The following is a 57671-nucleotide window of genomic DNA, read 5'->3' as shown; positions in this document are numbered from 1 at the left end:
GCGATTCGATGTCCAAGAACGGCGTCGGCAGCACGCTGCCGCTCTGGATCACGTGAATCGTTCCCCGCTGATCGGTCACGAACAGCCGATTCGAATCATCCCCTGCGTTGGTAATGCCCACCGGCGAGACGATGTCGCCCACCGAGACCGGCGCAAGCTTGATCGAAGGCAGTTGAGCCTCGACGCCTGCCATCACCACACAACTCATCCCCAACACCAAGTAAGCGAGCCTCACGGTAGTCCCCTTTCTGTGTACCTGCGGATTGCCTTTTCTCTTGCGATACAAGAGTCCATCGACACGCCGCATCCCCGATCGCCGGCGCGCTCTGTTAAGCAATTGTCGTGAGCACGGCGATCGATTGCAGGAAACTCAGAATTGCCCGTGCATCTAAAGAGCTGGGGGCTCGCGGAGCTCGTCCCCAGGCACCCGAGACCTGACAAGCAGGCTTCCAAGAAAGTTGCCTACTCGACTTTCAGATACTGCATCGCCCGCGGTGTGTCGAACGGAGTGACTTCGTAGAACACCAGCCCGTCGTGCTCGTCGCGGAAGATGTGGAGCGACTCGGACGTGGGCTTTTGGGAGGCCAGCTGGCAGTCGGCCTCCGTACGATCGACGAACACGATCACCGGCTCACCATCCACCTGGCACAGCATGGCCGTAGTATCGCGACTCAGCCCGCCTGGGTAAGACAGCCCGAGCATGCGACTGCCCTCGGGCATGGGCAGCAGGGCCAGGGGGATTCCCTGGCGTTTGGAGAACACTCGCGCAAAACGCTCGGCGTCTTCGCACTCGTAGTACGGCTCGAAGCCTTGGCGGACGGTTGCGTCGTACACTTGGGCCAGCGGTGTGGGCTCGAAGTAGGGATCGGTCCGCTGTGGTCCACTGGCAACATACGCCAAGAGCAATCCAGCCACGGCCGCGGCAGCCAGCCAGCCCCAGCGCCGTCGCGGAATGCTCAACAGTGTCGGTTCGGATTGCTCCAACGGTTCTGTGACCTGCGCGACATGATCGGCGTCGGGCTCGACGACCGGGAAGCTGGAAAGGAGTGACGCGTTGATCTTGCGCTGCAACTCGACCTGCTCCACCAGGTGCGGCTCGGTGCGCAATCGCTGTTCGAACTGCTCGCGCGCAGCGGGCTCGAGCGCGTCGTCCAGGTACGCTTCGAGCAGGCTGTCGTCGTTCGGTAGTTCAGGATGACTCATCCTGCAAACTCAGTTCGAGGTGGAAGGTAGGTCACGAGCGGTGTCCGGGGACTGCAAACGGGTGCGGAGCAACTGGCGGCTGCGATGCACGTGGCTCATGGCGGTGCCGCGGGGAATGCCGAGTAGTTGCTCAATCTCAGCATAGCTTAAGTCGTGCACGGTGCGGAGCAGCAAACAACATCGGGCGTCTTCGGAAAGCTCCTGGAGTGCGGCCAGCAGATGGTCTTCGAAGCTCACCTGCTGGGCTGTGAGCTGGCCCGTCGCGGGATCGACGGGCGGTTGTTCGGTGGTGGGTTGGTCCTTCAGCGTGGCGATGTCCGACGGGTCGGTGGCGTAGGTTTGGCGGCGTTGTGTCTTTCGGCGTTCGTTGAGCGACATTCGTCGCACCACACCGAACATCCAAGCCACGAACTCCGCGGGTCCGGCGAACTCGTTCTGCTTCTCCACCGCCAGGCCGGCCGCCTCCTGAACGATGTCCTCTGCCCCCTCCCGTCGCCCCAAAACGCCAGCGGCCACCGCCGCCAAACGGGGGTACGCCTGCTGATAATGCGCAGCATATTCGGTAACCGTCGAGGTCTTCGACAGTTTTTCGGTTCTTTGCGATTTGGCTGCTTGCGGACCGTTCATTACCGCTCATTATATAGATGTCGCGACCCGGCTCATCCATTGCAGCGTGCAGAAGCGAAATCATTTCTCCGTCGAATCACGCGTGTTTTCAGCCATGAACCAGCCTCCACAGCACCGCCACGGTTTCACCCTGGTCGAACTACTGGTGTCGATCGCCATCATCGGCGTGCTGGTCGGTTTGTTGCTCCCGGCCGTGCAAGCCGCGCGCGAAGCAGCCCGCCGCTCAGCCTGCACGAACCACCAAAAGCAGCTTGCGCTGGCGCTGTTGAATTACCAACAGACGCATCGACAGTTGCCGCCGGGGCGAGTGGGTTGCGACGACACAGGCGACGCGATGACGATCGACGTTTGCCCCGCCGGACTCACGCCAGAGCAGAAGACGGCCGCCAGCGGTTTTGTATCGATCCTCCCTCAACTCGAACAGCAAGCCCTGTACGAGCAATTGTCGGTCGAAGTGGGCGGCTTGTGGAATCGCAACGTTGACGACCTGGATTGGTACGCGGACATGGAAAAGTGCAAAGGCATCAAGCAACAACTTCAAGTGCTGCGATGCCCGAGCGACGCCTCCGCGGCGTTGAGCGACGTGTACGATCCGGTGATCGCAGCGACCGGCAGCTACGCATTCTCCCAAGGTTCGCTGGGCGCGTATCAACCGCTCGAAAACGTAAAGTTCGCGAACAACGGAGCATTCCTGTACGTCCGCCAGCGCAAACTGCGGCAGTTCACCGATGGCACGTCCGGCACCTTCCTGCTCGGCGAGGTGGTGCTGGCCGACACGTGGGAGTCGTCGAACACGTGGACCTACGCGTTGGCCTTCGCCGACTGCCTGCGAACCACCTCGAACCCGCTCAACACCCGCCCCGGCGCAGGCTATCATTACGACCGCCAGAACGGCGCGTTCGGCAGCAACCATCCCGGCGGAGCATTGTTCGCCTACGGCGACGGCCATGTCGACTTTGTGGAAGACGAGATCGACAAGCAAACGTACCGCGGCAAATCGACAATCGCAGGCGAGGAGTTGTAGCGAGGACATGCTGTTTATTCGAAACAGCGCGTTCTACTCGCCCACACGCAGGCGAGGCAGGCGAACAGTAGCATAGCCAGTGATGGTGGCTCGGGAATCGGCACCGTGCCCACGGTAAGCACTGTATATCCCGCCATGTCGCCGGTGGTGAAGTACTCGAGGGTGTAGTCGTCACCGTAAGTGGCTTCGGTGATGGGTGCCCAGTCGCCCTGTTCGGTGGACCAGTAGCGGATGGTTCCGGTGCCTTGTACGTATTGAAGAAACCGATCGATGGAACTGCCGCCCGGGACGAACAGGGCTAGCCTACCTCCGGTGGACATGTTGACAAAACTGTCGTCGGAGCCCTCCGGATCGAGCATTGCGTCAATGCTTAAGTGCGGCGTACTGACAAGTCCGCCATCTGCGATCGTGAGACCCCCGTGACCGAAGCTGCCTACGACAAGCATGAGACCAATGTCCCAATGAGCGTCTGCGCCGGTCACCGTTACGCTGCCGATCGAGTCGTCGAAGAAGCCGATCGCGGCGTTCCCGCTGTCGACCTCCGCGCCCGCTTCGATGCGGAGTGTTCCGCTGCCTTCACGGCCAACGTAAAGATCTTGTCTGGTAGTCCACATAGAGCCGGCGCCGGTCACGATTGCAGAACCTGAAGAACCCGAGTGGTAACCCAGATAACCATAGTAACTGGAGATCGCCATCCCATCGGCGACGGTTAGACTCCCCTGGTCATAGTACCCCACTCCCAAATCGCTACCGTCTACAGTGACGCTGAGCACTCCGCCGGAGCCAAAAGACAATGACTGGTTTGCTTCATGAGAGCCATCGAACCGCATATCGGCGTCGAGGACCGCGCCCTTGGTCACGGCAATCGTCCCGTCCCCATGCAGGTCGTTCAGTGAACCGTAGAGTGTACCGGCCGTGACGTGTCCCCCATCCTCAACCGTCAGAGTCCCCCTGCCCTCGCGTCCAACGTACAGCTCGGCTGCGTTTTCCCACAGTGAACCGGGCCCGGTAACGATAGCCGAGCCCACGGACCCCGAGTCGTAACCCAGATAGCCGCGGCCGCTGGAGATGGCAATCCCATCGGCCACGGTTAGACTCCCCTGACCTTTGTATCCCGCGCCGAGATCACCGCCATCCACGGTGACGTTAAGGATACCGCCCGAACCGAAGGTAGACGTCTGACTCACACCGCTGCCGGCATCGAACCGCATCTCGGCATCGAGCACCACACCCTTAATGGCGGTGATAGATCCGTCGCCATGCAGGTCGTCCAGTGAAGCGAAAAGCGTACTGGCCGTGACTTGCCCCCCATCCTCCACGGTTAGTGTACCGCTACCCTCAAAGCCAACATAAAGGTGACTGCCATTGTTCCATTGGGAGCCAGGACCGGTCACGGTAACCTCACCTGCCGAGCCGAGTGCGTATCCGATGTAGCCCACCTTGGAATTGCTAACCTGGCCACCCGCTTCTACTCGCAGTAACCCGCTGCCCTCACGTCCGACGCTGAGATCACCGCCATTGGTCCACAGGGAGTCGGCACCAGTGATGGTTGCCGAGCCCGTCGAACCAGAGTGGACGCCGATGGATCCTTCCCAGTTGCCAACCTGCCCTCCGGCTTCCACGCGGAGCGTCCCCATACCCTGAATGCCGATAGAAAGGTCTTCGCTACTGTTCCACTGGGAGCCGCCAGTAATTGTCGCTTCGCCTACCGAGCCTGGACGATCACCCAGATAGCCGTAGCGGCCCGAAAGGACAATCCCGTCCGACACGGTTAGACTCCCCTGACCTTTGTAACCTACACCTAGGTTGCCGGCATCCACGGTAACGCTAAGCGTGCCACCCGATCCAAAACTAGTAACTGCCTGCGTTCCATGGGCAGCGTCGAACTCGAGATCGGCATCGACAACCGCGCCTTGGGTGGCAGTGATCGTACCGTCGCCGTGCAAGTCGTCCAGAGAAGCGTAGAGCGTGCCGGCAGTCACCTTCCCTCCACTCTCTACAGTCAGGCTTCCGCTACCAAAACGGCCGACGTAAAGTTGAGTACTGGTGTTCCACTCGGAACCTTCGCCAGTGACCATCGCTGTACCCGATGAGCCAGCGTCGTAGCCCAGGTTGCTGCTAGAGCTTGCGACTCGCCCCCCCGCTTCGACGTGGAGCGTACCACTACCGCCGTCGCCAACGTCCAGGACATAGTCAATGTTCCACTCCGATCCAGCACCTGAAATGAGTGCCATGCCCGTTGCGCCCGGAGCATGGGCGATCTGGCCATATCCGCTACGAATGACTCCGCCCGATTCGGCGATCAGCGTCCCGTTGCCGTCTCGGCCAACGTTCAACGATATGTCATTATTCCACCGGGAGTCATTCCCGGTTACAGTTACCGTGCCCGACGCGCCGGGTTCTTCTCCGAGGCTCGCAATCAACGACCGGAGAGTGCTACCATCTGCAACCGTAATGGTCCCATCCATCGTTTGGCCGACCTGCCCATAAACGAACCTAGTCCACGTGGCCGGATCTTCCGGATCAACATCCCCTGACCACGTGATAGCTCCGCGCGCAACCGTCGCCAAACTAGACAAAATGAGTAGTAAGAAAGGAACCTGACGAACCATGTCTGTTCCCCGAAGCAGGTACCATCCGCGGATGTGGTGGCAAACCCTCGCAACACCTAGTGCTTTGACAACCTTGTTTTTTGGGATTGCCGACGACGCTAAACTCATCCGCTGGCACAAGCTACTTCGTCGACAATACCAAAATCCTGATCGGACAAAGCACTAGGAGTAGCCGAGATTCGCTGTTTCGGGTGGAGTTTATTGCAGAGACGCCAAATAGTCCTTCTTTCTACCTTTTTAGGGTGTTTCTCTTAGTTGTGCCAGAATCGCACATCTACGAGAACCGACAGGCCCGATGAATCTCAAGTCCTCGGCTGGGGTTGAAAAGAGAAGGAGCTGCCACGACCGCAACTACCAGCCTCACACCAGCATCCGCACGGTGATGCCCCTCTCGGCCATCACGCGTTTGGTTTCTTCGATCGTGTACTCGCCAAAATGAAAAATACTGGCCGCCAGTGCCGCGTCGGCTTTGCCTTCGATAATCGCGTCGGCCAAATGCTCGGGCTTGCCGGCGCCGCCGCTAGCGACCACCGGGATCGAGACCGCCTCGCTCACCGCGCGGGTGATCTCCAGATCGTAGCCGTCCTTGGTGCCGTCGCAGTCCATGCTGGTGAGCACAATCTCGCCAGCGCCAAGTTCCTCGACCCGCTGCGCCCACTCCACCGCTTCGAGGCCGGTGGGGATGCGGCCGCCGTTGATGTGCACCTCCCACCGCTCACGGCCGTCCTCGCCGGTGATGCGTTTGGGATCGATGTTCACTACGGTCGCACAACTGCCAAACCATCGCGAAACCTGGCTCACCAACTCGGGCGTTTTCACCGCGGCCGAATTGATGCTCACCTTCTCCGCCCCGGCGGTGATCAGTGCCTTGGCGTCCTCGAGCGTGCGAATGCCACCGCCGACGGTAAACGGCATGAACACCCGCTCGGCGGTGCGGCGAACCATGTCGAGCGTAATCGCCCGAGCTTCGTGGCTGGCGGTGATGTCAAGAAACACCAACTCGTCGGCCCCCTCCGCCTCGTACCGCGCGGCCACCTCCACTGGATCGCCAGCGTCGCGCAGGTTCACAAAATTGGTGCCCTTGACCACACGGCCTTGGTTCACGTCGAGACAGGGAATAACACGGGCGGCTAACATGCTCCTAGGCTACGCTGCGTGGTTGCGTGCGTCAACGAGGCGAGGCAGACCGACACCTGAAGGATCCAGCCTGGCGGGCACGGACTACAGAAAGTGGTATAAACGGAGGGTGGGCACAATTGACGTAGCTGATCCTCGCGGCTTGATGACCATGCACAGAGACGAAAACGAACAAGGCGAAAGAGACTTTGAAGTCTTCAGTGCAAGCGGCAAGTTGATTGGTTACGGCACTCTTGACGCGGATGGCAATTGCGATGTCTACGAATTGAAACCAAGCGGGGAGGAGTTGAGGGGCACGGTGGTTGGAGAGGTTGTCGAGTTTACGACTGGTGAGATTGCGGGATTAATCAAGTTTTATCACCTCCTCGATCCAGATAAAGACCTACTTGGCAGGTACGACAATGCAAACCTCTTTCTGGATGACGGCACGCCAGCCGGGACTACATCGGGGCACGGAGACTACGCAACTCGCGCGGGAGCGGGGTTGCTATTAATCCACTGCAATTGGTTCAATGCCGATGGTTCACCCAACGACGCTGTTAGATAAGAAAGTCCTCGCAGCAAGGCACTCCTTGGCCGAAATGCTCGGGCAACTTCGATGAAAGGCGCTTGGTTAAATCCGATCTGAGCCAACCCAGACCGAGCAAGGCCCCCAACACCAACCCGCACGCCCGCGGCTCCGGCACCGCGCTCGTACCAGCTTCAATCCCCGCGGCCGACTCTCCAAACCGCTCCTTCCAGATCGCCAGGTCTGCCGCATCCACCGTGCCATCGTTGTTCACGTCGACCGGTGTGAAGGGTACGAGGTCCGTCGCGCCGAGGTGGTTGCGCACGACGGTGTAGTCGGCCAGATTCACTTGGCCATCTGCGTTGGCGTCGCCGGTGGGGATCCATTCCAGCGCGCCGATGTCGGGGCCGGTGCCAATGGGGCGCGCGGCGCCGCGTAGATCGACGTCGGGTGTCCACTCTTGCCAGCCCATGTCGCGGGCCGTTGCGGTCGCGAGCAAGCGATAGTCACCCTCATCGGGCGCGACGAACAACTCGCTGGCCGTGGCAACCTGGGAATGCAAATCCTGCCCGGTATTGGTCTGCCACTCGGCGAGTGTCATCACGCTGCTGGCGTCGTCGGTCGTGAAACGGGAAATCATCACGTTGTAGTCGCTCACCAAGCCACTGAGGCTGTCCGCCGAGGCGTCGATGGCGCCGCGGAAGTTGTGGTCGCTCAGGAAAATGTTGTTCGCCACGGTGGTGTTCGCTGCACCGTTTTGCAGGTTGAGCGCCCAACGCCCGTCGGCGGCCTGGTGTATGGTGTTGCCGACGACCACGTTTCCGGTAGAAGGTTCGGCACCGTCGATCTGGTACAGCGAGATGCCACTGGCGTGGCTGTTGTAGATCAGGTTGTTCTCGATGCGGGAGTTCTTCACCCCGTCGAGGTTGATCCCGCTACCGCCCCCCTGCCCGTTGTCGTAGATCACGTTGCCGCTCACCAAAGCTTCTTCGATCACTCCGTCCAGGCCCGAGAACTGATCGGCGTTAATGTGAATGCCATTGGCATTGTTGCCCCAGATCTCGTTGCCGCGAATGGTGGGGCGGTCGCCGCTGTTGCCAACGTAGATGCCGTGCTCGTCGATCGAGCCACTCGTGCTGTTGTTCTCGATCAGAAGGTCGTTCACAAACCCAGTGAGGATGCCCCACTTGCCGTTGTCGCGACTGGTGACGTTGCGAATGGTGACGAACTCGGCGAACGCCTGCTGCCCACCAGAATAGGGCCCCACCGATCGCACGCCGGCCCGCGGCATGCCGACCACTTCGAAACCGTCGATCACCACGTGCGACGCCCCTTCGAGATTGATGCCGTCGATGGTCACCGGATTAGTGGAGGTGATCACCGCGCCCGATTCGGCAGCAAACTCGATGGGCAATGTGGACGTGCCGCTGGCGGTGAGATGAAAACCCGAGTACTCGCCTGGCCGCACGGTCACACGATCGCCGGCGGACACCGAGTCGGCGGCGTGCTGCAACGTCTGCCAAGGTAGCGCAGCGGTGCCGGGATTACTGTCGCTACCACCCGGCGCGACGACGTACTGCGATGCGGTGGAGGAAGAAACCACCACCAGACAAACCACCAGCGCCGCTATGAATCGATCCATCTCTCTGTTCCTTCGTCGAATGGTGCCCCTTGTGCTTGTGATTCTACCGTAAGTTTGGAGGTGCGGTCCAATGGGGACACTGCATGAGTGTCCCCGTTCGACGTTAGCGGTTATCTTGAGGATTGGAAGCTTGCATCAGATCCATATCCCTTAACCAGGCATCTTCGATATGTGTCACTCCCAGCTACTGCATGGCAATCCGCTTGCAACTCTCATCGTTGCTTTCCTGCTCATCTGTACTCCGTCGAGCGGCAACGGTGCTGAACCACAAGACACCGGAGCGAATAAAGCAGAGACGGACACCGGCTCAAGTTCCCGGGATGATGACACGCCCTCGAAGAAGAAACCAACGCTGGAAGTGTATTCTACTGACATTCGATCTAGAGCAGACGCCCACGCCTTGTCGTTTCGGGCTTATCGCATGGTAATCGAGTATGGAATCTATGATGAAGAAGACCGGGAAAGGTTTTTCGAGGCCACCAGCATGATGGCCCTAGCCCCTACCGTTCCCAATATTCAATGCCTTGCCCACAAGATTGACTACTACAATCCTGTTCGAGCCATGTCGCATTTGGCATGGCGTAAGCAGCAGGGTGGCAAGACTCAGTTCCATTACCCTTGCGTGCAATCACTCTGTCGGATGGGAGAACCGACGGTGTCGACGCTCATCGACCATCTTGTTGCTGTGGACGAGATGACCAACAAGCAGGTGGAGTTGCTGGCGTATTGCCTGCTGGAGATTCGCGACCATGGGATCGATGGCAAAGCGACCGGGCTGCTGGAAGAAGGCGAGAGAGAGCGACTTCTTCAATCGGTGGACGACGCAGCCACCCGGAGCAAGCTTTCCGAAGCGGAGCTAACCCCGCGGCTGGAGTTGGCAAAGTACTTTCTCACCGAAATCGATCTGGGCAACTATGGAAGTCGCACTCCCCGTAAAGCGGTTAAGCCTATTCCGGCGCGAAGTGCGATCTATCCATCGAAGGAACACGCTCAGCAGCTAGAGTGACGAGCAGTCGATGTCAAAAAATCGCGGTTGAATTTGCCCCAGGATGTGATCCAATCGGGGTGCATGGCTTTATGTACAGGCAGGCGAATTGGTGAGTTAGGTAGTCCATCTGCTTGCCCTTCGCGGCGCTGGACAGAATTGCCCATCAAGTCTGCGTCGTCAGATAAATCGGAACGCTCTTCAGTTTTGAAGACTGCTCGAACAAACAATCGCCGTGGTGATTACTTCGCTGGTTCGGCGGAGCGAACCGCGACTATCTGGGTTTTGGGCCAACTCTTGAGTTTTGGTCCAACATGCGGGGAACAACGCGAGGAGTTTTGATCCTTTCGCAATCGATAAACGCTAGAAAACAAGGGTTTTTGAAAGGCAGATAGACCAAAACGTGGAGGGTTTTGGGCCAACGAATCGTTTATCCCCAATCCTGGCCCAAAACCCAGTTGGCCCAAAACTACTTGCAGCGCGGTTCTCCGTTTGGCAATGGTAATTGTTGATCGCCATGCGATGTTGGAGTCCGCTGCGCCGGTTCGTTGGTGCTTCAAAAGAACAAAAGATATCCTTACACTCAAATCCAAGTTGGCAGGCGAGAATGTTTAGAGAGAAAGTAAACAATGCCTCTTTCCGCATTACCCGAATTGACCCTCTCCCACACAGCGATGTCGGTGCTCGAAGAGGCCGAGAAAGCAGGGCGGCTGCATCTGGCAGGTAGTGTGGACGAGTTGGTTGCCCTGGCCACGCCCGACGCGGCGCTGGGGCTGGGCGAAGTTGGCCCCGACGGGCGGTACACCGTGGGCTACGACGTGCCCGGCAGCGGCTTTGTACCCGAAGCGATCGTCTGCCAGACGCGCAACGGCGTGGCAGCCAACTACGTGGAACCCTACATGCGTCGCCGCGACCCGGATTGCATGGTGGTGGGCGACGCCACGCATACCGACAAGCCGACGTTCGAGTCGCGCTTCGGCAAGCCGTTTGGCGATCTTCGCCAAGAGACGATCGACTGGCTGCAAACGCAACCGATCGCAGCGTTCTTCTTCCGCACCGGCCTGCCAGAGAAGCCGCTGAACGCGGTGGCCATCGCGCCGGCGAACGCTGGCTTCTTCGCGCTCGGGCTGGCCATGCTGCAGGGCATCGTACCGCTGGAGGAGATCCGCGCAGCGGGCGCCGACTATCATCACGGCGCGGTGGTCTACGTCGCGCCGCCTTTCCGCCACACCTACTTCGATGGCAAGCAGGTGGTGGTGCACAACCGCCGCTTCGAAGACAAAACAAACTTGCACGAGTTGTTCTCGTACAACTTGTACCCCGGCCCTTCGGCGAAGAAGGGCGTGTATGGCATGCTGCTCACGCTGGGCGAGCGCGCCGAAGACCCGTGGACAACCGCGCACTGCTCGACGGTAGAAGTCGTGACACCGTACGAGAACGCGACCACCATCATGCACGAAGGAGCATCGGGCGGCGGCAAGAGCGAAATGCTCGAGCAAATGCACCGCGAGAGCGACGGCACTTTGCTGCTCGGTCACAACCTGGTGACGGACGACTTGCGCAAGCTGGTGCTCCCGCGCGGTTGCGATCTGCGCCCGGTGACCGACGACATGGCCTTGTGCCACCCCGACCTCGAAGCCCAATACGAGTCGCCCGGCAAGCTGGTGCTCAAGGACGCCGAATCGGCGTGGTTCATTCGCGTGAATCACATCGACAAGTACGGAGTCGATCCTCACCTGGAACAGATCACTGTGAATCCGCCAGGGCCGCTGTTGTTCCTGAACATCGACGCCAAGCCCGACGCGACCGCGTTGATTTGGGAACACACGATGGATGCCCCCGACTCGCCCTGCCCCAACCCGCGGGTGGTGATGCCGCGCGACTACGTGCCGGGCGTGGTCGACCATCCGGTGACGGTCGACATCCGCAGTTTCGGCGTCCGCTGCCCGCCTTGCACGGCCGACCACCCCACCTACGGCATCCTTGGGCTGTTTCACGTGCTACCTGCTTCGCTCGCCTGGCTGTGGCGATTGGTTGCTCCACGTGGCCATGGCAACCCGTCGATCGTCGACCAGGGCGGTATGCAGTCCGAAGGCGTTGGTTCGTTCTGGCCGTTCGCCACCGGGCGTAAGGTCGATCAGGCCAACATCCTGCTCGAGCAGATCATGGAGACGCAAAAGACGCTGTTTGTGCTGATCCCCAATCAGCACATCGGTTGCTGGCAAGTGGGCTTCGCCCCGCAGTGGATTGCCCGCGAGTACCTGGCTCGACGCGGCGCGGCTCCATTCCGCCCAGGCGACCTTGAACCTTCCCGTTGTCCGCTGCTGGGCTACCACAAGCACACGTTGATGGTCGAAGGCCAGACGATCGGCACGTGGTTCCTGGACGTATCGCAACAACCGGAGGTCGGTCCCGAGGCGTACGACCAAGGTGCCAAGATCCTGACCGAGTTCTTCCACGAGCAGTTGCGCCAGTTCTTGGTCGACGACCTGCATGCCGATGGCCGCAAGATCATCGAAGCCTGCCTCGACGGAGCTTCGGTCGACGAGTACGCGGCGCTTACGAGTTGATCAGCACTTGGCGGTTTTGCGCTTTTTGCCCACGCGGCCCATCGACTCGACCTTGGCGATGTACTCGGTGGCCAGCGGCACCTTGCAGTCCGTCTCACCCATGTCGACTTCCACCGTGCCAATCTTCTTGGCGGCAGCCTTGGCTTGCCGTAGTAGCGGTTTCACATATGTACCGACCGAAATTACGAAGCTGTTCATCGCGTAGCGGACACGATCCTTGGCCGAGCCGATCTCCGCTACCGCGCGATCGAGAAGCTCGCGCACTTCGTCGAGATCCAACTCGTCGTCTGGCAGTATTGCCAGTAGCAACGAATACGTGGTCCAGCCGGCCGAAGCGATTAGCGGCTTTTTCGACTTCATCCACTTCAGCGCCAGGTCGCGACCATGGGGACTCTCCGCCGCAACGCCCGCCACTGCGTGATCGGAGAGCATGTACCATGTGGCTGCCTTCACCCAAGCGTCGAGTTGCCGCTTGGTCATCTGCTGCCCTTCGGCCACTATGCCGGCCAGGTACATCGCGTCGGAATTGCCAGTGTCGTAAAGATCAAGCGCAAGCTGCTGATTGCCTTTGATCTTCTTGGCGATCACCTTCATGTCGCCCACCTTCACGCCGTACATCTGGTCGACCGGCGCGCCGTGACGCGAGAAAGTCTTCCGCGTTTGTTCACTGCCCTTGGCTTTCAGGGCTTTCATCACTTCGGTGACGGAATTCATCGGGTTATTCCTCCAGCGAGGGGGGTGGCGTTGCTCCCGGGAATGAAGAGTCGGGGTCATCTTACCCCATTCCTCACCGCCCCGAAACACTTTGCAGGCATCGCTAGCAAAGCCGGAGAAAGGCGTTGTTGCCCCTGGCCAGCTCAACTAGTATCCCGGCCCTGTACCGCCCAAAACCTGCGTCGAACTCTAGGATCAAAACATGACCAGCAAGATGCCGAGTTTGATAGTTTGCGTCGGGATTCTGGCAGCTTCGGTAGCAAGCAGCGAGGAGATCGCGCCTCAACTCCCCTCCGCACCAGCAAGTACTGACTTCACCGCGACACCGGGTCACCTGCTGGTGAGAGTCCGCATGCTCGAAATCAATCGGACCAAGATGCGAAAGCTCGGTGTCGACTTTGCACCAGCCGGCGATCAAGCAGACGGACAGAAGCCGGGTGAGCTGTCGTTCAACAGCGACACCCCGCTTGGGTTGGTCCAAGCTCTAGAGAAGCACAAACTCGCGAGGGAGATCGACCGGGCGGACATCCTGCTTAAGACCAACGGCAAGACGGCAGAGTTCTTCCAAGGTGGCACCATTGAAGTGCCGCAAGGTAATGGGCAAAACAAGAAGGTTCGGTTCGGGACCGAGGTGAAGGTACTGGCCGAACCAGTTGAAGCATCCAACGTGAGGGTACAAATCAACTTCAAGCACAGCAATCTCGACAGCAGCCGCGCAGCACAACTGGTGGGCAACCAGGTAGCAGGCTTTCGAGTCAAGCAAATTGATACCGCGTTTGAGTCGGAAATTGGCAAGACTGTTACGCTTGGCGGTATGCGATCAAAAGACCTTCCGCATGGCGACGAGCTCGAACTGCTGCTGATGGTCACCACCGAGGCAGCGGACGATCTTGCCGCGGCTCCGAAAACTAGCGTGGCTCGCTGAAGTCGCCAAACGACTTATATACAACTTGAATAGAAAAGCAGCTTAGTGCCGCACGACGTTGCAGTCGGGCAAGCTCTCCAGGAACAACCGCCCGTAAGCTTTGGTTGCGAGCCTTGGATCGAGGCACACCACTTTGCCGCTATCGGTCTTGGTGCGAATCAGGCGTCCGAAGCCTTGTTTGAACTTCAAGATCGCCTCGGGCAGTTGATAGTCGCGAAAGGGATTGCCGCCAGCCTCGCGAATCGCGTCGAGCCGAGCCTCCAAAAGTGGGCGGTCGGGCACGGCGAAGGGCAGTTTGGCGATAATCACCAGTTGCAACGCATCGCCCGGTACGTCGACGCCCTGCCAGAAGCTGTCGGTGCCCAGCAACACACTCCGCGGGTTCTGCTTGAACATTTCCACCAGTTGCGACCGCGGCACACCATCGGCTTGCGACAGGAGTCGCAAGTTCTGCGACGCGAGCCACTTCGACAGCCCCGCACCCGCCTTGCGCATGGCGTCGTAGCTGGTGAACAGCACAAACGCATGCCCGTCGAACTCCTGCACGTAGTGTTTGATGCCTTCAATCGACCGCCGGTCAAACTCCTCGCGCTGGGTCGACGGGTCGGGCATCGAAGAATGCGTGACCAGCGTTGCTTGCTCCTTGTAGTCGAACGGGCTGCCGAGCCGCAGGGCTTCGCACTGCGTGAGACCGACGCGGGACTGAAAGAATTCGAACCCCGCGCGGTCGCTCCCGGCGGCGAGCGTGGCGCTGGTCATCACCACGGTCGGCACCTGGTCGAACAAGTGCTCGCGCAACGCACTGCCCACTTCCAGCGGCGCGGCAACCAGCGACATTCGCGGCCGCCCGCGACTGCCTTCGTAGCGGTCCATCCAGTACACGGTGTTGCCGGCCGTTTGCATCCGCCATGCTTCGATCTCGAACGCCAGCGAAATCAACCGATCGTGAGCCGAAGCAAAGTCCTGTCGGTCCGACTCTTCCTCCAACCGGTTGCCCGCGCTCTTCACCTGCCGCGCGAGGGTCTGTAGCTCCTCCGATAATTGGCCCGAGGCCAAACCGGCGGTGGTGACGCGGCCGTTCTTCGGTCCTTCGCTCACCGACCAATGCCACAAGTCGCCAAAGAACTCATCGGAGTACAGTCGGCATCGCTCCACTTGCTGAGCAATCTTGTCGAAGCCGTGATGCAGCAACAGGCCTTTCTGGGTACGGTCGTTGTACAATTTGGACAGGGTGTAGTCGATCTGCCCGTTCGTGACCCGAATGCCCAGGTGGTCGCCCGCCACGGCTTCGACCGTGTGGGCTTCGTCGAGCACCAGGATGTCGTAGTCCGGCAGGATGCTCACGCCGTTGCGGCGGAGCGCCAAGTCGCTGAACAACAATGCGTGGTTCACCACCAGCACCTGGGCGTGCTGCACACGGCGTCGGGCGCGGTAGTAGAAGCACTTCTTATACATCGCACAGCGGCGACCCATGCAGTTGCCGCTGTCGCTAGCCACCTCCTGCCATACGCTCGACATCGGCTTGTGCGCCAAGTCGGCCAGCGAGCCGTCGTGCGTCTCGCCCGCCCAACTGTCGATCTCGCGTAGTTGCGCGAACTCTTCGTCCTGATTGAATAGACTGTTGGCCCGCTTCATCGCCGCGCCTAGGCGGCGCAAGCTCAGATAGTTGCCCCGCCCTTTGACCAGCACCGACGAGAAGTCGCGCGGGATCACGCTGTTCAACAGCGGCAGGTCCTTCGCAATCAACTGTTCCTGCAGGCTGATCGTGTGCGTCGAGATCACCACGCGTTTGCCATCGGACTCGTCCTTTGAGTCCCCAGGCGGAGCCTCGGTGGCCGCCAAAATCGCTGGCACCAGGTAGGCGAAACTCTTGCCCACGCCGGTTCCTGCTTCGACCACCAGATGATTCTTGTCCGCAACAGCCCGCTCGACCGCCTCGGCCATCTGAAGCTGCTGCGGGCGGTCTTCGTAGTTCGACAGCCGCCGCGCAATGCTGCCATCGGGTCCGAGAATGTCTGCCGTGGTGAGGTCCATCGCCCTATCGTAGCGTTACCCGTGGCGCATCGACCAGACGGCCAGTCTACCGCGGCTTGAGCGAAATCACCCCTTCTTCGGGGCTGGAGGCCGTAGCGTACAGGCGTTTCGGAATGCGGCCGGAGAGGTAGCTCAGGCGGCCGGCAACCAGGGCATGCCGCATGGCTTCGGCCATGGTGAGCGGATCGGCCGCGTGGGCGATGGCCGTATTCAACAGCACTCCATCGACACCCAGTTCCATGGCGGCCGCTACGTCGCTCGCCGCGCCGACGCCCGCGTCGACGATCACCGGGTAGTCGGGATCGTCTTCCTTCAAGTACTCCAGGCAGATGCGGATATTGTTGGGATTCAGAATTCCCTGCCCCGATCCAATCGGGCTGCCAGCCGGCATGACGCTCGCCGCGCCGGCGTTCTTCAATCGTCGGGCGACCACAGGGTCGTCGCTGGTGTAGCACAACACCTCGAAACCTTCCGACACGAGTTGCTCGGTCGCCTTAACGGTTTCCACCGGGTCGGGCAGCAGCGTGCGCGTGTCGGCCAGCACTTCGAGCTTCACCCAATTGGCGCCGGGATTCTCCAGCCCGCTCAGGATCTCCCGTCCCAGTCGCGCGACGCGCACTGCGTCCTCAGCCGCGAAGCAGCCGGCTGTGTTGGGCAGCAGTGTGTAACGCGACGTGTCGATAGCGTCGAGCAGGTTCCGCCCTTCGGCGTCGATCAGTCGCTCGCGCCGCACCGCCACGGTGATGCAATCGGCGCCGGACCGCTCCAGCGCGTCGCCCATCTGCTCATAGGTGGCGTACTTGCCGGTGCCGACGATAAGCCGACTGGAGAGCGAGTGCGAGCCGACTTTCAGGGGAGTGTCAACGAAGGAATCGAGAGTAGTACTCAAGGTTCAGCGTAAGGAGTTGGAGGTTGGGCGTAATTCGCGAAGATTCGCGTGAGTTTGTGCTAGCCGCCACCGACTAGGGTGACGATCTCGAGGTGATCGCCGGAGGCAAGCGTCTGTTCGGCGTGTCGAGCGCGGGGCACCAGCTCGCCATTGAGTTCCACAGCCACGTGTTTGGCAGTGACACCCAATTCGTCCAGCAGCCCGGCGATGGTCCGCTCGCCCGAGAGGCTGCGTGACTCGCCGTTGACACTAAGTTGCAGTTCGTCCATGGACGCCTCGTATCAGTCTCGAACAACCGTCGTGCGGAACTGCTGGATGTCGAGTGCCTGGAACACACCCTCTTGCGACTTACCAGCGGCCTGCATCGACGAGTTCCATGGCATCACATAGGCAGCGATCTGCCCACTCTGAGCATCGGCCACATACACAATGCTACTAGCAGGCTGGAACCCAGCCCGCCCACGAGGCATGTTCGCCAAGCCGGTGACCATCAGGTACTTCGCATTGCGGCCAGCAGAGGGAAAGTCCTGTGAAATGTTGTAAGTGAAGCGAGCGTTGAACTTTCCTGTCTTTGGGTTAATCACCGCGCCGACCAGATCGCCCGTGAGGTAATCCAAGAAATAGAGACCCTCTACCGCATTATCCACCATGCCCGTAGCGATCGAGAAACTCTCGTATCCTTGAGTTGCCGAAGCATGCAGTGGAGCGTTAGGCCACAACCCCTGGACGTTGAGGCCCACGACCAGCCCCAAAGCCAAGCCCATGACCAGAAATCCCGACCGCCCGGTAGCTAGATAGCTTGCATATTTCATATTGGTTCTCCTTCGGCAACGGCTTGAGCAGTTGGCCGCGCGCACCGCGGCCCTACAGCCTAATCGTACCGTGGACGTAGATTATTCGCCACTGCCAGAAACTGGCCAAAAAAGGAGCCGCCGACGCCTCGTCAGTCGTCGTGACCGGCGCCGCCGAAGCGGAAAACCAGGTAAGCCAGCGTCGCCACCGCCTGCAGCGTGCCCGCCACGTAGGTCCAGGCGGCCGAGTTCAGCACGCCGTCGACGTACTTCATTTCCTGGCTGTTGACGATGCGGTGCTCGACCAGCTGACGCTTCGCCCGACGGCTGGCATCAAACTCCACCGGCAGGTTCACCAATTGAAAGAACACCACGCCAGCAAACAGGGCCATGCCGGCCAGGCAGAGCAAGCCGCCCAGCCCTCCGGCCCCCGATGCTTGGGACAGTATCAGCCCGAGGAACAGAATGCCCATACCGAAGCTGCCGCCAAACTGCGCGGCAGGCACCGCCAAGTTGCGAATCACCAGCGGCGCGTAGTGCTCGGCATCCTGAATGGCGTGCCCGGCTTCGTGAGCGGCGATTCCCACAGCCGCCAGCGACGGCTGATTGTAAACGCCCTCGCTGAGCCGCAGCACTTTGTGGCTGGGGTCGTAATGGTCGGTCATGTGACCGCGGATCGGCTCGATGGGAATGTCGTGCAGCCCGGCCGAGTCCAACAGGAGCCGCGCCGCTCCCCGCCCGGTAAGCTGAGCCCTCACGCGCGACGCTGCCGCATACCCTGAGCGCACCCGCCCTTGCGCCCACATCGCCAGCAGCATCGGTGGGGCGAGGAACAGAAAGTACAGCGGATCGAAAGGTAGTAACATCGTTCTGCAGCAGGCAAGCCAGGTTTCCAAGGTGACTGCCCACGGACACAGGGGCAATCATTCGCTTCTAGTTTACGCGACTACTCGGGATTTGGTTCGTCGGCCGGCGGATCTTCGGTTGCCGATTCGGAAGCTGGTGGCGATGTCTGCTCCGGCGGAGGCGATGGTTCCGCAGATGGCTCTTGAACGGGCCGTTCCGATGCCGGCATCGGCTGCTGGCTATCGGGCTTTGGACGTTGCTTGCCACGAGTTTCGGTCGCCCTTCTCAGGGCATTGGCACGCTGCAGCTCGTACTGCGCGGTGATCGCTTTGTAGATGGCGAGCAGCGGCTCCGTGTACTTACCCAGGATCGGCAACTGATGCTCGCCATCGGTCAGCACGTAGTTCCTCGCCACGACGACTTCCGCCTCTAGTACACCAGTTCCAACACGACCGACCTTCTCTAGTTCTCCATCGCGATTCCTGATGTTCACGCCCCGCAACTGGTTTGCCTGCACGAAACCTTCTTCGGCGTCGGCCCTTATCATGAGCCCAACTGCCAAGTCCTGATTCACACTCAGATGGTCCGCTGCGACTACGGGAGCGGACAGCTTTTGACGAGCGGCCAGACGATCTACCTGGAGTTCGCTGATTCTCATAAAGTCGCGCTTCGTCCGTGCAAGCTCAGGATACTTCTCCGCGCCGAGAACGAAAACTGGCTGCCCGTCCTTATCAACTACACATAGCGCTTCGCACTTCACGAGTTGGCTTTGCGTGGTCTTGATGATTTTGTCCCGCAGTGCCGCGCCGAGTGCGAGAAACAGCAGCGGGTAGACGATCCAGCGTTCGCGTTCAGTCATCGGAAGGCGTCGGGGGTTGAAGGTCAGGGACCATGATCGTGGAAGATTCTATTTCGACTGCTGGAAATAGAGGCGGCCAAACTGGGGGTCGGCGCCCTTCTCGAATAGAGTAAATCCGGCGTCGGCATCATCACCTTGAAAATCGATGACGAAGCGTCGCTTCTCCGGGGTCTTGGGTTTGCCGTCGGCTTTTCCATTCGGCTGCTTCAGGCTGATTTCGATCTCAGCGCCGCGCGGGGGCAACGTTTGCACGACGCGCCAGGAACCCTCCAGCGGCGGGCCGCCCTGGGCGATGCTCATCTTCACATCGCGGCTGTTTTTAAAGCGAAGCGTGATGCTCACGTTGTGCTGTTCGAGGTCGGTCTTGCCGCGGGTAGCGGCCCCCTCCTCGTCCACCGGCAAGGTGTCCTCCTCGCCCCCTTTGTCAGCCGACTTGGCCTTGAGCTGGGCACTTCGCTCCGCCGCCGCGGCCGCCGTATCCGGTTTGCCGACCCAATCGCCCAGCAGCCGATCGCCAATTGATTGGCGGCAACCGGCGATCGAAAGTAACAACAAACAGCAAATAGCCGCGTAGCGGGAATGGTTCACAACAGCACCAGGCTCAAGGAAGAAACGGCGACAGGGTCTCCATTCTAGTTGCGCGGCGGGGGTCCGGGTAGAGAAGTCGGGGGACGGACGTGCGGCGACTGCGGACTAATACGCTGGCACGCGGGTTCCCTCAGCATCCACAAAGTACGGTAACCAGGCGAGCGAGAGGTCGCGGACGTCGATGTCGCTCTTACGTGGTTTCACGGCCACTTCTTCCAGTTCCAGCTGGTCGGGATCGTACTCAGCACGCAATTCTCGCAACGTCTCGTTCTGCTCTTGTTCCAGTTCGTCGAGCGCCTCGACCGCCGCGTCGAGCTTCGCCTTGGCCCGCTGGGCCTGGCCACGTTCGGTGGCGGCCCGCCGCGCCGAGGCGGCGCTGGACGACCGTCGACGAGTGGTCTTGCCACCCGAGATGATTGCCAGAATCATGTCGACGATGTTCCAGATGAACGCACCGACGCGTTCCCAGAACTGCATGTTCTGCTCGTCGTAGTAGCTCTGTGCCTTGGCAACTCGCTCCTCGGCGGTGTCGATTTTTTTCTTGTAGCGCGCTTCGACTTTGTCGATTTCGGCGTCGCGCGCCTCGCGGGCTTTCATCCGCAATCGCCCGCGGAAGTCGCCTTCGCTCTCGTCCACTTCCGAGTAGATATCAAGCGTCGGAGCATGCCACCGTCGCAGCGTCTGCGTGCGATAGAGTTGGTCTTCCAGATCGTTCGCCAGCGATTTGTACGTTCGCTTTTGAGCAAGCTCCGAGGGCAAGTCGCTGAACGTGGCGCCCTGTTCGGGCTCGTCGGAAAAGTGTGGCACTTGATGTAGCTGTAACGCTTGCTCCCACACGTCGGCGTTGAGTCGATCGCCAACTGCCGCCAGCGGATACAAATTCTGCCACTGATCGATGTCCTGCGACGCCTGCACGAAGTGCAGCCGGGCGCTGGCGGTGAGGCCCGCTTGGTACACCAGGGTGTGGCCTTCGGTTAGCATTCCTTCGACCGCGACGAACTTCTCCTCGATGTCGCCTGGCACGACGGGGCGAGCGGACTTGGTTGGCGCAGAGGTGTCCTGCCCTGCTGCCGGTTTGGCCGGCATGAACTTCTCACGCACGGGGTCCATCAACCTCTTGATGGCGTTGCGGGTCAGTGGCCCGCCCAGGTAGCTCATCGCCCAGCGCGTGTGGAACACGGTCGGCGCGTCGTCGTGCACGTTGTTCATCAGGAACACGCGACTGCCGAGCGCGGCGAGCTTGGCCTCCATCGCCTGTTTGTTGAACTTCGCACCGGCGTCGGCTGAGGCGCCTTCGAGTCCCTCGATCACGCGGGCCTTGTCGCGCTCGGTTTGCAATCGGCCGAGGAACCAGGTGCCGCAGTTCGAGAGGCCTTTGTAGTCGAGGTCCACTGGATTCTGCGTCGCCAGCACGCACCCCAAGCCAAACGCGCGGGCTTGCTTCAGCAGCGTGAGCATCGGACGCTTGCTGGGGGGCTCGCCGATCGGCGGGAAGTAGCCGAATACTTCGTCCATGTACAACAGCGCTCTGAGGCTGCTGGTGCCGGGCTGGGTGCGCATCCACGCGAGGAGTTCGTTGAGCAGGATGGTGACAAAGAACATCCGCTCGCTGTCGTTCAGGTGGGCGATCGACAGGATGGAAAGCCGCGGTTTGCCTTCGGCGTTGTATAGCAGGTCCTTGATCGACAGCGGCGCGCCCTGCATCCATCCGGCAAACGATGGCGACGCCAGCAGGTTGTTAAGCTTCATCGCCAAATCCGTGCGATCGGCGGCCGAGTAAAACGTCTCGAGATCCATGATGCCGACACGATCGAACGGCGGCTTCTGAATGCTGCGAATCAACTCGGCGACACTCAGGTCGTGGCCTTCCTGCCAGGCGGCGTTGAGAATGTTCGACAGGAAGATGTGCTCGCGGCTCTGCACGGGATCGGCATCGATGCCCAACAGCGCCAGCACGCCGGAGGCCGCCGACTGGATGCGCTCGCGCATCGCGTCGACATCGTCCAGCAACTCCCTGGGCGGCGCGGCGAACGACTTGAGTACCGTGATTGGGATGCCGGCCGTCGAACCGGGCGTGTAGATCACGCGCTCGACCGAGTCGCAGTACGACTGAATGCGGTCAGGCCCCTGGTCCCACTTGGCGAGTCCCGACTTCCACAACTCGGCGGTGCTGGCGGCGTACTCGTCGGGCGATTGTCCTTTGCGTTCGGCTTCGCTCTCGTCGATCCAGGGACGGAAGTCGGACGACTCGAGCTTCGGAAAGGCCAGCAGCAAGTTGCCCAGGTCGCCCTTGGGGTCGATAGCGATGGCTGGCACCCCATCGAGCGCGGCTTCTTCCAGCAGCGATAAGCACAAACCGGTCTTGCCGCTTCCGGTCATACCGACGCAGACCGCGTGGGTAGTTAGGTCCTTGCTCTTGTACAGAAGCGGCCGATCCGACGTTTCGCCGCTCTCCAAATCGTGCTTACGGCCCAAGTAGAACGAACCAGGCTTTTCGATGTCGGACATGGAGCTGGCGCGGTGAGGCTCGGAAGACAAGTCTAGACGGGCGCAGGCTTCATCGGCCCGCGGTCAAACAATGCCCTAACATATCCGAATTGGTCGCGGCACGACAAGTTCAGGCCGCCGCTACAATCATTAACCGCGCGACCGTCGCACCAGCCCGACCGCCAGAAGCGACGCCACGGCCAGCGGCACAACGGTCGCAGGTTCGGGAACTTGCGAGCGGATCCCAGAGATCGAATCAGCCAGCGAAGCATTCGAGACGTTCGCATTCTGCAGCGCCTGGTGCAGGATGAATGCATCATTGAGATCGCTCACTCCGTCGAGGTTCAAATCGCCCTTGAGCCACGCCTCCTCCGGGGAGTCGCCAGCACAGAGCGCCAACCGGCGACAAACGCCGCGATGTCGTCGGTGGCAGGATTGCCCGAGCCGGCCGTGATTTGCCCATCCAAGTTCACGTCGCCCATTAGCGGCACAATGGCCTCGATCAGATAGGACCTGCTCGATTCGTGCTCGAGCCACCAGCCTCTCCCCTCCAGGTCGGGCAGGATAACTTCGTCGAACGAACCGGAGACACCCGCAGCAGCGGACACAAGTCGATACAGCTGCGTCGAGTCGGGCAAGTAGCCATCGAACTCGACCGTTGCCAATCCGCTTAGTGTTGCCGCGCCCGAAATCGAAAGCGACGTGTACTCGTCACTCATAGCGGGTCCACCGATGACGAACGTGATACTGCCAGTGGATTGTTGCACAAAGCTCTCCGCGTTGATCCCGCCGATCAAATCGCCAGGCAGGATGGTGCCGTGGTTGTCCAGGTTGCCCAGCGCGGCTCCCGCTTCCATGGTCAGCGATGCTCCCTCGCTATTTTCTAAGGTTCCAGCGCCAACGACACTCGCCCCCGCGCGGAACGTCGAGCTGCCGGCGAGCGCCAGCCGGTCGTTGGAACTGGCGACTGATAGCTGTCCGGTAGACTTAAACTCAACGTCCACCGCGAGCGCTGCCGCTTCACGCACCTGCAGCGTGCCGATGACCTGCATCGGTGCGCCTTGCACCGGCGTTGGCAACGGCAAACTGGCATCGGGGCCGCCCATCACGCTCAATGTGCCCGACATGACCCAAGGGGCGTTGTCGGTAGTGTTCACCTGCAAGGTGATGCCGGAAGAACCCAAGTTCAGCGTGCCGGAGCCCCAGTTTACGGGGCAATTTAGTTCGACGACCACTGGCGCGCCCGTCGACGTGATGTCAGTCGTGGCGGTGAAGGCAATCGCTCCGTCGACCTGCAGCTTGGACGAAGCTGCCATGGTAACGTCGACGTTGCCAAACGAGGTGGCGCCAGCCAGCACCAGTGTATCGGACGCGCCGATAGTGATGGTGCCGCCCGTGGCAGTGAGCGGCGCTTCGATCGCCGCAAACGAATCGCCCGAGTCGTCGGCATCGAGCGTGCCGCCGGTAAAGGTGATCGTGCCTCCGGTGAATTTGGCCGCGGCCTCAATCGTAGCACCGCCGCGGAGGTCCAGTAATCCGGCGTTGTTTGTCCACGGCTCGGTGATATGGATACGATACCCAGCGCCCACTTCCATGGTACCGCCGAACGAGTCGGTCAGGCTGCCGGATTCGAACACGATGTCGCCTTCGTTGGCACGCACGAATCCGTCGCCACCCGTCCCGTCGAGGTCCCACACTTCCGCTGCGCCGGTCGCCTGGAAGGTCATGGACGAGGGCAGTCCGTCGGTCAGGTCGGTATCGATCAATCCGTCGTTCACCAACAGCGTGTCCACCTGAATCACTGCCGCCCCTTGCAGATACGACTCGAGGCCGCCGTCGGGCCCGATCTCCAGCGTGCCGACATCCAGTAGTCCACCGCCCACGCGGATCAGCGCATCCGCGTCGATGGTGACTTCTTCCACTTCCATTTCGCCGCCGTTGCCCACGTAGATTCGCGAGCTGGCGCCTGCGACGGTGATTGTGTCGCGGATGTCGAGCAGTCCGGCAGTCATGTGCACTTGGCCAGCATTGCTGATATCTAGGGTGTCGGCTTCCAACTCTCCTCCATCGCCGATGAAGATGCGGGAGCCGCTATCGGCAAGGGTCACCGCGTCGCTCACGTCGAGCTTGAAAGAGCTGGTATCGACGTCGCTTCCTTCGGAAACGTACAGGTTTGCCGCCGCACCATTGGCCGAGAGCCGCGCGGTTAGGTTGACCCCTGCGCCGCGCGCGGCGCGGACGTAGGCGTCGTCGCCGCTTTCCGGGGCTTCGGTGCCCGTCCAGTTGCTGACGTTGTTCCAATCGGTGCCGCCGCCGTTGGAGTAAAACTCCCTACGCGGCGCATCGATGCTCGAGTAGTGATGCCCGGCAGCCATGGCGAACAAGTCGGTATGGCTCGGCAACCGCCGCCGGTTCGACGGAATCGACGGCGTCATCAGGGCGAACGTATTCTCCAGGTGCGCAATGTTGTCGTTGTCGTCGCCACTGTCGTTGGCCGTCTCGACTGCTAGAGCGCCGCCGCCCGTCCAACTGGTGCTGAAGTCGTACTCGTCGTCGTTCTCACCACCGAAGATGCCAAGCGCCACCAAATCGGTTTCGTGCTGCGTGCCGTAATTGCTGCTCGACATGCCAAGCGCGTGCCCCACTTCGTGCAGCACCACCGACAGCAAATCCCACTTACCCGACGCGTCGGTGCCGCTGATGGCCGAGCCGGTGTAGCCCACCTCGAAAGTGTCGGCAGTGTTGGAGTCGAAGTCGTTGTACCAGTCGCTACGCTGGTCGGCAGTGATATCCCTCCACAGCGTCTGCTGCATGTTGAACTCGGAGTTGTCCTCCGGTGTGGGGTCGAGAAACCAATTGAAGTCGGGCTCGATGCGAACGCGGCCACTGTTCTCCCGATAGTTGCTGCTACCGCTGGTGATCGAGTTTTGGCTTTGTAGCGTATGGCTGCCAATCGAGTCGTCGAGTTCATCGTAGTAGAACTCGATGTTCAGGGTGTGATTGTCCTGAAACACGCCTTGATAGAACGACTCGGCGTAGGCAAACAAGGCGGTCAGCTTGGAACCGTCTGGATCGTAAGCAGGCGCATCCGACGCCCCACTGTTGAAAGTCATCACCAGGTTCAGCGCGCCGGCGCGCTGGGACGTGGACCACAAGAATACAAGTGCCACCGCCAGCGTCCATGGCGACGCCCAGACCGCCCGTTTCATTAGATGCTCCGCCTCGCTCTACGTCCGATTGAAGTCCCGGTGCCTACAGAAAACACCTCGATCGGAGGCGGGGCACAGAACAAGGCTGTATTATAATGACGCGATTTCAGGTAGCGAAACGATAAAGTTGAATTCGCCTCCGAAAAAGACGCGGCAACCTCCACTAATCCGGAAGCCGCGGTAACCGCTGTTACCTTGCACTGCCTCTCATCGTCCCGAACCTACGCGCTATACAGGCAAGTAACAGCATCGCGACGATCCCACATGTAGTGGGTTCGGGGATGGTGGTAGCGCCGATGGCGGCTGCTGAAGTGGCGCCAAAATTGTCTTTCCAGATCTGATAGTCGGCCGCGTCGACTAACTCATTGCCGCTTCCATCGGCCACGAGAGACGTGCCCGTCGCGCCGAGCGAGTTGCGCCATACGGTGTAGTCGGCAAGGTTCACCGTGCCATCCATGTTGTAGTCGCCGGCGATGCCCACGATCGACAACAGGCCCGCGGTATGACTGCTGACAGGATGCACCGCAATGTCGTTGGGCTCCGCCATACCGGTGGCGTAGACGATGCCGGTCACTCGAGGGTCGGCGACGAACTCAATCAAGAAGTCACCGCGTGCGCCCGTCGAAAGCGAAATCGGTAACGCCACCAGGCCACTGCCGTCGGGAAGCGAGAGGTTACCATTGCTGTCGACCGTTGGAGGTGGTCCCAGCGTCGGCTCGATGTAGGCGCTAAACGCATTGAGTTCGTCGGCCCCGCCAACCATCTCGCCATAGGCCTTGCCGCTTTCGTCCAGGTCGAAGTCGAGATAAGCGTTCGTGGCAGCGGGTGAGAGGTTTGGTGCGTCGCCTACAATTGTTGGTGGATCGAACGACACGGTACCCGCCGATCCGGCCTGCGGGGTAATAGTAACGACCGCTCCCCATCCGATGGCCGGTACGCTGCTATTGGATTCGATGTCGACAAACATGTCGAGCGACAGTGAGAGCCCACCGTCGTCGACGTGCCAAGCACGGTCGTCCACTCGGAACGCAACGTCGCCCGCAGCACCGTAGGCAATCGCCGGCAGTGTGAGCATTAGAGCTGTCGCGATGATGCTCAAGAGTCTCATACGCCTCTCCCGCCGCGACGGCCGAGCGCGGCCAAACTGCATGAGGTGACCGTTCCTGACTCCAAATCGGCAAACGCTGCATCGACGTCGGCATGCGAATCGCCACGGCCGTGATGAACCAGTTCGCTCGCGTGCGCGAAGTCGCCGCGCCCTGTACGCCCTGTTCCGAGTAACAGGCGTTGCGCATTGAAATGCCACTGGGCGATCGTGCGAATCCGTTCGCTTTGGTCGAGCGTCGCGTCTCGAGCTGTGGGCGATAGCGTCTTCGGTTCACTGGCGAGTTGGCTCCAGGCGGTGTCGAACGCAGCGTTGTCTTCCGAGCTGGGAACTTCCGGGCTCGACAAGGCACTCACCTGAAGCACAGCGGCAGCTGCCGGCGTGGAAGACCACGCCAGGTTGTCGATCACTAGCGCGTTGCCAAAGTCCGTCGGATTGTTGTTGAGGATGCTGACTTTGCTGATCGCCGGGATGTCGGTGGCGATCGCCCAGAACGCTTCGCGATTGTCGGCATTGGCGAACAACTGCGTGCCCACGGTGATCTGCTGGATGATCGCTCCGTCCACGTCGAAAGCGGTCACGGTCAGTGTGTGATTACTCCCCTCGACACCCGTCGCCAGGAAACTTCCCACCGACGCCACCGGCGCGTCGAACTCGAAGGTGAGCGGCTGCGTGTGGTTGGGGTAGTTGGCGTAAACGATGTCGCCATCGGGCTCGTACGTCCCGTCGTAGCCATCCAAGTGCTCGATGATGCCAGAATCGCCCTCGACATCCGCGCCCACTAAGGCGGTCAGGTTCGAGAACGTCACTCCATGGCTGACGGTGAACTCAGTGGGCGAGATGACGCCCGACAGCCCGTCGAACCCGATGACGTTCTCAACCACGCCCAGGAACGTCGCGTAGTCGGACGCTAGGGTGGCGAAAGTGTTCGCGCCGGCGCCATTGAAGGAAGTGGCGACCGGCTTGGGCGGCAGCGTGGTGTTGTAGATGGGAAGCAAAGCGACCAGGTCGGCGCGGTCGACCGCCCCGTCGGCCGTCAAATCGCCATCGTCCTGCGTGGCGCCGCTGGTGGTGCCAAGGTTTCGCTGGATGCGTCCCAACTCCAGCAAGCCGATGCGGTTGTCGCCCGAGGTGTCGCCCGGCAAATTCCGTCGCCATGTGGTGAACGTACCCACCAGCAGCGGATTGGCTGCAGCGTCTTCGACACCGGAACCAACGGCCGGCAAACTGAGTTCGTACTTGCCAGGCACAACGGTCAGCGGCGACAGATTGCTCAGCGTCCAGGTAATGTTGTCGCTGGTGGAGAGCGTCTGCGCTGCGGTAAGCGGCACCACCATGCCGCGACGCCTGAGTACCAGGTCGCCAACGTCGAAGTTGAATACCGGCTCGCTAAAGACGATTTCCACGGTGTCGTTCGCGCTGAAGCTCCTGTTGGGAACTACTTCTGTCATCGAAACGGTCGGTACATCGGGATCGTACAGCCACGCTTCGCTATCGCCAACTAGCAGTTCGTTGCCTGGGAACACCTGGATGTCGCCACCACCAGGATCGAGCGTCAGCTCATAGTCGCCGGCCAGAGAAGTGAGCGTAGATAGGTTCTGCAGCGTCCAGGTCACACCGTCAGTGGTGGTTACCGCCTGCGCCGCTTGCCAATCGACGAGGTGTGCGTCGCGAGTGAGCACCAAATTGTCGAGGCCGAGTCCCGTGATCGGCTTGCTGAACGTGATGGTGGCCGACGCGAGGGCTTGATTCGTCGGGTCGGGCGCGACCATTCCGATCGCCACGGTCGGCGCGACGTCGTCTTTGAGCCACGTGTCCGTTACGACACCCGTCAGCGCATTGCCGGCGAAGTCGGCAATGCCGGAGCCCGTGGCGTCGAGCGTAAGGACGTACAGTCCGTTGGCGCTCGTCACTCCGGACAACCCGGCGACGTGCCAGTTCATCAAGTCGAGCGACGTCGCGGCCGGCAGCCCGGCGAGCGAGACATTGTTGCCGTCTCGAGTCAGCACCAAGTCGCCAACGTCGAATCCAGTGACCGGCACATCGAACGACACCACGATTTCGTCGACCGATATGGTACGCGGATCGGGAGTCACGTCGACAATATCAACTGCCGGCGAACCGGTGAGCACCTGCCACACTTCGCGTTCTTCGGCCTCCAACTGGTTGCCCGCGGCATCCACCAGCCCGGCGTTCTCGACAATCTTGAGCAAGTAGCTGCCTTCGGTCGCCGTCAAACCGGCAAGGCTGCCAATTGTCCAAGTGATGTTGTCACTGGTCGATGGAGCGCTGCTGGCGGAGAGGCCGATCTGCACTCCATCGACAAACAGCTCGATGTCGGCGAGCGTGAAGTTCGTCACCGGTTCGGAGAACACGACATCGATCTGACTGACCGCCGTGTTCCTTGGGTCGGGCACTACGTCCACGATATCGACTCGCGGAGCCGTGTTGTCCACGGTCCAGCTTGTCGTGGCGTTGGTCACCAATTCATTGCCTGCCAGATCGCGGATATTCGAGTCCGCGGCGGTAAGTTCCAGCGTGTAGACACCTTCCTGCTCGGTGAGCACCGAAGTGTCGGCCAGCTGCCAGGTAATGCCATCAGAAGTAGTGAGCGCCTGCGTGCCGCTAAGCAGATTGGGCCCGCCATCGAGCGTCAACCGCACGTCGGCTAGGCCAACACCGGTTACTGGTTCGTCGAAAACGATCGTTAGCGGATTGACGCCATCGTTGCGAGGGTCGGGCGTAATGGCGGGCAGAGAAACCATCGGCGCGGTTTGGTCGACGGTGAACAGCCGCACGTAGTCGGCAAATAGCCCATCCATGTTGCCATCGAGTACGTTGCCCGCGTTGTCGCCAATCGAACTGCTGTACACCGTGAGGCGGTAGTCGTCCTCCGGTAGTGGACCACCCACGATGTCGAGCGTGGCGAACGTGGGAACGCCGTCGCTGGCGGCGAAGTTGTACGTGACGTTCAGCGTGTAGGTCACGTCGTCGCTTCCATCGACATCGTCGATCACACCGTTGGGCCCGGCGCCGCGCAGTTCGTAGCTGGCAGCCGATCCCGCGCCGAACACGTTCTCGCTAAATTTGACCGTCAAGCTGGTCACGTTGGAATTGGTGGAGTTCTCCAGTTCCACAAAGTCGGGCGACGCCCACAGCACCTCGGGAGGACGATTGTCGCCATCGACTTCAAACAAGAATGGGCTCGCGCCTTCGATGTCGGTGCCCGGGCTCGCCTGGCTGTCCATCGTGATGACAATCGCGTAGTCATTGCCGATCGACACACCCAACGGGACAGTCCACAGGTAGGAACCGGTATTTGGCGCATTCAAATCGATTGTCCATTCCACTAGCCCACCAACACCAACATGAACTAGTTCGATTTCGACAAAGTCGTTGGGTGGAGACGTGTCGTAACTCCGCCACTGAATGTCGTACGTTTGTCCCGGCACAAGTTGTTCGGCGCCGATCGGGTAGACCAGTTGGACGTACTCCGGCTCGGAGTTTGAAGCTTGCAGGGTGTTTCCATACACACCGATGTTGGCGAACATTCCGTTGTCGATCGGCTCGAGCGAAAAGTCGGCGCTCGGCTCGCCTGCGTCGACCAGCGGTGAGAGGGCATTGATGTTGGGCATCGGGTTAATCTGCCACACCACGGGCGTAAACACCGGCAGGTCCGTCCCGCCAGCGGTGTCCTTCACCGGGGCGAGCGCCCCTTTGTCAACCTGACCGTACGGACTACGCAGGTGGAAGTTGTCGTCGTCGCCGCTCAGAAGCCCGGCCAGTGAATTGTCGTCGCCATCGGGATCGACCCACACATCGCCCACGTTGGGCGACAGACTATGCAGGTCCTCGCCACCGGTGACGTTCTGCCAGTCGGTAAGCGTGGCCGCGCCCAACCCACCGAAGCTGCCGACGACACCATAGTCGATGATCAGCGCGTTGAAATCGCTGTCGAAGCGATGCGTGCTGGTCGAATCGACCACGATGTCCATGCTCACCGGATCGCCCGGCCCGGCATTGGGGTCGCCCTGCACGTAGATAGCGTTGTGGCGAAGGTGGACGTATTCGGCATTGTTCTGAATCAGCACGCCGATCTCCGCACAGGTGTCGCCTGGGTCCTGCGGCGGGGGATCCGGATCGCCAGTCACGTCGGCATCCTGGATGTCCCACTGCCAGCCGTCGGAGGGTGCATTGAGATTGAACAGGAAGCCTGGGAACGACGATCCCGAAGGCACAAACGTGGGAATCTTCAGTGCATCCAATTCGCCGAACTCCATGGTAGGCTCGACGAGATAGTCGATCACCACGGGCCCATCAGCCAGCAAAGTGGTATCCGTGTCGGTAAAGAAGAAGTCAGCATACAGTTCCAGATGGTTGCTTCCGACCAGCGTCCCGCCAATGTTCTGGAGCACCAGTTGTCCCGCCGAGATCGGACCGACCGACAGGCTGGCTTCGACGATGCCGACTCCCGGAATTGGCTCGAACATGGCCGAGGACAGGTCCATCGCCAAGATCTCGTAATCGATGGTCCACTCTTGGCCTTCGGGGAGCGCTGCAAGCAGTTGCGCGCCAGTGCCGCCGCCAGGGCCAAGGTCGAACGTGTCGCCCAAATCGCCCACCGCGTCCTGAAACTCCATCACCACATTGCCCCACAGCGGCGCCGGGAACATCTGGAACGGCGGACCAAACTGCTGCATGAAGATGTTCATGTCCCAATCGGTATCCACCACGGCTGTCGCCGCCGGATCGTAGGGCGCTGCCACTGCACATGGCTCGTAGACCGTGTTGTACGTGACCTGTGCCGCCTGGCCGGGGCCTTCGATGTTCATCGAGGCGTAGCCAGTCGAGTAGACGAGATTGTGGTCGATCACGCCACTGAACCGATCGACGTGAATGCCGTGCAGTTGGTTGTTGTAGGTCACGTTCCGCAGGACGTTGCTCTCCAGCGATGCCTCGATGCCGGTCACCGTGTTGACGTAGCTACGGTTCTCGATGATGTCGGACGACGATCCGAGGGCGGAAATGCCAATGGTGTGCTGGTGAACGACATTCAGCTCGGCGTCGGCCCCGTCGTCGAGTCGAATGCCGATGTTGGCGTTCTCGTTGACCGTATTGCCCACCACCCACACGTTGCCCGAGGCAAACACGCCATCTTCGTCGTTGTGGTGCACCTTGTTACCCAAAGCCGCCGGCAAGAGCGGATGCCCGACCACAGTCTGGGCCGCACCTGGGTTGATGATGTCGATACCGCGGAAGTTCTGGTACGCCTCGTTGGTGTCGACCACCGCCGCCCCCACACTACGCAAAGCAATGCCGATGTGGGCGTTGTCGTACACCTCACTGCCGCGCAGATGCGTGAGCCGGCTGTCGACAAAAATGCCATTGCGGCCGTTGCTGAACACGGTCAGGTTGTCCAGCTCCGCGTCATCCGAACCACCTTCGATCGATAGCCCATCGCGAGTGTGACCGGTGAGCACGAGTCGGTCGGCTTCGAGCTGCGTACTGCCGCCGCGAGTGCGAACGCCGATGTCCGCTCCGACAATCGTTAATTCGGCAAGCGTCATCGACGGCGCGGCGATCATCTCCAGTGCCGTGGCCGGCGCGAAGGGATTTGCGCGGTCGATGGTTGCCGTGCCCAGCCCGCCTATGGGCCCGAGAATCGACGTGCTCAAAACCGTGTTCATGCGCGGGTCATCGGGCAGTGCCGCGCCGCTGAGGTTCAGGTTCACCGCGTGAATGTAGTCGCCGGTGTCGACTCGCACCACATCGCCGGCGCCCATGGCATAGGAGAGCACCAACGGTCGGATGACCACCTTCGGAGCATCGGCCGTCAGGCCGGTGTTGCGATTGTCGCCAACGGCGCTGGTGTAGACGTCGCCGAAGGCCGAACTGTCGTTCACGTAGAACGTATTGGCTAGCGCCGGATCGTGATCGACGATGGCGAAGGGCTCGCGGCTTTCTTCGACGAGCAACGTGCCGCTAGCGGTCTCCATGTGAATGCGATATCGCTTGGTATTGTCGCCAGACACAAAGCTGCCGGGCGTCCACGTAGTCGACCCCGCGGAGGCGGCGACGGTAGCAATGTCGGCCACCTTGCCTACGCCTACTTCGTAGAGGTCGATGTCCAAGTCAACGCCGCCGGCGATGTTGTTTGACTCCCACGCCAGCGTGTAGGTTCGCGAGGGCACCAGGTCGACGTAGAAGTTCGGCTCGGTAATCTCCAACCGGTGCGTCGGCGACTGCGTCGCTTGGGGCGTGTTGCCGTACGCACCGAGATTCACACGGTTGCCGTTAGGTGAAGGCTCGAGGTTGTAGGCGGTCGTCGGGTCGCCAGCGTCGATACTGGTGGAGCCGGATTGCAGGTGATAGTCGTCGCTCGCCAGGTCGACGAACAAGGGATCGTCGAGCGTCGGGTGAAGCACCGTGGTGCCAAGTGAATGCAGGTCGGACTCGGCCTCGACCTGCCAATCGTACAGGTCGGAGAATCCCTTGCCTTGGAACGCCACGCCCCCGCCGCTGGTAAAGAAGTTGTTATAGTCGCTGTCGTAGCCGAACTGACTCTCCGCTTCGACGAACAAGCCAAACCCTGCAGCCGTGGAAACGATGTTGTTGCGTATCACCACCTCGTCAATGGCGCCTTCCAACTGGATCCCGCTGCCGCTAGGTACGTAGATGGTGTTGTTGACGATTTCGACGTCGGTCGCGCCCGAAACCAACAGGCCGCTACCTGTGTTGCGGTAAATAAGGTTGTGGTGAATATCGGACGTACCGAGCACTTCGATGCCGGTCTCGTTGGCATAAACTCGGTTGAAGCGGACCTCCGCGCCGGGCAGGGCCTGGACGCCCACGGTGTTGTGGTGAATCAGGTTCGAGAGGTTGATGTCCCAACTGTCGGGCCCGATGATACGGCTGCTGCTGACGCCGGTTGTGTTGTTGTGGATGTCGTTGGCCACCAGTTGCGTCTGGTCGCCGCTCACCTCGACGCCGAGCGTGTTGGAATAGATGTCGGTGTGGCGAACGATCGCGCCGGCCGAATTATCAGGCACCAGCACGCCGGTATCGTTGCCGAAGACACGATTCGGCGCGAGCCCCCCAGGCGCGCCGAACGGCGCCGGATTGTCCGGCCCCACTACACCGCCAATGGTCTCGATACCGACCCCACCGCCATGAATGTCGTTGTCCCACACCTGGGCGACACGGCTTTCCCACAGCATGCCGGTCGCGCGGCCACCGATATCATTACCAACGACGATCGCCGGCGCGTGTGCGGCGAGGTGGATACCGAGCGTCCCGCTTTCGGTGAACGTGTTGCCGTCGATCGTGTTGACCGCGTAGCTCGCTACATCGATCGAGGTGCCCTGGTTCTGGAAGTCGCTTCGCGTAATCAAGTTGCCCGTGGCATCATCGGCGCTGTTGCCAAGGATCTGAATGCCATGGCCGCTACCGGCGAAGGCGCTACGGACGAACAAGTTGTTGTCTGAGTCGTCGATCACCAGATTGACGCCTGAGCCGGAAAACTCGGCCAAGTCGAACACGTTATTGTCGGAGCCAAAGAGCGTGAGGCCCGGGCTGTTGCTGGCGAATTTCACGCGATGGAACAGGTTGTCGTTGGCGTTCTCCAGGCTCACACCTGAAAGTGTGCTGCCCTTGATGCTGCCGATGTACATCGCGCCTTGATCGTCGGTGGTGATCGTGCCACCTGCGGCGTGGGTGCCGGTCTCCAGCACCACGATGTCGTTCGGGCCGAGGTCGTACGTATCGAGCACCGACTGCAACGACGGCTTCGGCTTGCGATGCGTCAGCCCGTCGTACTTGGCGTCGCCGGGTGCGGTAGTGTAGTAGGCGTCGCCCCGGTCGAATGCACCGGTCGGATTGACGTAAATCACACGGGTGTCGCTCGTCTGATCGGGCTCGATAGCCAGCTGGTAGTTGTTCAGCTCGCCGCTGCCGTTGACGCGAACGAAGTAGTTGCCCGCCGGCACGTCCAGCAGCACGGCGAACTCGCGGTCGGTGCCGCTCTTGCCCTCGGCCAGCAATTGCCCCCCGGCGTCGTACACTTCGAGCTCAATGGCGCCGTGCACACCGCTGTGGCGAATGTCAACCTCGATGCTGTCCTCGCGCAGCAGTTCGAACTCGAACCAATCGACGTCGCCGGTGCTTTCGATGCTCAGTCCATCAATGTGCAGTCCGGGACCGGCGCCGAGGAATCGCGAAGTGCCCATCGAGTTGTTGCCGGTGAACCGGTCGGTGAATATGTCTTCGTCGGTGAATTCGAAACTGGCGATTTCGATTTCGGCAAATGTGAACTCCACGCGCTTGAACAGCAGTTCGACGTAGGCGTCCAGGTGAGCGGTGATCGAACCTCCCAGATCAAACGTGCCGGTCACGCCCAGCGGAATATTGGCGATCAGCTCGTCGAGATGGACTTTGCCGTCGTTGTTGGTATCGACCAGATCGGCCGTGAGTTCCAAATCCACACCACCAGACACACCCGCTCCGACAACAATCAGGCTGATCTCCGCACCGGCGTTGATGCTGCCAAACAGCGTGGCCTCGGGCACGTCCTCTCCAGTGCCGTCGGGATTCTCAGTGTCGCTCAGATAGAAACCATTGAACACGTCCCACCAGTCGCCAGTTTCCGCAGCTTCCTGGATGCCGTGGCTGTCAAAACCCACCGCCAAGTCGATCCGTGCTCCAATGCTGCCGCTTATTGAAGCAAACAGCGGAATCGGTGGGATGAGCGGGCCGATCTTGATGATCGGGAACGGGAAACTGACCTCGAGCGGCGGGATGTCGTACAAGAACAGGTCGACCGACTGGCCGATTAAGAGTTGAAAGACCGATGTTGGGTTTTCAATGAGCGGCAGGATGATGCCGAGTTCCTTGAGGTCGTCAAAGAAGTCGCCAGCGTCGTCGTCCGCCATCTTCAGGTTCATCACCGGGTCTTGCACGTCGGTGACCATCGGGTTGGCCCCGACCAGGGCATCGTCGTCGCGAAGGTCGACTTCGCCCATGCTGGAGTCGACGATGATGAAATCGCCGAGCGGAATCATCAAGTCGTCCGACACTTCCGGCACGCTGTTGATCACATTGATGATGCCGGCAACTGCTTCGACGTAGTCGGCCTCGGTGGCGTAGCCCAGCGCGCGGGCGATGTCGAGCGGCGTGAAGTCGAAGCCAAACTCCGAAATCAGTGGAATGGGCGACGTGACGAACTCGACAATCGGCTGAATGGGCTGCGTGAACTGCTGAACCTGCTTCAGCACGGTATCGGCAAAGTCGGCAATGAACTCACCAGCGTTGAGCGTGATGTTCGTAAACGCGACCGTGGGGACTCCGCCTTCGAGGTCTTGTCCGCTGTTCGAACCGGCAAAGTCCCACACCACGGTGAACTCGGAACCGATGGACGGGAACCGAGAGTCGCCCTCGAAGCTCACCAGCAAATCGAGGTTCATCTCCGCCACGCCAACCAGATCGACCGCCAGGGCGTCGTCGATGTCAATGTCGCCCAGGAAGACCTTTTCGATTTCCGTTTCGGTCATCTTCCCGGTATCGATCGGATCTTCGGGGTCATCGAACGGATCGAGAAAGTCAACGGTCAGCCCCGCCGTGAACGAACTGGGATCGCGACCGTCCATGTCAACGTCGATGCCATCGTTGTTCGGGTTGCTGTCGGCGTCTTCGTCGGCGACGTCGATTTGCAGGAACGCCAACTCGCCCCGCGCCTCGAGGTCGGGCGTGCGGATTTCGAGGTCAATGCTAATCTCGTCTTCCTCTTCGGTCAGCAGGTAGAAGCCGTAGCGATTGCTCACGCCGAAGCTCAGGTTCCACTCGTAGCCAAGCAGGATCTCCAAGTCGCCCTCAACGTCCAACCCGAGCCCCGGCAGTCCGATATCGAAATCGATGGGCGTGTTGAGCACGGTCAGGTCCTGCCCAAGGTCGAGGTAGAACTCCACCTGATCGACCTTGCCGTCCTGTTCGAGGTCCATGTTGACGAATTCGACGTCGTCGATGGTCACCGTCCCGCTGCCGTCGCGATCCTTGAGGATATTCAATCCAGTCGGACCGGTCGCGAGCCACAGCGCGGTCTGCAGGGCTGCGCCGGTGTCGCCTTCGGTCTCGTGGAATCGGGCGGTGATCTGACTGATCATCTCTTCGTGGACTTCTTCCAGGAAATCGGCCACTTTGCCCAGGTCCTTGCCAACAAATGGCAAGTCCACACTGCCAACCTTGCCGTTGAATGCGTCGATGGCGATCTGGAACCAAGCGTCGAGACCCGCCAGCACGGCCGAGACGTTGTCCAGCAAACCGTTGTTCTCTTCCTCCTTCGGCTCCTCTTCTTCTTCGAGATCGGGCACCATCAGCGTCGTCGTGCCGGCGATGTCCGCAAGATCGCCAATCCGCAGCTCCAGATTGCCGATGTAAGTGCTGGGATTCGGATAGTAGATCGGCAACACGACGTTCACCTGACCGGTGATGCTGACATCGACATTGTCCAGATCGATGGTAGCCAGCGAAATCTTCCCTTCGCTGGTGCCCGCGTTGTTGTCGGAAAGCTGAATATCGACAATCGCCTGATCTCGCGTGATGTCCAACCCGTCGTCATCGACCAGCAGCTCGCCATTGCGAACATGGATGCCCCAGAACAGGATATTCGCGTCGAACGAAATGTTCTGCGCATTGATTTCCGCCTTCGCGGTCAAGTACGACGACTCGTACACGAACGGGATCAGATTCAACGCGTTGCTGATGTCGATGCCGAACGAGAGCTGGAAGTCGAGTTCGAAGTCGACATTCAACAGCGCCGAGCCGCGCAGGTCGACAAGAATCTCGATGATCTCGGTCCCGAACACGTCGGTAAAAGGAAACTCCAACGCGATGGGGATCTGCTTGACGAACTCCTCATGAATCATCAAGTCCGCCCGAATCACGTTGCCATTTTCGACCAGTGAGATGTCGAGGTCCTCGTCGTCGAGGCCGATGGCTTGCTCGAGCTTCAGTTCCACGTCGTCCAGTGCGGCCGCCGGGTCGTTTTGGAAAGCGATCACGAACTCGGCGAACCTTCCAGAGAACTCGCCCAATTCGCCCAGCGACTTGCTGATGCCTGGGATATCCATACCGTAGAACGAGTGGTCTTCGAGCGATCCAAGGTAGTCGCCCACACCGCCCAGCGCTGCACCGAAGTCGGCGCTCGAGAGGTTCTCGAACGGCTCGAGTTCCGACCCGTCGACCATTGTCACCACGGCCGCGCCCGTGCTGCGGTCGGCCCAGTTGATGGTGAGTTCGGGACTGGTGGTGAGCGATTCACCAAGAATGTCCGCATCGACTGGCAGCGACACGCTCACCGCACCGCTCAGCGTCGGCACGTCGACCACGTTGGTGATGTCGAGAGCCACCGCCTCGAACAGTTCGAACAACCCCACCCGGCCACCCGGCGTTTGGGTGGCGACGTCCTTCAGTTGGAGCGAGAAGTCGGCCGTTGACGTGCCGCTGCCGCTATCGACCGCTACACCCAGAAACCCGACTTTGGCGTCGCCGTCGATGTCGCTTGCAGTAAGTGACAAAGCCCCATCAATCGTCGCGTTTTCGAGGAACGCATGATTGGCCAGCGAATCAAACGCGAAGTGCCGCTCTCGAAAACCCAACTCGGTGACGATCGGGTCGCTGCTTGCTGGTCCGCTGGGATTGTAATCGGCCGCGGTAAGCTCCAGCGCCGCCACGCCGAGCGTCGAAGTGATGGTCGAGAACGTCAGCCGATCGCTGGCGTCCAAAGCGGCCACCACACTGGCACTTAGTCCTGCGGTGGCGAGCGCGGCGTTCAAGTCGGCTACCAGGTGACTGCGATTCGTATTGTCGCTGGTGCTGGCGGCCGTTAGTGCCACGGCCACCGCGCTGCCGAAACCGAGATTCAGGGTGAAGGCCGAGTCGGTCGAGATCTGTCCATTGGCGGGAGCCGCCGCGGTGGCTGTCATCACAGCGCTTAAATCATCGAGCGAAACGCCTAGCGTCATCTCCAAATCGCCATCGGCGTTGAGCGTTGCTTCGCTGGCTGATGTGAAATCAGAGATCGGACTCAAATCGAGCCCGAACCCCACTGGCACGTTCGTCGGCAGGTAAGTGTGATCGACGATCAGGTGATAAGTCAGCTCCTTGGTCGTGGGATTGTAGTCCGCGTCGATCGTCGCCAGCGACAACCCGAGCGCGCTCGCCAGCGCGGTCTCCAGCTGTTGGGCCGTAGCAAAAATCGGGATTCCGTCCATATCGACCAGCGGAGCTATCACCCCTTCGGTGACAATCTCATCCAGGGCGATCAAGTCGCCAATCCGCCCGTCGGCGGCGAGCAGCGCGTCGGAGTCGAGCACCTCGGTACCGCCGAGCGAGTCGAGCCAGTTGGCAAGCTGCTCGAGTACGCCAACAAAGCCGAATGAACTGATATTCGAAAAGCTCTGCACCTCATCGTACGCGCCGTTGAACGACAGCGACGGCGCAACGAACGGGTTGGCGGAGTTAAAGCTGATGGTTGGCGTGCCACTGGGCGAGAAGCTGCCCAAAGTGCCGGGGTTGGCCGTGACCGATCCACTAGCACTCCCCGACTCGACGAACGACACAAACAACGACAGCTCCGTGCCCTCGAGCTCGGCCAGCGTGATGTTGCCAGCGGCGTCGAGGTCGGGATTGGCCAGGCTGATTACGAGGTTGGCGTCGAGCGCCAGGTTGCCCGAAGTGAGCGTTGCGTCGAAGAAGCCCAGTTTCATCGGGCCGGTCGGTACGCTTGGTACGTTCGCATCGACTTCAGCCGCCAGGCTTGCCGGCCGGATGAAGAACGCCTCGTCGTCGTCCAGTCCACCCGTCAGGTCGATTCCAAACGTGAAGTTAAATGTCAGCACCGCGTCGGCCGAGATGGTCGAACCAAATGCGATGCCCAACGCCTCGCCCTCGGGTCCCAGGCTGGGGTTCACTGACAGCGCTCGATCGGCCTGGAACTCGAGCGTGAAGACGACCTCGTTCTCCGCCGAATCGTACCCGCCACTGACATTGGCCACCGACAGCGTCACGTTGTCGAAAGTGAAGTTGTCGAGCGCTTCGATGGCGGTAACCAGTTCGTCGGTGGTTGGAGTAACATCCAAGGCGAAGTAATCGGCGATGGGATCAGCCAAGCCTTGACCGAGCAGGTCACCGAGGTCGATCGACTCACCGACCGAGAGCCCCGTGGTCGGTAACAACTGCGACGCCAGGTCGTGGTCGTCGAGCGTGTCGGCCCATTGGCTGAGACCATCGAGTCCGCCGGCAAGCTGATCTTGCTGCGTCGACGTAATAGCAGCGTCGGTAAGGCTGAGTAGCCTTCGCGCTTCGAGCGTTTCGAGCTTCAGTCGACGCACTCGCTGACCGAGTGCGTTGCGCGCATGGAAAACGGTCCCCTTACGCCGAGAGCGACGTCGTTTCGACACGGGCGTAGTCCTCGAATGTTACCGCCTTGATGAGGCTCGAACCCCGAAAAGTCACGCCACTTCCCCGTCCCGTGCGATTCCAGCACTCTAGTAGAATGCAGGTTCGAAAGCACGCAGTTCCGCCGATCAGCTTACACCAGCCAAACCCAAAAAGCAAAGAATTAGTCGAACAGTTCCCCCCAATTCAGAGGGGGGACGTCGATCCAGCCGCTTGATGAACCAATGCCCCATCGCGGCAGGCCGTCGGGTAGAATACAAGCCGTGATGTTACCAACCAGCGCGAGTTACGCGAATCAAATCTCTGTGTGACTTATGTACAACGACGCGATCCGTTTCGCACTTCAAGCGTGCTTGTTCGTCCTAATAGCAATCGCGTTGGTACTGGCCCCCTCGCCCTGTGATGCGCAGAACCCCGCTGCCGCGCAAACCGACGATGCACACTGGGACTTCAAGCTCCAGGTGCGCGGACCCGAAGGCCAGCCTGCGCCTAACGTGAATGTAAGCACCAGGAACACGAAACAACTAGGCAAGGAGCAGGTGCTCGAAGGAGAGTTTATCAAGAGCTATGGCTACGGCGCACGCTTGATAACAGACGACCAGGGCGTACTACGACTACGATTTGCAGAACACCCGGGCAGCCTCACTTTGGTCATCGAACACGCAGGTTACGCCCCCTACTGGGCCGCATGGCGGTCGAGCGGCCAGCCGGTGGAGATTCCCACTGAGTTCACGGCTGTGTTGCAGAAAGCGTGGTCGGTGGGTGGAGTGGTAGTGGACGAGTCGGGCAAGCCCTTGGAGGGCGCGACAGTGCATCCCAGAGTCGATTTTAAGAAACGCGCTGGCGATACGCAGCAACTTGGCGTGGGAACCCAGATCAAGACCGACAAGCAGGGCGCTTGGCGCTACGACTGCGTGCCGGATGACATGAAGAGCGTGCACGTTACGATCGACTTCCCCAACTTTCAACCAGCGCGGCAGGATCTGGCTCGCGTGTCGTACGCGCTCGAACCGGACGAGAAGCCGCACGCCCAGATAGTCATATCTCCTGGACTGATGGTGCATGGTCGAGTTACCGATACGGACGGCGAGCCAATCGCCGGTGCGCTGGTGAAGACCAAGCTCTTGAATGAACTGCGAAAGGCCACCACTGACGAATCGGGTTACTACATCCTGCAAGGCTGCGAGCCTCACTTGACCAGAATCGTTGTTTCCGCGACAGGTAAGGCTACCGACATGAAGGAAGTCCGCGTGAAAGCAGACATGCAGCCGGTCGACTTCGAGATGCAGCCGGGTGGCAAGGTCCGCATTCGCGTAGTCGACGAGCAAGGGAATGGAATCCCCAAGGCGCGCATCTTCTTTCAACGCTGGCGGGGACGCTTCGAGTACTTTGAGTTTGACCACGTCTCTCAATACGCGGACGACAACGGGGTGTGGGAATGGAACGAAGCGCTGGATTCATTCTCCGCCGATATTTGCCGTCCGGGCGGCATGCAATTGTCGGAGCAGCCGATCATCGCACGAGAGGAGGAGTATGTTTTTAATCCACCACCGGCTCTGGTGGTGTCGGGCAAGGTGACCAATGCCAAGACAGGAGAACCGGTCGAGGCATTTCACGTGATCCCCGGATTGCGGAGCGGAGGAAGAACGAACTGGATTGAACGAGACAGCTTCGACGCGAAAGGTGGGAAGTATCGCGTGCGGATGACGCACGGCTATCCGGCTCACCTGGTGAAGATTGAAGCCGAGGGGTATCGCGTGGCTATCTCTCGGGATATCAAGACCGACGAAGGCGAAGTGAATTTCGATTTCGAACTGCAGCCGGCCGAGAGCATTGCTGTATCGCTCGAAACTCCAGACGGCAAACCAGCAGCCGGAGCCAAGATCGCGCTAGGCGTCGCCGACTCGCAGATCAGCGTCAAAAATGGCGCCATCGACGACGGGTCGACCTACGCTACTCGCATCAATGCAGATAGCAACGGACACTTCAGCATTCCACCGCGCGAAGGAGATTTCCAGTTGGTCATCACGCATTCGGAAGGATTCGCTTACCTGCGAACCATCGACGGGCCCATTCCGAACGCGGTCCGGCTGCAACGCTGGGCGCGTGCCGAGGGCACCTTCCGGGTAGGTGACAAGCCCGCAGAGGGCGTGACGCTCGAACAAAACGGCGCCGGCATTCACTCCTACGGCGACAGCGTGCCCAACATATTCACTTCGGAACGAACGACAACGGGAGAGGGTGGACACTACGTATTCGAGCGATTGTTTCCTGGTGAGGGCCGCATCGGTCGGCGAATCATCTTGCTGGTTGACGATGGCGCCACGGAAGTGACCTCGTCGGCGAGAGTCGCGGCGACATTCAAGTCGGGAGAGACCACGCACTTGGATCTCGGCGGAGTGGGACGTGCGGTGATTGGCCAACTTGTGCCACCCGATAACGCCGGAAATGACATTCATTGGCCGTTGGCGATCTTGTATGTATCGACCGGCATCGTGCCTCCGCCACGCCCAACACCTCCCGCTGATGTACGGAACAATGCTGCCAAAAACGACGCTTGGTGGGCGGAGTGGAGACAATCGCCAGAAGGCATCGCGTGGCAGGCGGCCCGTCAAAGCTACGAGCAAGCAAGAAAGTCCACGCCCTCATTCACTGTAACGGTGGGCGACGAAGGTCGATTCCGGATCGACGACGTACCGGCAGGTGTTTACAAGCTCAGCGCTCGATTCAGAGAGCGCGGACCTGGTGGCATCAGAGATTATCGATTCGAGGTTCCCAAAACCGAAGGGGGCAACGAGCCCTTCGACCTTGGTGAGTTACAACTCGAGTAACGGAAAAACTCACTCGTGGGCAACACTACGAGTTGCACACGGAACAGAATTTTCAGGGGCAACGGTATGAAAAGAGATCCATCTCGAAGGCAGTATGGAGGTTATTGTTGTATAGTAAGCCTGCTAATGATCAGCGGCGTCGCCATGGCCGAACCCTCTGCACCAGCGGCCGAACGCGCTAGCAGTCCCGCACTCGATAGTTTGGGCGACCCGCTGCCGGATGGTGCCATCCTGCGAATGGGGACGCAGCGGTTCCGGCATCCTTCATCCGTTACTCAACTCGCTCTCTCTCCCGATGGCGACAAGGTGATGTCGATTGGTAGTGACGAGTTGATTGCTTGGAACCGGTCGACCGGCAAAGAACTCTGGCGTACAGGAATGCCGCGGAATATGAGCTTTTCTGCGGCGGCGTATGGCATGAGACCGTTGGTGTTCTCCAGCAACAGTCATCACTTCTTCACGATCGGCCCTTTCAATCAGCTGCTCGTCTGGGATCTCGCGAGCGGCGAGTCGCGTGCGGTAAATCTCAACTCATCGTTGTCGCCGCAAGTGTTGCAGATGCGCACCGTGGGCAAGTCGATAGACGTCACTCGCGACGAGACCAAGTTCGCGGTGGGATTCTCCAGTGGAGTCGTCGTTTGCGATTCCGAGGGTCGCGTGCACTTCGAGATCGAGAACAATCCCACCGATGCGCTCGACTTCAACAGTCGGGATCGGCTGAGATTCGGAGGCCACTACTCATATGCGGTCTTCTCACCGGATGAGAAGACTTTGGCAGTGGTCACGAGTGACGCGCCGACCGTTATCCGCCTGCACGATGCAACCACCGGCGAAGAAATGCGGCGCATCGAGCTGACTGATCGCCTGGTGCGAATGGCCTTCTCCCCGGATGGCAAACATATCGTGGGAACCGAGCGCGACATCGCCGCCAGGCAGTACGCGGTCGACACCTGCGAAGAAGTGTGGGCGTATAAGATTGAACCTACAACCAAGGCCGAAAGTTACACCTCAGGTGTTGCCTACAGCCCCAACGCCGACATTATCGCTGTGGGCGCACCGATCGGCGCGGACCACGACATCCACTTACTTACAGCGGAAGATGGAAAGCTGAAGAAGGTGCTGACCGGTCACCAATGGAAGCCATGGACGGTCGCTTTCTCCGATGACGGAAAAACGTTGTTCTCCTCCGGATGGGATGGGGCTGTGCGGCGGTGGGATATGGAAACACTCGAGCAATTGCCTCTTCCGGTAGGAGTACGGGCGACAAGAGTTGTGACGCTGTCGCCCGTCGGAGATCGCGTGGCGTACGAAGACGACTCGGGCGCGGTGCACGTTCTGCATGGCGATGGTACGGTAGAGCGAACCTTGACTACCCCCAACGCCGGCTACGCGCAGCTAAAATTCTCCGGCGATGGCAAATGGCTCTGTGGCGGTGGCACCATCGGCGATCAAGTACACGTGATTGTATGGAACGTTGAAGATGGCGCCGTGCGGAAGCGATGGGAGTGGCCCAAGGGAAAGGACCCTCATTCGCACGTCGAGTGCCTGGACTTCAGTTCCGACGGCAAATACCTGGCCGCTGCTGTGTTTCGCCAGTCGGCTGCGTATCTCTGGGATTTGTCCACCGACGAACCCGCCCGAAAGCTCCCGCACGGCGAAGTTTATGGGCTTTCGTTCAGTCCGGCGGGCGATGTGTTGGCAACCGCCGGATGGGATCGCAAGGTGCGATTCTGGAACTCCGCCGACGGCCAACTCCAGCGCGATTTCGAAGTGAACAAGGAGCTAGGCAACGGTGGCGACAATCGCATGTACACGGTCTGCTATAGTCCCAAAGAGGATACCCTGGCCACAGCGCACCTCGACGGAAAGGTGCGTCTGTGGGATGCCGCCGAAATGCGCAAGCTAAGGGAATTCCAAGTGCCCGGGCGGTTCGTCTACGGCACGATAGCCTTTTCGCCGGATGGCTGGTTGCTGGCGACCGGCAGCATGACGGGTGCGGTACAGTTGTGGGAACCCTGGACGGGCCAAGAAGTTCGCAACTTGGGGAAGCACGACCACTATGCCTACACGGTGGGATTTGGTCCCGGCCGACAAACCCTCGTGAGTGGTGGAAGCGATGGAGTCTGCTACCTGTGGGATCTCGAGCCACCGGACCTTCCTGCGCATGCGGAAATGCCGCAACTGTGGAGCGAACTGCGCGGCGACGCGGACACCGCGTACCGAGCAATGTGGACCATGCAGCGAGAGCCTCAACAAGCGGCGGAGTTTCTCGTCACCAAGCTGCGCGGCATATCTACAGTGATCGACCGTGGTCAAGCTGTGACGGAGCAGCCAACTGCAATAGACGAGCGTCAAGAACGCTTGTTGTCGCTACTGGCCCAGAAAGACGACAAGGTCGAAACGCACACTACTGTACGTCGGGCAATGGTCGCCTTGGAACAATTGGATACCCCCGCAGCGTCCCAAGCTCTGGAAGAACTTGCAAGAGACGCGAATGCAGAGGCGGTATTGCAACTTGCGAGCCAAGCGCTAATGCGATTGGCCGACCAACAATAGGGCGTTTACTTCTCGACTTCGCGCTGCAGGACTTCGCGCAATTGCTCCACTAGTCGAGGGCCGCCGCCAACGAATAGGGCGGCCACATTCCCTTCTTTGTCCACCACCACGGTTTGAGGAATGGCCGTTACCGCATACTTCTCGGCCGTCGCGCCATCGATGTCCAGCGCAACGGTCGGGTCGACTTCCAATCGCTCCAGCAACGAGCGAATGCTGGCCGCATCCTCCTGCATGTTCACCGCAACCAGCTCCACGTCCTCTTCCTCAAATTCTGCGACTACCGCTTCGACTTGTGGCATTGCTTGGATACAGGGACCGCACCAGGTTGCCCAAAAGTCCAGCACAACGACCTTGCCCTGCTGCTTGCTGAGCCTGAATTTCGATCCGTCTAACAGTGCGAGTTCAAACTCAGGCGCCGGTTTGCCAACCAGATCCGACTCGGTCCCCGCCGAGGAAGCTGCCCCTTCGGGCGAGTCTTCGTCGGTGACGAATTTTGGATCGGTCGCAGGCCTCAAATGCCAGTAGTCGCTAACCACCTCGCCGGCCGCCTCATCGATCGCATCACCGATCACCAACTGGTCGACGCGCTTTAACTCGACATGGCACTTCCCCAACGTGGGACTCCGCCCGTAAATGGTGTCTTCGCGAAACCCGTTCGGAGTGAACGTCAGGCGCACGCCATCGCGATGCACCACCTGGACAGCTTGAGCGCCATCTTTTTCATGTACCTTTGGTGGGTCGGCCTCGGCTGCTGCTTCGTCTTCCAGCCACACGATCCGGCCCACCAGATGGCGATCGATCTTCTGGTTGTCCAGGCGCACTTCCATCACCAGATGGTCCGCGTCCATTTCAACCAGGCGTCCACGCAAGAAATCGCCTCGTTTCGACTCGATCAGGTGGGTGGGTGGATTCTTGCGTTGCATGCGCGGCAGCGTGAGAAGACGATCTCGCTTTTCCTCGGATAGCTCTTCGAGTTTCGATTCTTCCATGCTGTGCCACGCTTTCACCTCTTCGAGAGGCAAGCGGGTAATCTCCAACAGTGGGCTTCGAAATGCGACGTCAGTTTCATCCACTGATTCAATGTAGCAGGGAAAACGGTCGCCCCGGCGAAGCACCATCACCTCTTCGTACTTCTCGCTCCGCGCCTTCTCGTTGGGGTCGACAAACACCCCCAGTACCTTGCCGAGTACGCTTGGTGTTCTCGCTTGCGCCGGGGCCGGCGTCGATGGCCTTGCGGTTCGGTCCCTAAAAACGATGCGGCCGGACATGTCCGCAGCGAGTTGCGTGCTGTCGACGCTGTTGCTGGGGTGCCAACAAAGCCGCTCGAATGGCTTGCCGTCCTCCCCTTCGACAAGTGCGCCACGCGACAGCGTACCCGACGTTTCCAAACGCCCACGCCGTCCTTTGGTGATAACGTTCGAATTATCCTGTTCGCCGGTCGTCAATCCAACGATGGACATCACTTCTTCCAGCGGCAAACGCAGGTCTGCCGAGGCACTGGGGTTGAATACCACCAGCTGACCATCGCCAACCTGCTTCAAGTCGCCACAAACCCGGACTCCGTCGGTCAGCGTCACACACATCGCAGCCGACACCGGTTGTTGCCGATGGGGAAATGATAGTGCCAGCACATCTTGCAGCGGTATCCGTTCCTCCTCTGTCTCTTCCGAATCATCGCCTTGGTCGGCGGCAAGAATCAACTCGCCGCTCTCCGCATCGAGTCGAGGCGACTGGGCAGACTTAATCGAGCCACCAGCCAGGTGCATGCTCGTCTCGCCCGATTCGAGCTTACCCGGCAGCGTGCCATCCCAGCTGCGAATAATTAGTTGATCCAGGTTGAGCTGGTGCTTGTGATTCTGGATCGCAAACACGCACTTGGTTTGTGACTCGGGAGCAATCTTGATCTCGGTCAGGAGCTGCCCCTCGGGCGTGACGGCCGAACAGAGCCCCGTCGATTGGTCGATGTAGAGTTGAACTCGCAGTGTGCCTTTGCCCTTCGAGAGCTTTTCCACCATCCCGATATCAGCGGCCTCGGACGTTTCGCGAACGAGCACCAGTTGTTCGCCACAAGTTTCCAACGAGCAGAAACTGCCTAACTCGATCGCAAACTCCGGGAGTTGTTGCCAGGAAAGCTCCAATTCCAAGCACGCCTGCGTCGGCAGTTCCACCGAGTGACGCAGTTTCTTGCTTCCGCTGGCTTGCAGGCGACCCGCGAGCTCGCGCCACTTGCCATCCCCCTCCTCCTGGGTCCATTCACTCAGTCCGTTGGGCCCGAAATACAACAAACCGCTACCTTCATCGCAGCGAACCGCCCTTACCACGTGGTCGACGGGGAACTTCAGCTCGCCAAATCGTTGCGACTTGATCTTAATGGAATCGCTGTCCAATGCTTCGAGAGTACCGTAAAAGACGTCGCCCCCTGCTAACTGGAAACAGAAACCGTCCACCGAAGGTGGCGTATGTGAACGCGGGTAATGAAGCGAGGCAACTGCATTGAGGGGAAACGCAATGGGCGTCTCAGCGATTGCCGCATGCCAGCGCAGTACGTTGGGCGTGTCGCCATCGGCGAGTTGCCCTTCGTAGTAATCGCCGTTCTTCATGGACAGGCGCGGAGCGTCCAGGCGCCCGTCATCCGCACAAGCTGCGTGCGACAACAGCAGCACAAGAGCTACCGAGCACCAGAGGTCGTAGGGGCTACGTGCCATCGTCAATCGCCTAGCGTTCGTAGATGGGGAGGAAACGATAATTCAACGCCAGCGACAACAGAGACATCGACGTCGCAACCGGCTTGCCAAATTGACCTTCGAAGCTGCCATCGGCCGCTTGCGATGCTTTCAACTGCCTGACGAGAAGCTTGTTCCACTTCTCCCACGACTCGATATCGCCTTGAAACAGCGCTTGCGCCTGGTAGTAGCGCGTGTACTCGGCGTAGTGTCCCGCCGAGTCGTTCTCGATTCGTTGCTTCAAATACGCGAGGGTCGTCTCGTACTGCGGCAAGTCTTTTCGTCGCGCCACTGCGTAGACCAGCGAGCCAATCGAGATGCGCGCGATCGATTCGTCGAAGCCGCCAAGTCCACCGGAGTAAGCCACTTGGCCGTTGTCGGAAGTCATCGACTTGAAATAGGCGATAGCGCGGTCGATCGATTCGTCGGGCACCTCGATGCCTGCGTTGCGAGCCGCGAGCAGTCCCACCAGCACCGCGCCCGACACCGAAGTGTCGGCGTCGGTGGTGTCGGGCGAGTAGCGCCACGCCCCCAGGGGGTTCTTCTTCTGCGAGGTGACCGCGGAGCGGACCGCCAATTCCAACGCTTCGCCGATGGAGCGTTTGCCGCGGGTCTCGCCGCGGGGCCAGAGGTTCTGTTCGTCTACCGCACCGTAGGCTTCAGCCAGGGCGAGCATGGCGAAACCATGATGGTACATGCTGTTGCCCAGGTACCCCGTGCTGGCGTCCTGCTGCTGAATGATGTTGCGGAGGCCCTTGCGTATGGGGTTGCTGTACACGCCAAAGTTGGGGTCCTCGCCCGACGCCAGGAATGCCATCACGCATAGCCCTGTTACACCTGGGCCCGACTGGCCACCTTCCCAACTGCCATTCTCGCTCTGCGTGGTGGCTAGGTACTTCAACCCGCGATCGTACATTTCACGAACATCACGCGGCACCACCTCGCCGAAACGCAGCTCCGGAGACTGCGCCATCGTTGGGCGGTCACCGAGCGCAAACGCCAAGGCAATTAAGCCCAGAACCAATGTCGCGTCGCGGCGTAGTGCTTTCATCTTCAGTTACCCTACTCTTGCTCGTCTTCTTCCGCCAATAGCCCCATGGAACGCAAGGTCGGCTTCATCTGGCGGCCTTGAGCGATATGCTGCTGCATAGCCTCGATTTGCGCCTCATCGAATATGGCCGAAAGCTCGGATTCGGGCACGGCGGACAGTTGATAGAGAACCAAATACCGGAGGTAGCGCATATCACCCGCCTTGGGTCTTGGCGGTGGTTCGAACAACTCGACGAACGCTTCGCGTTGAGTGCTGGTCATGGGAACGCCGCGCTCGATGGTCGCCACTGCCACTTTGACGGCTGCGGCGTACTGGCGGTTCCATTGGTTGGTCAACATCTGCTCGTACGTAGCGGTCTGCTCTTCGTCCATGATTCCCGCTAGCACTTTGGCAAACAACGACTCGCCTTTGAAGATGCCCCCTTGCCACTCCTGGGACAACGGCTGAATACGCTGCCACAGTTCGTTGATGTCGTTCTGGGGGAAGGACTTTCCCACCACTTCCGCTTTGAGTTTGTCGACCCGACGAATGAAACGAGCAATGTCTCTCCCACCAGCGAGTTCGAGCTTCTGGCGTTGCTGGTCGGTGAACTCGCAAATCGTATCGAGTTGCTTGATCTGCACTTGCAAAGTCGAGCCGAGGTGGTCTTCGGGCGAGTTGTTAGCTCCACTTCCATTCATCAACCAGGAATTAAACTGCTGCTCCGACATCTGGAAGTCTTGAGCATGCGATGTCGCAGCGCAGCAAGCAATCAACACCACGGCCAAGAGGGCCGCAATACCACATAGATCGAGTCCAGGTTGGTTGGTTGAGTTTCTCATTCGCCCAAATCGATGTCGTCAATCACATTGCCTTGCTGATGAATCGCCATGCCAGACGAGAAGTTGACTTTCTGAAGTCCGTTCCACACTCGCTTCTGGCTGGCATCCAGGTAAGGCGTGATGGCTTTGCTGGGAATCTGAGGGAAATAATGTTGACCATAGTTGTCGACCATTTCCAACTCAGGCGCCCAGTTGTCGCTCCAGTGCTCTATCATCCCTTCTCGGATATCTTCGCTCTGCCGCTCGCTCAGGCTCAATTTCGAATCCAAACCTCGCAGGAGTGCGCCGACAATCGCGTCCCGGCGAAACTCTACACGTTGTTCGAGTTCTTTCTGATAGGCTTTGCTCTGCTCGACGGTGAGAGTACTGACAATTTTGGTTTGCAATTCCTGTTCCAGCTTCTCTCGCGGCGGAGTGGACTGCTGCTGCACACCGCCAGCAAACAGAACCATTCCGTTCCTCTGATTCACGTTGCCTTGTTTCTTGGCGAACTCAGTGAGAGCCGTCTTGCACTCATTGATTGCCGTCTGCAGTTGCTCTTCGGTCAGGTCGCAGCTCCGCTTCGCGAACGACAACTCCACCTTCACTATGGGTCGGTAAAGTGCCTCGACCGGATTTGGATCGAGCGCGTCCCCTTCGACGATCTGCGCGAACTCCACCACGGCTGCAGCGGCTGCTTCTTGGTCGGCAGCCTCCTCCGCAGCTTCTTCGGCAGACCCCTCCGCCTCACGGGCAAGCACCGCGCGAGCTGGAATCCCTGCGATAGCGACGACGATCGCCAGAGTGCACATGGTTAGGAAACTTCGAGTCGGTGAAAATCTCATGGCGCTGCAGTGGGAGTCTCTAGCTCGTTGAAGTACTGGTCGAGGCCTGCGCGGAACTCTTCAGGCAGGGCTTTGCCGGTGGTGCCTACGGACTGCACGATCTCTGGCGCCTCGCGCACCTCTTTCTGATTGAGTCCGGCGCCCAGCAAGGCCAGCGCGGTGTCCTTGGTGTCGCCGGAGCCGCCGCCGCCCGGGTTGGCCCCTCCCCCACCGCCACCGTTGGGGTTGATACGTCGGGACTGGAGCAGCAATTCGATCGCTTCGGTTTCGGCGGCAATGGCGGGACTGCCGGTTTCGGGTCGGGCGAGGATAGCAGAGGCTTCGACCATCACCACGTTCACCTTCCCCAACAACTTCAGTTCGCGGGCGAACTCCGCTTCGGCGTCGGGCAGTTCAAGGATGCGATCGACGACATCGGCGGTCCGATCGGCCAAGCTGGTCTGCGTCTCGGCTAATCTTATCGCCTCCTCAAGTCGCACGTCGTCCTCGACGCCCCCCTTGGCCTGCTCGGCGACGCGTGTTTCCTCGCGGAGGTTGATCTCGCCTTCGAGGATCTTGAGCACCTCCAGCACAATCGACGGCGGCAGGGAGCCCTTCGCGCGGCAACCGGGGCACGCTCCGCAGTTCGACGGATCCACCAGGTCTTCCGCCCAGCGATCCATTGTGTCCGACCAGTACTCGGACTGTGCCATCGACAGTCCCGGCTCGCTCCGCATGTCGTCCGACAGTCGGCGGAGCCCGCCGAGCACGTCTTCCTTACGCATGTCGTCCAACACGGCCTTGAATTTGACCATCCGCCGACGCTCGAAATACGCCTGCATGTCGTCCATGATGAACGACACGGTGATCCCGCTCTTGTCGACTTGCTTCGACAAGCTAGCCAACGTCGTCTTCGCCTCGGCAGGAGTGCTGGCGGGGCCAGCGCCAAACGACTGGGAAATCTCGTCGGCCACGGTGCCTGCGATGCTGTTGTGCTTTCGCGACTCCGCTTTCAGGCGTTTGACGAGCGTGCTGCCTTCCAGGTTGGCGAGCACTTCGTTCAGTTCGTTGGCTACCTTCTCAAACTCGGCCAACAGGTCTTTCTGTTCTTCTACCGCTTGATCCACCGCATCCGACTGTCCGGCGGGTGGCTTCTTCTTGGCTTTGCCCATCAGCGTTGTTGTTGGCAAACGGAGCGTGGGGTTCGATGGGTTCTTTTTCTGCGGTTCCTGCATCTCGCCATCGTCCAACGGTTGCTGCGACGATTCCATATCGACCACTGCCGGCACCGGCGGTTTTGGCGCCGACTTCTTCTCCTCCTGCGGAGCGCCGCCACCACCTTGTGCGCGGTTCTCACCGACCGTGGGGCGGGGCTTCGACGCCACGCGGCTGGCTTGGGCAGGCGACTGCGCGCCGTCCTTCAGCAGGTCGGCCACCGAAGGCATGCGATTGGCCGAAATGTCGCTGAGCACCTGTAGCATCTCGGCCCAGCGATCGAGGTGCCCAACGCCGATTTCGGGATTGCGCGCCGCCTGGCGCAGCAGTTCTTCACCGCTTCGAGTGAGGCTCGACAACCGCCGCCCATTGGCCTGCTCGGCCGCCGCTTGCGATTCGAGCCGACGACGCGTTTCCGCCAGATCGAGTTGTTCGGGTGGCAGGTCGCGGAGCTGCTTGTTGGTTTCGTACAGTCGTAGTTCGCGGTCGCGCACCTCCAGCGACTGGCGATGCCAACGCGCGAGCTGCTCGGTAACCCAAATAGCGTGCTGCTCGGCGTCGAGCACGTACAGCAAGAACTTACTGGAGTACATACGCTCGCGATCCGGCAGGTAGTCGGTGGCATAAACTTGCACCTCGACTGGCTGCGGCGCGATGCCCAGCGACGACGCGGTGAACGTCCCTTCCACGTCCATCGCGGTCTCTTCTGGACCGCCCGTGGCAAGTAGCCGCTTACCGTCGGCCGGTGTTTCGACGAACTGGCCTTCCAAGCCCTTCCACGTCATACCGACTTCCTTCACGCCAAAGTCGTCGCGCACGGCTACTTGGAACAACAACTGCTCGGTATCCAGCACCACTTTCTTGCGAGGCAGCCCTTCGCACAGCACGGTAGGCGGCAAGTCCTCGTCGGCGGCGATCGACAGGACGAAGGGCTCCTTGCCCTCGAGTTGATGCTCGTCGGTCCAAGTGAGCGCAAGCTCCAATGGTTCTTCGACTTTTACGGACGGACTATCGAAGTTCGATCCGCTGGTCGAGACCTCCTCGCCCGCCACGGTGGCCGACTCGAGGTCGCGTGTCGCGGCGGCGGTAAAAGTAACCTCACTACCGCGAACCAAAGAGAGGCCACCGCCTCGAATCTCCATTTCCTCGGTGCCTGTCCGCTCCAAATACTTGGGCAGCACCACCGAGGCATTCAAAGACTCCAACTCGGGACGCAGCATTGGCTCGACGCGGATACGCTGCGACCAGTCGCCCACCCGTACGTTCAGTTCGGTGGGAGCAATCAGCGCCGGCACGTCGAAGCGATACGTCCCATCCTGCTGATTAGCGGAGAGCGATCGGGCGGTGAGTTGCAGGCTCGCGTCCGCTGGGTGCCAGGCGGATTGTTCGGTTAGTTGAAGCGTCAGCGGGAATTCCTCGCCGTGCGGCACGACCAAGTCGTGCGGCACCGGTTCCACGGCGGCGAACGTGTAGCGCGGTGTATCGCTCCAGGGGGCAACAAATCGCGCCCACGCATTGCGTGCTGCCAGCGGCAGGCACAACAACAGCAGCACACCTAGCCCGACCGTTAGAGTCGCCGTCCACACGGCCGACTTGGCGTGCGAGTCGGGCGTGGCCTCGGTGAAGTCGCGATGCTCCGCGTCGGTGGCCACTTGCTCGATCGCCGCCTGACAGAGTCGCCAGGAGCGGGCTTGCTCCGACTCGCTTTCGGATAGCTCCAGCACACCGAGCAACTGATCGCCCACGCGCGGAAGCTTGCGGCTCAACAATCGAGCCAGTTGCGTAGGGCTGCGATAGCTCCACACCCAGCGGTGCAAGTAGTAAGGTACGATCACGCACGTTGCCACTGCTGTGATGGCAACACCGGCGCGAATCCACGCAGGCGTGTCGACGAAGCGGTCGAGGACGAACACGGTCAGATAGGCAACCGCAATCGCGGCAACAGCGATCGCCATCGCCTCGATCATCTTCTCTTTCCACACTTGCAGGCGGAAACCGCGCAATTGTTCGGCCAGCGAATCAGGCACTTCCAATCGTAGCGTTGGCTGATACTGACTCATACCAATCCTCCATCCCCAAGAATCCTGGTTGAGCGCGCTCGGCATTGCCGAGCGACACGGTTTCCGCGCTGGTTACAAATCATATCAGTCCCACCACCTTGCGCACCACCCAAAACACGCCTAACAGAAGAATTACTCCCGCTGCCGCCAGCGGGTGGTTCCACACCTGCAACCGACGGACCGCGGGCGGAGGATCGGGCAGGGAGGCAAGATAGTCAACTATTTGGTCGATCTGGCTGACCTCGAGAACCTGCCCCTCGGTCACGCGTGCGATCTCCTCTAAAACCTCGGGCCGGGCGGGGTGGCCCACGGGCTCCATCGCCGAACCCTGCACGTACAAAGTTGCCTCGAGGGTGGAATCGGTGGCATCCGATGAAAGCGTCACCTGATGGGTGCCAGGCTCTTCGGGGATGTACTGGGCCGTGAATGCGCCCCATTCCTCGCCGGTGGAATTGAACCGCACCGTTTGTGCAGTGCCGGACGGCGCCACAATTCTGGCCACGACCGTACCCTTACTGAGTGGCTCGCCGGATGCCTCCATCACGTTGGCGCGGAGCACGCACGTTTGCCGCACCTGCGGTTGGTCGGGCGAGTAGTAGAGCCGCATGTCGGAGCCTTCGGCCATGTTGCGTTGGTAGGCCATCCACCGCACGACTTGTCCCCAGAAACGATAGTGGTAGCGATCCTCCACGCCCTTGCGCCACCGCCAGGCGCCGTCGGTGCCCATGAACAGCACTTTGCCGGCGCCGTAGGTTTGCGTGACCAACAGCGGCAATCGGCCGTACTGGTTCGTGGCGTCTTTGTGCACGCACAACACGTCGGTGCCCGCCTTCGAACGCAGCACCGGAGCATACCACTGAAAGCCGGGCAGGCCTTCCCATACTTCGCTGTTTTGGTCCTGCGTGTCGGCAAGTTTTGTGAGCAAGCTCCTACGCCCCAGCGCCGTGAGCGCGAAGTGATTCGGAAGCCGCGAGCCCCAACCGCCCGGCTGCGCTTCGTCGAGCACCACCGGGTAGAGCTTGCTCAGTTCGGTGTCCATCAGCGAGAACTGACGCCCTTGCCAACCCGGCAGAAACACCAGCCCACTGGCCTGCTGTTCGACCAAGCCCGCCAGTAGTCGGCATTGTTCATCGGTAAGCTGTCCATCGTCGAGGCCCACGTCGCCGAGGAACACCACGTCGAATTTCGAAAGCTCGTCGAGCCCATCGGGGAACGACTTGATGTAGTCCTTGCTTCCACCACCAACCTTGCTAAGCCCCGGGTGGAACAGCAGGCACGCTACCTCGACCCCCGGATCTCGCGATAACGCATTACGCAGGTAGCGGTATTCCCAACGAGGGACCGACTCGACCAGCAGCACATTGAGCTTCTCTTCGCGAATCGCGATGGGAGCTTCGCGCGAGTTGTTGTCGACGATGGTCTCGTCGCTGTGAAGCGGTACATCGAGCGTGACCGTGTAATCGCCGAGCTCGGTAGGTCTCCACAGGATCGCATCGCTGGTCCGCCCTTGCGGCGCGATGCGCACCTCCTTGGTCACCTCGCTGCCATCGGACACTTTGAGCGTGACCAGGGCGACGTGTTCGCGGGGTAGCGAACTCTGGATGGTAAACGGCACCCGCACCGTCTTGCCCGCTACACCGAATGTGGGGGCGTCGAGGCTCAGTAGTTCGAGGTCGGGAAGCTGTGTCGAGCTGCCCACTTGCACCGCGATGACAGGGACATTCTTCAGCCGCAGCCGAGAAGCTGCTTCCACCGGCGGCGGCCCCTGGTTCCAATCGCCATCGGTCATCAGCACGACGCCCAACAGGTTCTCGAGCTTGGTGGCGGCTTGGGTAAGTGGTCCGTGAATATCCGTGCCGGATGCCTGGTCGCGATCGTCGAACGGCGACATCGTCACTTCCATCCGCTCGCGTAGAGGTTCCCACGCGGGATCGCTCAACAAGCTGGTCACCGCCTGCGATCGGCTCGACGCGGCTTGGGTTGCGTACTCGCCATGGACAACGTCTCGCGTTTCCATACTGCCGGAGCTGTCCCATAGCACCGCGACGCGTGGCTTTTGTTCGGGGCGAAACTCCTCTACCCACTCCGGTTGATTCAGCAGTACGCCCGCAGCGGCGACGATCGCAAGCCGCAGCAGTTCCAAGCAGCCGATCGACTTGCGGTAGCCGCTCCGCCGCCAGGCGATGTAGCCACACACGGCTGCCACCACAAAGGCAACCACTGCAATCAGCAACGTCCAAGGCGTCCAGAGAAACACCAGTTGGGATGAACTAGTCATGGCAGCACCCCCTTGGGAGATGCCGCTTTGGGAATGCACAGGAGGGACTCGGCGCACAGGGCAATCAGCATCAGCACCAGGAACACACGCCAGATCTCCCGGGCGATGGCCGCGAAGTCGCCGGCGCGGCTGGTGGCCATGTCGAACGACAGTCCATTGAACAGCCCGTTGATGCGTTCGTCCTCCAACACCTCCGCGGAATCTTCGGCTGCTCCGCGATTCACGGCGATAAGTCGTTCGTCCTCGCCATACACTCCGCCGACCAGGGCGTACTCGGTCGATAGCGCCTGTTGGTTTCCGGCAAGTTGCTTCCAGTCGGTGTCGATTTCGCCGGTTACCTGGCCAGCGATCGCATTGCGAGTGGTGCCCCGCTCCGCCGCGCCGGCGGCCAGGGCACGTTGCACCACCGCGTACAGCACCACGCCATCGGTTGCGAGCGACGAACTGCTGGGCGCGACTTCCGTAGCCAGGAAGTACACTCCGCCGCGCGTGGTTGGTTGACGAGCCAATAGTAATGCTTCGTTGCCCAGCCAGGCGAGCTTCGTGAGTTCGCCTTCCAGTCCGCAGTAGCGATGAATCTGCAACTCGCCAACCGGCAGCGCGGCGCCACTCTTGGTGCGGGCCAACAGGTCCTGGTCGCTCCGCCAATTCTCGACGCTTACCGCACCGTCGGACTCCTGCCAATCGGTCCACCGCACGCCGTGGAAGTCGGCCTCATCGGGGCGGCTCGGCGGCAAGAAGATCACTTGCCCGCCAGTGGCAACGTATTGATCCAACTGACTGGCCGTTGCGCCGGTCGGCAGGGGAGCCTGCCAGAGCACCAGCGATAGTTCTTCCCAGGGAGTGGTAGCTAGCTTGGCCGGACTCTGCACTTGCACGCTGTTGGTGAATTCAGGATCGGGCGAAATGGCCGCGGCCAACTGTAGCGCCCTGGGCGCGTCGCCCTCTTCGGCCACCAGCAAAGTCTGGCGCGGCACGGCATCGGCGAAGACAAAGTAGAATTCGTCGTCGGCTGGGTACGCATCGGCGGGCACCGATACCCGACCCCATCCTTGCTCCAGCTCGTCGGAAATCGGCAAAGCAAAGTCGCGCAGCTCGAACTCCGGTCCTTCCCACTCCACTTCGTGCT

At 60.3% G+C, this 57671-nt stretch carries 33 protein-coding genes (2 of these 33 running past the window's edge); 7 read left to right on the top strand and 26 right to left on the bottom strand.

Annotation, left to right across the window (positions count from 1 at the left end; all coding sequences use genetic code 11):
* The 3 genes from ACQK2L_RS12780 to ACQK2L_RS12770 all read right to left on the bottom strand — a co-directional run.
* On the bottom strand, positions 1-235 hold the 5' end (the start) of the coding sequence (locus tag ACQK2L_RS12780) for a PQQ-dependent sugar dehydrogenase (RefSeq protein ID WP_425397363.1). It extends 1187 nt beyond the left edge of the window; 235 of the gene's 1422 nt are visible here — the first part of the coding sequence; its start codon is at positions 233-235; its stop codon lies beyond the left edge, outside the window.
* A 227-nt stretch (positions 236-462) separates the two neighbouring features.
* The gene (locus ACQK2L_RS12775; protein ID WP_425397362.1) at positions 463-1203 is read right to left on the bottom strand and encodes an anti-sigma factor family protein; all 741 of its coding nucleotides are present in this window, start codon (positions 1201-1203) and stop codon (positions 463-465) included.
* Between the two features lie 9 nt (positions 1204-1212).
* Complete coding sequence (locus tag ACQK2L_RS12770) at positions 1213-1830, bottom strand: RNA polymerase sigma factor (protein ID WP_425397361.1); 618 nt, start codon at positions 1828-1830, stop codon at positions 1213-1215.
* Between the two features lie 94 nt (positions 1831-1924).
* Between ACQK2L_RS12770 and ACQK2L_RS12765 the strand changes: the two genes are divergently transcribed.
* Positions 1925-2854 carry a DUF1559 domain-containing protein gene (locus ACQK2L_RS12765; protein WP_425397360.1) on the top strand — a complete coding sequence of 310 codons (930 nt, stop codon included), beginning with the start codon at positions 1925-1927 and terminating at the stop codon, positions 2852-2854.
* A 14-nt stretch (positions 2855-2868) separates the two neighbouring features.
* Here the strand turns inward: ACQK2L_RS12765 and ACQK2L_RS12760 are convergent, their stop codons facing one another.
* Together ACQK2L_RS12760 and hisF are read right to left on the bottom strand one after the other, a co-directional pair.
* A complete protein-coding gene (locus tag ACQK2L_RS12760) occupies positions 2869-5322 on the bottom strand; it encodes a hypothetical protein (protein ID WP_425397359.1) in 2454 nt (817 codons plus the stop codon).
* Between the two features lie 504 nt (positions 5323-5826).
* The gene (hisF, locus tag ACQK2L_RS12755) at positions 5827-6603 is read right to left on the bottom strand and encodes an imidazole glycerol phosphate synthase subunit HisF (protein WP_425397358.1); all 777 of its coding nucleotides are present in this window, start codon (positions 6601-6603) and stop codon (positions 5827-5829) included.
* A gap of 151 nt (positions 6604-6754) precedes the next feature.
* Between hisF and ACQK2L_RS12750 the strand changes: the two genes are divergently transcribed.
* Positions 6755-7150 carry a hypothetical protein gene (locus tag ACQK2L_RS12750; protein ID WP_425397357.1) on the top strand — a complete coding sequence of 132 codons (396 nt, stop codon included), beginning with the start codon at positions 6755-6757 and terminating at the stop codon, positions 7148-7150.
* On the opposite strand, the gene ACQK2L_RS12745 is transcribed toward ACQK2L_RS12750, so the two are convergent.
* Positions 7143-8753, bottom strand: a complete 1611-nt coding sequence (locus ACQK2L_RS12745; RefSeq protein WP_425397356.1) for a right-handed parallel beta-helix repeat-containing protein — start codon at positions 8751-8753, stop codon at positions 7143-7145. The two genes, ACQK2L_RS12750 and ACQK2L_RS12745, sit on opposite strands and share 8 nt — an antisense overlap.
* A gap of 169 nt (positions 8754-8922) precedes the next feature.
* On the opposite strand from ACQK2L_RS12745, the gene ACQK2L_RS12740 reads away from it, so the two are divergent.
* Together ACQK2L_RS12740 and ACQK2L_RS12735 are read left to right on the top strand one after the other, a co-directional pair.
* Positions 8923-9759 (top strand): hypothetical protein, encoded by an 837-nt coding sequence (locus tag ACQK2L_RS12740; RefSeq protein ID WP_425397355.1) that lies wholly within the window; start codon positions 8923-8925, stop codon positions 9757-9759.
* Between the two features lie 608 nt (positions 9760-10367).
* The gene (locus ACQK2L_RS12735; protein WP_425397354.1) at positions 10368-12308 is read left to right on the top strand and encodes a DUF4914 family protein; all 1941 of its coding nucleotides are present in this window, start codon (positions 10368-10370) and stop codon (positions 12306-12308) included.
* Here the strand turns inward: ACQK2L_RS12735 and ACQK2L_RS12730 are convergent, their stop codons facing one another.
* A complete protein-coding gene (locus ACQK2L_RS12730) occupies positions 12309-13022 on the bottom strand; it encodes a DNA alkylation repair protein (protein WP_425397353.1) in 714 nt (237 codons plus the stop codon). It abuts the gene before it with no gap.
* 202 nt (positions 13023-13224) lie between these two features.
* On the opposite strand from ACQK2L_RS12730, the gene ACQK2L_RS12725 reads away from it, so the two are divergent.
* On the top strand, positions 13225-13947 hold the full coding sequence (locus tag ACQK2L_RS12725; RefSeq protein ID WP_425397352.1) for a hypothetical protein: 723 nt from the start codon (positions 13225-13227) through the stop codon (positions 13945-13947).
* Positions 13948-13989: 42 nt separating this feature from the next.
* On the opposite strand, the gene ACQK2L_RS12720 is transcribed toward ACQK2L_RS12725, so the two are convergent.
* The 12 genes from ACQK2L_RS12720 to ACQK2L_RS12665 all read right to left on the bottom strand — a co-directional run bounded on the left by ACQK2L_RS12720 (position 13990) and on the right by ACQK2L_RS12665 (position 40206).
* Positions 13990-15981 carry an ATP-dependent DNA helicase gene (locus ACQK2L_RS12720; RefSeq protein WP_425397351.1) on the bottom strand — a complete coding sequence of 664 codons (1992 nt, stop codon included), beginning with the start codon at positions 15979-15981 and terminating at the stop codon, positions 13990-13992.
* Between the two features lie 46 nt (positions 15982-16027).
* A complete protein-coding gene (locus ACQK2L_RS12715; RefSeq protein WP_425397350.1) occupies positions 16028-16870 on the bottom strand; it encodes a thiazole synthase in 843 nt (280 codons plus the stop codon).
* A gap of 59 nt (positions 16871-16929) precedes the next feature.
* A complete protein-coding gene (gene thiS, locus ACQK2L_RS12710) occupies positions 16930-17139 on the bottom strand; it encodes a sulfur carrier protein ThiS (protein WP_425397349.1) in 210 nt (69 codons plus the stop codon).
* A gap of 12 nt (positions 17140-17151) precedes the next feature.
* A complete protein-coding gene (locus ACQK2L_RS12705) occupies positions 17152-17682 on the bottom strand; it encodes a hypothetical protein (RefSeq protein WP_425397348.1) in 531 nt (176 codons plus the stop codon).
* A gap of 131 nt (positions 17683-17813) precedes the next feature.
* Positions 17814-18527 (bottom strand): zinc metallopeptidase, encoded by a 714-nt coding sequence (locus tag ACQK2L_RS12700; protein ID WP_425397347.1) that lies wholly within the window; start codon positions 18525-18527, stop codon positions 17814-17816.
* Positions 18528-18607: 80 nt separating this feature from the next.
* A complete protein-coding gene (locus ACQK2L_RS12695; protein WP_425397346.1) occupies positions 18608-19366 on the bottom strand; it encodes a hypothetical protein in 759 nt (252 codons plus the stop codon).
* Between the two features lie 48 nt (positions 19367-19414).
* Positions 19415-19954, bottom strand: a complete 540-nt coding sequence (locus tag ACQK2L_RS12690) for a hypothetical protein (RefSeq protein WP_425397345.1) — start codon at positions 19952-19954, stop codon at positions 19415-19417.
* A gap of 105 nt (positions 19955-20059) precedes the next feature.
* On the bottom strand, positions 20060-22462 hold the full coding sequence (locus ACQK2L_RS12685; RefSeq protein ID WP_425397344.1) for an ATP-binding protein: 2403 nt from the start codon (positions 22460-22462) through the stop codon (positions 20060-20062).
* Between the two features lie 129 nt (positions 22463-22591).
* Positions 22592-22774: a PEP-CTERM sorting domain-containing protein gene (locus tag ACQK2L_RS12680; protein ID WP_425397343.1), complete on the bottom strand. Its 183-nt coding sequence runs from the start codon at positions 22772-22774 to the stop codon at positions 22592-22594.
* Between the two features lie 11 nt (positions 22775-22785).
* On the bottom strand, positions 22786-25650 hold the full coding sequence (locus ACQK2L_RS12675; RefSeq protein WP_425397342.1) for a hypothetical protein: 2865 nt from the start codon (positions 25648-25650) through the stop codon (positions 22786-22788).
* Between the two features lie 190 nt (positions 25651-25840).
* A complete protein-coding gene (locus tag ACQK2L_RS12670) occupies positions 25841-26758 on the bottom strand; it encodes a hypothetical protein (protein ID WP_425397341.1) in 918 nt (305 codons plus the stop codon).
* A complete protein-coding gene (locus tag ACQK2L_RS12665) occupies positions 26755-40206 on the bottom strand; it encodes a right-handed parallel beta-helix repeat-containing protein (protein ID WP_425397340.1) in 13452 nt (4483 codons plus the stop codon). The genes ACQK2L_RS12670 and ACQK2L_RS12665 overlap by 4 nt, the downstream gene beginning before the upstream one ends.
* A gap of 312 nt (positions 40207-40518) precedes the next feature.
* Here ACQK2L_RS12665 and ACQK2L_RS12660 point away from each other — a divergent pair, with 312 nt between their 5' ends.
* A complete protein-coding gene (locus ACQK2L_RS12660; RefSeq protein WP_425397339.1) occupies positions 40519-43035 on the top strand; it encodes a carboxypeptidase-like regulatory domain-containing protein in 2517 nt (838 codons plus the stop codon).
* Positions 43036-43179: 144 nt separating this feature from the next.
* Positions 43180-45591, top strand: a complete 2412-nt coding sequence (locus ACQK2L_RS12655) for a WD40 repeat domain-containing protein (protein ID WP_425397338.1) — start codon at positions 43180-43182, stop codon at positions 45589-45591.
* Positions 45592-45596: 5 nt separating this feature from the next.
* On the opposite strand, the gene ACQK2L_RS12650 is transcribed toward ACQK2L_RS12655, so the two are convergent.
* The 7 genes from ACQK2L_RS12650 to ACQK2L_RS12620 all read right to left on the bottom strand — a co-directional run.
* Positions 45597-48296: a TlpA family protein disulfide reductase gene (locus tag ACQK2L_RS12650; protein WP_425397337.1), complete on the bottom strand. Its 2700-nt coding sequence runs from the start codon at positions 48294-48296 to the stop codon at positions 45597-45599.
* A gap of 10 nt (positions 48297-48306) precedes the next feature.
* A complete protein-coding gene (locus tag ACQK2L_RS12645; protein WP_425397336.1) occupies positions 48307-49365 on the bottom strand; it encodes a squalene--hopene cyclase in 1059 nt (352 codons plus the stop codon).
* Positions 49366-49376: 11 nt separating this feature from the next.
* Positions 49377-50186 carry a hypothetical protein gene (locus ACQK2L_RS12640; RefSeq protein WP_425397335.1) on the bottom strand — a complete coding sequence of 270 codons (810 nt, stop codon included), beginning with the start codon at positions 50184-50186 and terminating at the stop codon, positions 49377-49379.
* Complete coding sequence (locus ACQK2L_RS12635) at positions 50183-50977, bottom strand: hypothetical protein (protein ID WP_425397334.1); 795 nt, start codon at positions 50975-50977, stop codon at positions 50183-50185. The genes ACQK2L_RS12640 and ACQK2L_RS12635 overlap by 4 nt, the downstream gene beginning before the upstream one ends.
* A 29-nt stretch (positions 50978-51006) precedes the next feature.
* Complete coding sequence (locus ACQK2L_RS12630; protein WP_425397333.1) at positions 51007-54264, bottom strand: hypothetical protein; 3258 nt, start codon at positions 54262-54264, stop codon at positions 51007-51009.
* Between the two features lie 79 nt (positions 54265-54343).
* On the bottom strand, positions 54344-56542 hold the full coding sequence (locus ACQK2L_RS12625) for a hypothetical protein (RefSeq protein WP_425397332.1): 2199 nt from the start codon (positions 56540-56542) through the stop codon (positions 54344-54346).
* Positions 56539-57671, bottom strand: partial view of a BatA domain-containing protein gene (locus tag ACQK2L_RS12620; RefSeq protein ID WP_425397331.1) — the 3' portion only. Its footprint extends 844 nt past the window's final position; only the last 1133 of its 1977 coding nucleotides appear in the window; its start codon lies off the right edge, out of view; the stop codon is at positions 56539-56541. The genes ACQK2L_RS12625 and ACQK2L_RS12620 overlap by 4 nt, the downstream gene beginning before the upstream one ends.

The sequence above is a fragment of the Aeoliella sp. genome (assembly GCF_965227375.1).
Taxonomy (GTDB): domain Bacteria; phylum Planctomycetota; class Planctomycetia; order Pirellulales; family Lacipirellulaceae; genus Aeoliella.
The sequence above is the reverse complement of the archived record's forward strand: the minus strand, read 5'-3'. Positions and strand labels throughout refer to the sequence as shown.

Coding starts and splice junctions, on each gene's coding strand:
- ACQK2L_RS12645 (WP_425397336.1), bottom strand. CDS start 49,365: ATGAAAGCACTACGCCGCGACGCGACATTGGTTCTGGGCTTAATTGCC.
- ACQK2L_RS12625 (WP_425397332.1), bottom strand. CDS start 56,542: ATGACTAGTTCATCCCAACTGGTGTTTCTCTGGACGCCTTGGACGTTG.
- ACQK2L_RS12630 (WP_425397333.1), bottom strand. CDS start 54,264: ATGAGTCAGTATCAGCCAACGCTACGATTGGAAGTGCCTGATTCGCTG.
- ACQK2L_RS12635 (WP_425397334.1), bottom strand. CDS start 50,977: ATGTGCACTCTGGCGATCGTCGTCGCTATCGCAGGGATTCCAGCTCGC.
- ACQK2L_RS12685 (WP_425397344.1), bottom strand. CDS start 22,462: ATGTCCGACATCGAAAAGCCTGGTTCGTTCTACTTGGGCCGTAAGCAC.
- thiS (WP_425397349.1), bottom strand. CDS start 17,139: ATGGACGAACTGCAACTTAGTGTCAACGGCGAGTCACGCAGCCTCTCG.
- ACQK2L_RS12640 (WP_425397335.1), bottom strand. CDS start 50,186: ATGAGAAACTCAACCAACCAACCTGGACTCGATCTATGTGGTATTGCG.
- ACQK2L_RS12725 (WP_425397352.1), top strand. CDS start 13,225: ATGACCAGCAAGATGCCGAGTTTGATAGTTTGCGTCGGGATTCTGGCA.
- ACQK2L_RS12745 (WP_425397356.1), bottom strand. CDS start 8,753: ATGGATCGATTCATAGCGGCGCTGGTGGTTTGTCTGGTGGTGGTTTCT.
- ACQK2L_RS12705 (WP_425397348.1), bottom strand. CDS start 17,682: ATGAAATATGCAAGCTATCTAGCTACCGGGCGGTCGGGATTTCTGGTC.
- ACQK2L_RS12750 (WP_425397357.1), top strand. CDS start 6,755: ATGCACAGAGACGAAAACGAACAAGGCGAAAGAGACTTTGAAGTCTTC.
- ACQK2L_RS12695 (WP_425397346.1), bottom strand. CDS start 19,366: ATGACTGAACGCGAACGCTGGATCGTCTACCCGCTGCTGTTTCTCGCA.
- ACQK2L_RS12765 (WP_425397360.1), top strand. CDS start 1,925: ATGAACCAGCCTCCACAGCACCGCCACGGTTTCACCCTGGTCGAACTA.
- ACQK2L_RS12775 (WP_425397362.1), bottom strand. CDS start 1,203: ATGAGTCATCCTGAACTACCGAACGACGACAGCCTGCTCGAAGCGTAC.
- ACQK2L_RS12740 (WP_425397355.1), top strand. CDS start 8,923: ATGTGTCACTCCCAGCTACTGCATGGCAATCCGCTTGCAACTCTCATC.
- ACQK2L_RS12670 (WP_425397341.1), bottom strand. CDS start 26,758: ATGAGACTCTTGAGCATCATCGCGACAGCTCTAATGCTCACACTGCCG.
- ACQK2L_RS12720 (WP_425397351.1), bottom strand. CDS start 15,981: ATGGACCTCACCACGGCAGACATTCTCGGACCCGATGGCAGCATTGCG.
- ACQK2L_RS12655 (WP_425397338.1), top strand. CDS start 43,180: ATGGCCGAACCCTCTGCACCAGCGGCCGAACGCGCTAGCAGTCCCGCA.
- ACQK2L_RS12675 (WP_425397342.1), bottom strand. CDS start 25,650: ATGAAACGGGCGGTCTGGGCGTCGCCATGGACGCTGGCGGTGGCACTT.
- hisF (WP_425397358.1), bottom strand. CDS start 6,603: ATGTTAGCCGCCCGTGTTATTCCCTGTCTCGACGTGAACCAAGGCCGT.
- ACQK2L_RS12650 (WP_425397337.1), bottom strand. CDS start 48,296: ATGGCACGTAGCCCCTACGACCTCTGGTGCTCGGTAGCTCTTGTGCTG.
- ACQK2L_RS12760 (WP_425397359.1), bottom strand. CDS start 5,322: ATGGATGGGACCATTACGGTTGCAGATGGTAGCACTCTCCGGTCGTTG.
- ACQK2L_RS12660 (WP_425397339.1), top strand. CDS start 40,519: ATGTACAACGACGCGATCCGTTTCGCACTTCAAGCGTGCTTGTTCGTC.
- ACQK2L_RS12735 (WP_425397354.1), top strand. CDS start 10,368: ATGCCTCTTTCCGCATTACCCGAATTGACCCTCTCCCACACAGCGATG.
- ACQK2L_RS12770 (WP_425397361.1), bottom strand. CDS start 1,830: ATGAACGGTCCGCAAGCAGCCAAATCGCAAAGAACCGAAAAACTGTCG.
- ACQK2L_RS12700 (WP_425397347.1), bottom strand. CDS start 18,527: ATGTTACTACCTTTCGATCCGCTGTACTTTCTGTTCCTCGCCCCACCG.
- ACQK2L_RS12730 (WP_425397353.1), bottom strand. CDS start 13,022: ATGAATTCCGTCACCGAAGTGATGAAAGCCCTGAAAGCCAAGGGCAGT.